The following is a 57,671-nucleotide window of genomic DNA, read 5'->3' on the forward strand; positions in this document are numbered from 1 at the left end:
TTGTCATTTTTTGAGCATAACAATCGCCCGTTTTGTCCACTAAACCTAATTCGCAGCCAAAACAACGCAATCCTATAATGTCTTCTCTTTTGAAACCTGCTGTTGTTCTAGCCTTATCAAAAGCTTCCACAAACTCTTTCGGTTTAAAATCAGACGCACCGTATCGGGTGGTATGAGCATGTCCAACTACAGTCATGCGGGCGACATCGGCGGGCTTTAAGCCAATGAGACATTCCGGTGAAAAACGTCTTATTTCACAATTAGGTAACTGCGTGGCAATACCTTGAGCCGACGCCAGAGTTTCCTTATCATCACCTAAAATAAGTATGATGTTTTTGGAGGCCATAAAAAAATACACAAACAAAGAGCCAATAAGAATATTATAGAACTCTTTGCGTATTTTTTTATCAATTTACTATAATTGAACTACTAAGGACTAAAGAGCGCACAATGATCATCTTGATGAGTGACAGCAAAGAAAATGAAGCGGCTGCAGCCAATTTACAACACCTTACTGCTTTTGATGTCATGAAATTAAGCCAACCTGCTGACCTAAGCAAAACTACGGAACAACTTCTATTGGTTGATGTGGATGCAGATGATAAATTTTTGCGCTACCTTGAGCCAGTAAGTTTGGCGGAAGCACTATTAAAACGCCAGTTATCAGCTCAGGTGCGTTCCGTTGTATTTCTTATTTCTGATACCAATAAACACAAAAACTTGTTTGAATTTGCCAGACCCTTTCTTGCCCATTTAGAAGGAGCCTTTAAGCATCCAGTAATCGCATATATCCCTACGGATTTAAATTATTATTCCACACTACTCATGGCGCCTCGTAAAACCAACTTAAATTGGCAAGTCTATGGCATAAACATTGATGATTTTCCCAAGGACACATCATTCAATTTAGAGTTATTTCAAAGGCTAGAAGACAAACATTTGTTATGGGAAGGGCCTAACATATTGGAATGGATTACTACCGGGCAAAAGGCGATTAGCAGCAGCCCCGTCGTTGCAGAAAATATTCGCTTTGGTTTGTAACGTTGACTGCAATATTCTACCCCAAACAATCTCATCAACTTATATGTAGCCTGGGCAAAGGTCCACAGGACCGTAACCCGGGTTCCACTTCGTTGCACCCAGGCTACATGTGCTTTTATATTCAACACTTATTGTTTTAATAACTCTCTGATCATGTAGCACAAAATTCCCCCATGCTTGTAATATTCCAATTCATTTAAAGTATCGATACGTACCAGAAGATTCACTTCGGTTTGGTTTCCGTCTGCATGTTGTATCGTCGCATTGATTGACATTTTGGGTTTCATATTTTTGGTTAATCCAGTTAACGCAATGCGTTCGTAACCCGTAATACCTAATGTTTTGCGGGTGACTCCCACGGGGAATTCCAATGGCAAAATTCCCATTCCTACCAAATTAGAACGATGAATCCGCTCAAAACTCTCAGCAATTACGGCCTTAATACCTAAAAGTTGCGGGCCCTTTGCAGCCCAATCACGTGAGGACCCAGTACCATATTCTTTCCCGGCAATGACGACTAAAGGAACATGTTCCTTGTCATAGCGCATTGCAGCATCATAAATGGAAAGCATTTCCTCGCTGGGTACATGCTTAGTAAAACCACCCTCTACATCAGGAAGCATTTCATTTTTGATGCGTACGTTAGCAAACGTACCACGCATCATGACCTCATGATTACCGCGTCGCGAACCATAGGAATTAAAATCCTTTGCGGCAATCCCTTTGGAGAGCAAATATTTTCCAGCAGGGCTATCTGCTTTAATAGAACCTGCAGGGGAAATATGATCGGTGGTGATGTTATCACCAAATACGGCAAGAATGTGTGCCTCGGTAATATCATTGATTTTTTCAGGCTCAAGCCTCATGTCATTAAAAAAAGGAGGATGCTGGATATAGCTTGAACTCGCTTGCCATTCATAAGTTTCAGATTCTGGAATGTTCATTGCTTGCCATGCTGCGGAACCATGAAAAATATGAGCATAAGTTTCTGCAAACATGGTTTCTGTTATCATTGCTGCTGTGTGCGCTATTTCACTATTCGTTGGCCAAATATCTTTTAAGTAAATGGGCGCTCCAGATGCATCCGTACCCAGCGGATCTTTTTCTAAGTCAATTGCCGTTGTGCCTGCCAAGGCAAATGCAACAACCAGCGGTGGTGAGGCAAGCCAATTGGCTTTAACTTGGGGGTGTATACGTCCTTCAAAATTGCGATTACCCGATAAAACTGCAGAAACAATCAAATCATGCTCAGATACTGCTTTGGCTACCGCATCAGGCAATGGCCCTGAGTTGCCAATACAGGTGGTACAACCATAACCTACTAACCCAAAACCCAATTGATCCAAATAGGGCTGTAAATTTGTTTTTGCCAAATAGCGAGTCACCACTTGCGAGCCAGGGGCAAAAGAAGTCTTAACCCAAGGTTTACGGGTCAAACCTTTAGCTACAGCTTTTTTAGCTAATAAGCCGGCGGCAATCAGTACATCAGGATTGGAGGTATTGGTGCAACTGGTAATAGCGGCTATGACCACATCCCCATGATGCAATGCATAGTTCTCCGTCGTTGGAAACGCTTGCGTTTTTTCTGCCTCACGATGGCTATCTATAAGTAACTTATTAAACGTATCCTGCAGTTGTGATAATTCCACTTGATCTTGTGGCCGTTTTGGCCCTGCAAGACAGGGTTTAATATCGGCTAAATCTAAGGTAACCACTTCTGTAAATTCAGGATCGGGTTGTGTTGCATCATGCCATAAGCCTTGAGTTTTGGCGTATGCCTCCACCAATGCAATTGTTTGGGCATCACGACCGCTTAAGCGTAAATAATCCAAAGTGGCTTCATCAATGGGGAAAAAACCACAAGTAGCGCCATATTCTGGTGCCATATTACCTATGGTTGCTCGATCCGCGATGGATAACTCATGTAAACCAGATCCAAAAAATTCAACAAATTTACCCACCACACCTTGCTGGCGCAGCACATGGGTCACTGTAAGTACCAAATCGGTTGCTGTAACTCCTTCACGCAATCTGCCAGATAAGCGCACACCAATGACTTCGGGAATTAACATGGAAATAGGTTGCCCCAACATGACCGCTTCGGCTTCGATACCACCCACCCCCCAGCCCAAAACACCAAGCCCATTAATCATCGTCGTATGACTGTCAGTCCCCACTAAAGTATCGGGGTATGCCTGATTGTTGCTGCCTTTTTTCTGGGTCCAAATCACTTTGGCCAGATATTCCAAATTCACTTGATGACAAATTCCAATGTTCGGTGGCACAACCCGGAAGTTTTGAAATGCTTTTTGCCCCCAGCGCAAAAATTCATAACGCTCAGAGTTCCGCTCCATTTCCATACTCGCATTCACAGTGTACGCCTTTGGGGTATTAAACTCATCGACTTGTATGGAATGATCAATCACTAAATCAACTGCTGAGAGCGGATTGATTTTTTCAGGACTTCCTCCAAGTTTTTTAATTGCCGCACGCATAGCCGCTAAATCAACAACTGCGGGCACACCGGTAAAATCTTGCATTAATACCCGTGCAGGGCGATAGGAAATTTCACGATCGGATTTTTTTTGTTTGAGCCAATCAATCATTGCATGAATATCATCTGTATTCACCGTAATTCCATCTTCATGACGAATTAAATTCTCTAATAAAATTTTAAGGGTGAAAGGAAGTTTAGATAAGCCATTGAGCCCCATTTTTTCTGCAACTGGCAAACTAAAATAATGATATTCAATGCCATGAACCAGCAGCGTTTTTCGTGTTTTTTCATTAAATTCAAGCGGTAAAAACACATCAACATGAGGTTTAATATCCGTATGGCTGTGATTATGCGATACCCATGCAGGGGGATCACTTGCAGGGAAAGACTCTTGAGAAGCCTCATCAATTTGATCCGATATAAATGGAGTAGTGGTGGCTGTTTTTTTAGGCTTTTTCTTCCCTGAGGTTTCTTTCATTTTCAATTCCATTGAAATCATATGTTATTTCACTATAGCTCATTTTTTATCCACAAAGGGCAACTTCAAGGCAAACACCTCGGTTTTAACCTATACTTTTAAACTGTAGTGTCACAGAATTAGGTGTAGAAAATGGCTTATGACGCAGTAGACCTCCCCCCAGAAAATTATGAAAACATTATCAAAGAATTAGATGAACTAATAAAAAAAATGGAAGGATCAATTGATATTCTCCCTGAAGAACAGCAACCGGAGCTCCTCTCTGTTTTGGATGCCCTAGATGATGATGTAGCCGAATTAAGTGAAATCCAAGAAGGCAGGAAAGAGACAACCATTGCAGATGAAAAACTCCTTGAATTGGATCTTCAATCCGCTATACGTACGCTTCTTGCTGAATTTCGTCCCACTAAAATCGGGGATTTGCAGTTGCGGTGTCAAAAATTGATAGAGCATCATGGTTTTACACAATTTCAAGAAACAGTTGATGCATTGTTAGTTCAGAGCGAGCAGTTAAAAAATCAGGAATTGAGGGCCATGAAGCATATCAATCGATACCTGATGAATAAAATGATGGATACCTTTGTTGCCATCACCGCAGAAGGATCAAACACTTTTGCTAAAAGCATTTTAAATGCGTTTAGCTTGAATCAGTATTATCGAGAAAAAGCGCTTGAAGCAGAAAAAAATGATAGTCCACAAGCTCAGGAACAGGCCATCAAAATGGTGCAGATGGAAGCAGCACAAATAATAGCGGAAATAAAACAACTAGAGCTGCCTGAGGAAGAAGAGAATAAGTTGATTGAACAAACCAATAAGGAAGCCACCGAACAAATCACTGAAATTCAACAAAGAGCCAAAAACATGGCCATCAAAGTAGTACAGACTGAAACAGCGCAAAAAATCGCGGGAATAAAGCAACAAGGATTGCCTGAGGAAGAACAGCAGCAGTTGATTGAACAAGCTATCAAAGAATCTGCCGAACAAATCACAGCGGTGACACAGATGGAAACCATACCCTTGGATTATTATATCCGAGCAGAGCGCCAAATGTTCCAAGAGCGTGTTCTTAAAGCAGCAGAAGAAGATGGATATCAAAAAGCGAAAAAACTGACCATCAAAGCAATTCAAACTGAAACAGCGCAAAAAATAGAAGGCATAAAACAACAAGGGCTACCTGAGGGAGAACAGCAGCAGCTGATTGAACAAGTGAACAAGGAATCTGCTGAGAAAGTCGCTGCGGTTGAGCAAATGCAAACCATGCCATTGGATTATTATATTGAAGCAGCACGTCGAAAGATATTACAAGACTCTGCACGTTCACGCGCCCTTTTTCAAAGCTATGATAAAGTAGTGGATTCTGTAGTCCAAGATATTCTATCGAGAAAATCAATCGACGAACGAACCATAGTGATGGAGCGCTATCTTTTCATGGCCGAAAAACTGATGACGCAAAAAAATTATGATGCAGCATTCCAAATTCATGGGGCATTACAACAAACTCCAGTCTATCGTTTGGCAAAAACCAAGGAAGGATTATCACCTCATGCACAAAAAATTATCGAAAGACTCAATGAGCTACAGGATAATTCAAAAAATTATGCAGCGCTTAGAGGCCGTTGCGAGCGTGAAAATGCATACATTCCTTTGAACTTCACCGTGACTGATATTACATTCGCTACGGATGATGCCAATCCATTTATTTTGGATAGCAAAGGAAAAATCGTTAGGGGCTGTGAAAAGTTACCCGGAATGGAAAAAATAATTGCCAACTGTGTTAAAGCAGCTGCAACCACTATTGCAGATGCGCCTGATCCCACTCTATCTGGAGAAATAGAAGGCCACCATCAGCAGTTAGCCACAAAAAATAAAAAAAATGTTGAAAATGAGCTATATGATGTCTCGCAAAAGCATGAACCCCGAAATGCACCTCCTGAAGCCAGTAGCATACTTTCTAAGTCAAAGTTAAAAAAATTAATTCATTTAGGCATAATAGAACCGCCCAAAAGAAGCGAACAAACACGAAAATTAGAGGATGCTATTCACGATTTAAAAGAACGGATACAAGGTCGATTGGAGCACTTAAAACACTTGGTAGTTCACTATGAAGATAAAGTAAAAACGCAACTTTCTGCTCTGGTAGACAAGATGCAAAACGCCATTACGCCTCTTTTTGAACGAATAGGTGCCTCATTAAAAGAGTCTTTTCAAAATGCCAGTCAGCGATTTCGCTCGCTGATGCAGTCTTCCAAAAAAGAACAGGAAAATGAAGATAAGGAAGGTGAACACCCCCATTTTTAAGAATAGGCAAGGCCGTGCTTGACTTTAAGCGAGATGGCCATGATATAATCAACTTAACCCGATAGCGAGAGATTTTAGAACCAATGCTAACAGCATGGGGAGCATCCTGAAATCGGCGTTGTGCAAGCCCACCTTGTAGTGGGAAGCCTGAACCGATACATCCGCTACCCACTTGAACCTCAGGGTTCATAATCCATGTCTGTCGGGCTCCTTTCATGTGCTCCAATTTGAGTGCAATCAGCCAGTTACTTCATTAATTGCTCTTTTAATAAAAGATACTCATCTCTAACCTTGGCTGCCGCTTCAAACTCCATGTTTTTTGCATGCAAGTACATTTGTTTTTCCAAAGTATTAATGTGTTTCACTAATTCCTGAGTTGACCAATGCAAATATTCTGGACTGGGTTCTGCAACCGCAATGTTGCGTTTTCCTTGATAAGCACCTTCCATAATGTCGGTTATGGACTTGTTAATCCCTTTAGGTATGATTCCATGTGCCTCATTGAATGCTTTTTGCTTTTCACGTCGTCTGTCGGTCTCTTCGAGCGCTCTTTGCATAGAACCAGTGATCTTATCCGCATAAAGAATGGCACGCCCCTTCATATTTCGTGCCGCACGCCCTATAGTCTGAATCAAAGAGCGATCAGAACGTAAAAAGCCCTCTTTATCTGCATCAAGAATAGCAACTAAAGCAACTTCGGGCATATCCAAACCTTCACGTAATAAATTAATCCCCACCAAAACATCAAAGACGCCCAGGCGCAAGTCACGAATAATTTCAACGCGCTCCACCGTATCAATGTCTGAATGTAAATAGCGTACTTTAACACCATGTTCATTCAAATAATCGGTTAAATCTTCGGCCATCCGTTTCGTGAGTGTAGTCACTAACACCCGTCCATTTTGTTGGACCACCAGACGAATTTCAGACATTAAGTCATCAACTTGCGTGCGCACAGGGCGAATTTCCACTTCGGGATCCACAAGACCAGTCGGACGCACGACCTGTTCTGCAACATTATCTGAATGCTCTTTCTCATAAGAACCAGGAGTTGCGGAAATATAAATCGTTTGGGGTGAACGCGCTTCAAACTCCTCAAAGCGTAGCGGTCGATTATCAAGGGCCGACGGCAGTCTAAAACCATACTGTACCAACGTCTCCTTACGCGAGCGGTCACCGCGGTACATGCCGCCAATTTGCGGTACAGTAACGTGAGATTCATCAATAATCAGCAGCGCCTCTTCAGGCAAATAATCAAATAAAGTTGGCGGTGGTTCACCTGCTCCCCGCGCCGATAAATAACGGGAATAGTTTTCAATACCGGAGCAATAACCCAATTCCAACATCATTTCCACATCAAAATTAGTGCGTTGCTCCAAACGCTGGGCTTCGAGTAATTTATTTTGTTCATTAAATTCAGCCAGGCGCTCTTGTAATTCTTCTTTGACCCAATCTACGGTTTGCAAAATACGATCACGAGGCGTCACATAATGAGTTTTAGGGAAAATAGTAACACGGGGAAAACGGCGCAAAATTTCACCCGTGAGTGGATCAAATTGCGCAATGTTTTCGACCTCATCATCAAATAACTCAATACGTATGGCATCACGCTCTGAATCTGCAGGAAAAATATCGATAATATCGCCATGCACGCGGAACTGGCCACGCTCCAGGGATAAGTTACTGCGGGTGTACTGCATTTCAGCAAGTCGCCTTAAAATTTTACGCTGATCGGATTGTTCTCCACGGGAAAGATGTAATACCATACGTAAATAGGAATCAGGATCACCCAAACCATAAATTGCAGATACGGTTGCGATGATAATCGCATCTTTACGTTCAATTAAGGCTTTGGTTGCAGACAAACGCATCTGTTCTATGTGCTCATTGATAGAAGAATCTTTTTCAATAAAGGTATCTGAAGCAGGCACATAAGCTTCTGGCTGATAATAATCATAATAGGAAACAAAATATTCCACCGCATTATCGGGAAAATATGCTTTAAATTCGCCATAAAGCTGAGCAGCAAGCGTTTTGTTGGGCGCCATAATCAAGGCAGGACGACGCATGGATTGAATAACATGTGCTATAGTAAAGGTCTTGCCCGAGCCAGTAACCCCTAACAGGGTTTGTTTGGATAAACCAGACTCCAAGCCTTCAATTAATGAGGCAATGGCAGCCGGCTGGTCGCCAGCAGGCTTGTAATCGGCATATAGTTTAAATAAATCTTTCATATCTTATTAGTATATCTCACAGGAGCAACAAATGGATATCGCATTAGCAAAACGCGTGCAAAAAGTTAAGCCTTCACCTACTTTGGCCGTAGCAGCAAAGGCTACCCAAATGCGTGCTCAAGGCCATGATGTCATTAATTTAGGTACCGGCGAACCCGATTTTGACACACCCAACTACATTAAAGAAGCCGCTATTGCTGCCATTAATAAAGGGTACACCAAATATACTGCTGTTGATGGCATACCTGAACTTAAAGATGCGATTAAAAACAAATTTAAAAAAGATAATGGTCTTGATTATCAGCCCAATCAAATTTTAGTTTCCGTGGGTGGCAAACAAAGCTGTTACAATCTCTGCCAGGCCCTGCTTAATCCAGGTGATGAAGTCATTATTCCTGCGCCATACTGGGTCTCTTATCCTGATATGGTGTTATTGGCTGAAGCGACTCCGGTTATCATTTCTACAACTCCGGCACAACGGTATAAAATCAATGCCGAGCAACTTGAAAAAGCCATCACCCCCAAAACACGACTGATCTTCTTAAATAGCCCATCCAATCCATCGGGAGTCGCATACACTCTAGATGAGTTGAAAGCATTGGCTGAAGTCTTGAAAAAACATCCGCAAATTATTATTGCGACCGATGATATGTACGAACATATCCTTTGGAGCCAACCCTTTGCAAACATTCTGAATGCATGTCCTGAATTATATGAGCGCACTATTGTATTAAACGGCGTTTCCAAAGCGTATGCGATGACTGGCTGGCGTATCGGTTATGCAGCAGGTCCTGCCCCCTTAATGAATGCGATGAAAACCATCCAGTCCCAATCAACATCCAATCCTTGTTCTATTGCACAAAGAGCCGCTGTCGCCGCACTAACAGGTGGAAATGAGAGCGTCGTAGAAATGGTTAAAGCCTTTCGCGAAAGACACGACTTTGTCGCTTCCAGATTGCAAGAAATACCCGGAATAGAAGTGATTCCCGCTGATGGTACCTTTTATATTTTCCCAAATGTACAAGCAATCATTGAAACGCGCGGTTATATCAATGATCTTGAATTCTCTGAAGAATTACTCGTTAAGGAAGGGGTCGCTTTAGTACCTGGATCTGCATTTGGCAATGAAGGCTGCATCCGTTTATCCTTTGCAACCAGCATGGACATATTAAAAGATGCCTTAAACCGCCTACAACGTTTTTGCAGTTAAGCTCCACCGTCCCTTCTTCCCCCCAAGGGGGAGAAGGTGCCCAAAGGGCAGATGAGGGGGGAAAAAACCCCATCAATAAGCAGATTTTAAAAAATTATTCTTAAATCTACTTGACCCTCAATCAGAATCGTTTTAAGATTCCGACCCTATTCCCCGGTAGCTCAGTCGGTAGAGCGGATGACTGTTAATCATTAGGTCACAAGTTCGAGTCTTGTCCGGGGAGCCATTTCCAATCTGGTTTGTGGCGAAATTCAATTAAACTTTCTAAAACGACACATACGTACTATCTCCTCTTTCCATTGACGGAACGTTTTACCAAGAGCAGCTAAGCTTTAAAGGGGCTATTTCTTAGTTCATCGCGCTTATTTAAAAAGAGAGAAATCATTTTTTAACACCAGTCTTTACTCATTTAACAATAGAACGAAGTCTAAAAAGTAATTGATTTCTTAGGACGCTCATGGGACACTACGCCACGAATAATGGCAATAAATGACAACAATTGGCAGAGAAGGTTTATTCATAAGCAGTTGATTTTATTGTTTTTATTGGTTGTAGCGTTTAGAAGTGACTTATTGAAGATATTTTCTATAATTTATAACTCATAATCGATCTGATTCTAGATTCATACCCTAGTTATCAAGTAATTACGAGTAGTTTCAGAAAACTAAAAATTACCACATAGCCACAGTGAATAATTTATTAAAGCAACTAAACTTTATTAGGCATACAAACAAAGCTCTATTTGTTATGCTGACTATTCATCTCATCCTACTGCTCATCCAAACTGTTTATATGTCCTTTAACAGTAGCATGATTCATGATTACTCCTGTTACTATAATGCCGCTAACTATTGGTTAAAAGGATTATCCCTTTATTCTGGTTGTTTTGTGTATTTACCCCAAAGTGCAATTTTTTTCACCCCACTCTCAATACTCCCCCCCCAATTATTTTTGATCATTTGGAAAATAATTTTAATTATTGCGCTGTATTCTTCATTATTTAAAATTTTAGAATTTTTTAAAATTACTACAAGAAAAAAACTTTTTATGTTTTTTGGGATAACTCTTCTTGTCGCTCAAGGACCATTGACACAAGGACAAGCAGACATATTGATGATTTCATGTATGATCTTTGCCATTGCTGCCTGGTATGATGAGAAATATACGAAATGCGCCTTTCTTCTCTGCTTCTCAGTATTCTTAGATCCATTGGCTATTGTTTTTATGGGTTTAATGTTTTTATTTCATCGTCAATTACAGTTTAAAATAATTTGTTTTTCACTCTTTTTTATTTTATTTCCCTATATTATTAGTAACGTAAACTATGTGAACCAGGAGTACATCGAACTGATTTTAAGATACAGGTTCTTATCAAGCCCCCAATTTCCACATGTATTTAATTTATTTTTCCTTTTTACAAACAGCAATATTTCTGATTATGCGCAATTTATTATTCGTTTAATTTTTTCAATTTTGACTATTGTTTTTTCGTGGCAGGTCAAGAAAAAAATAGACAACCGTCTTTTTCCTTTTTTCTTATACATGCTTTCTTCTCTATACATGCTTTTATTTAATCCGCATGTAGAGTCTCATCATTCCTTAATTCTTATCGTTGTCGCTTTGCCATTTATAATCAGTCAAATGAAAACGATTGATACTCCCCTATTAACATTAATATTTATAATTAATCTTTTTCTCTATATCTGGCAAAAAATATTCTTAAACTCCATGCTTCAACCAATTCCAGTTCTTATAGTTTGTGCCACCTCATTTTACCTGTTGAAATCAATAAGACATTATGAGCAAATTTAGCTCTACTAGTATAAGCATCAACTTTCAAAACCGTTCTTTTCTGGCTTTTCCTCATTTCCAGGGCAATAATCAAGAACGCAAAACCTTAACGCTTAACTTATGCTTTTCGCCTTTTATTAATAGGTTAGGATGAATTTATACTAAAATATTAGTTATTAATGGTCATGGCGCCCCAAGAGTTGATTTATACGCTTGTCCGGCAGCTCCCATTGTGTTGTGCAAGGCATTTTGTTCCTCCATTTACCTTCATTCTCTGACCTTAAATGCTCGTCTTTTTATCGTAAAAAAGCAAAGTTGACTTTTTTTGAGCATTCTGGTTTACTCGTTTTGGCACAACATTAATCAATGTTGTGTTAAGAAATAAATAGGAAGGATACAATTGCTTAGAATAATGCGATTTAGAGAGTAACCCTACCTTGTTGCATATTCGAAACATTTACCAATAAAAACAAAAATCAAAGAGTGCTATTTGGATTAAGGAAAAATCAATCTGATAACACTCGAAGCTGTTGTGTACCTATGGAATTTGACTATTACTTTTATTCTATCGAAAAGTGAATGCTTAATAAAAACAGCTACATCGTGTTTTTAAAAAGATGAATGCTGAAGACGGAGTATAGGTATCAGTAATTAAGGATAGAAAAATGATGTCGAGACTTGCAAGATTTTATAGATCGAAACCTTCGAATAATGTTTCTACAGTGCGCGAAGTATATGCCGCTCATAGACCCAATTTCGTTACGGGTTCTTATACTGGAAGTAGATGGCGACATAAAAGCATGGAAAAAACATTGGAGCACGTCACTGATGAGGCTAAACTCAATGAGCTACAAAAACAGGCTCACATTAATTTAAGCCAATGGGCACTAAAAAAAATAGTGCCACCAAAAGCGGTGCAAGTGGTGCCTCAAGATTGGGGCGTTGCGGCACATGAAGCAACCAAGAAACATGGCAAACCTTATTCCGTACTCAATATGGCCAATCCGGTATTCCCTGGAGGGGCTGCTTTAGAAGGTGGAAGTGCCCAAGAAGAAAATATGTGGCATCGAAGCACCTGTGCTCAATCCTTGATGGATCCAATGGTTTTTGTCGATCAACTCTCTAAGACATTTCGCTACCATGACACCGCAAGAAAATTGTTAGAAGCTAGACTCAAAATGACGGCAGAGGAACTGGAAGCCTTAAAAAAACATGGCGGAGAAACAGACTCCTCAGGACATAAAGTATTTTTGAGCCAGACACCTAGGGTATGTTTCAGGGGACCAGAAATAACACTGCCTACGGAGACGGGTGATTTTACGGCAGCACACCGTGTTGCAGACAGTGGCTTGAGTTATTCTTTTATGCATCCAACAGAGATTTTCCCATTTTATGAGTTAAGATCAGCAGCTCCAGAATTTGCCATTGAACCACACGGACTGAATCCTCAGGCTAAGGCACAATACACCGCAGATCTCAGGCGGCGGATTGCAGCTCAATTAGACACCCTCATCCTTGAAAAACAGCCCAATGCAATTTTAGGCGCTTGGGGTTGTGGCGCATTTAAAAATGATCCGACCATAGTGGCAACAATATATGGTGAAGAAATTGCAAAACGGGCTCACTTCTTCGACCATATAGTATTCCCTATAATTAACACCGGTTCGCATAATAACTATGTCATATTTGAGGAAATTCTTAGTGGTATCAAACTTGGACATACGCCCTCTCTTTCTACTGCTCTGACTTTGTAATTTGAGCCATTATAGTTTCCAACTGAGCCTCAACATTTCAGGCAGAGCATTTGCTCTGCCATTCTTAGCATACTGATGTAATTCTTTTCCAACCTATTTATTTAAAAATTAGCCGTAAAACGAAATAAAAAATCAAAATGAACAACATCAATCACAAAAACACAAAATTTGTTAATTTTGAAAAAAACATTTGCATTTAATTTAATGTTTAGATTAATCTAAAAGGGACTCAAGGAAAAGGAGATCACCATGTATAAAAGGGATACAAATGCTCGTCTAGTCAATGGAAAAAATAAAACCAATCAACCTGATTCTCATCAACGAACACCACTTTTTTTTAATCAAAAACAAAAAGCCCCATCAGCACAAAAGGAAGCCCCAAAAAAACCAGGAGCACAACAACAACCACAACCTGTGCAAGAAATAAGCTTACAATCAACTACGGACTTTTTACTCGCTGCAATTTTGCAAGAATTAAAAACGCAAAATATGATCGAGCTCATGAAACTACAAACCCAACAAGAACAAGAGCAAGCGGAGAAAGAGGCGGCTGAAAAAATGCAAGAACGCGATCGCGCGCGGTTTGCAGAAATACAACCTTCGCTGTATCTTTAATTTAGCTTTTTAACCCACAGTAAAACGTAGGTCTGATTTGAGCATGGCCTACGTTATTTCCCGCTCTGACCAAGAATTGCAATGAAGTATAAATTTTAGTGGGTGACACTCTATTATTTTATAGATTTTTGTTTTATTTGTTCCTCTGTAGGTAACTTGATTTCTTGGACCAACCCCATACGTAATAGTAAAAATATCAACAGATAAGAAACATCAATTTGCCCTTTTTTCAGTCCATGTTTGGCAGAGCTTGGAAAAGCATGATGTCCATTATGCCAACCTTCGCCATAGGCAAGGATCGCCAAGAGCCAATTATTTTTACTGTTATCCTGCGTATTAAAGTCCTTCTTACCCCAAATGTGACAAATAGAATTAATGGACCAAGTGACATGTTGTTGCACAAAGATCCGGACAAATCCACAAATAATTATTCCTTCCCATAAAGAATACCAGCTCATATACATCAAGCCATTGATCACTCCAGGAATAATTATTCCACTCAAAGCAATGGGGGCATAGTATTTATTGATAAATAATAAATCACGATCATGAAGCAAATCACCGAGATAATATCGCCAGTTCTCTATAGTATGATGAGGCATCCATCCCATATGTGCATGATAAAAACCACGCAACCCTCCTTTCTTTACGGACATAGGCGAATGCGGATCAAATTCGGTCTCTGTATATTTATGATGTCTTCGATGGGCTGCGATCCAAAAGAATGGCGGCCCTTCATAAGCCATACTGCCAAAACAAGCAAATACAATCTTAACCCATCGTTTTGCTTTGAATGAATGATGTGTTAACAATCGATGAAAACCGACTGTCACCCCGAAAACGGTGCAGCTGTAACAGAACAAAAATAAGATTAACGTACCAAGATGAATGTCAAACAACATCCCTGAAGCGATACTAAAGACTGTCACGAGTAAAGGCAGCCAGATGATGGCCCGACTGTATAGCTTTTCCGAATTGGTTAAACTACGGTACAAATGCAATTCGGTTTGTTTCATAAACTACCTCAAACAACGGACTTATTAAAGCCACTATGAATGAACAGATGGTCTTATAAATATAAACAACAATGTCTCAAAATTCAATCAAAATGAATCGATACAAATCAACCATCCCATAAACAATGGCAAAAAGCCTAAAAAATAACTGTATATTTCTTGAGCATTTTTAAAAAGCTACTACACTCATAAAATACGAGAAAAATTAGATACTACTAATTTGTATTTGGAACTATTTGGCCATTCAAATGAACTCAAGGAAAAAAATCGAAAGTATGGTTGAGCTGTTTACTGAACGTTGTCTTGCAACCCCTTCAGCTCCATTGTATTACTTCTCCTCAACAGGATTGTTTGCAAACAGTGAGTTACTTACCTACAGCATGCTACAGCAAAAAATTCACGCCACCGCCGCATTAATTCAACAATACGTGAAACCTGGAGACCGGGTGTTGTTAATTTTTTCGCCAGGCATTGATTATATAGTTACATTTTGGGCTTGCTTATTTTCGGGGGTATTGGCAGTACCTGCTTATCCTCCATTTGATAAAAGTACCGTTGAAAAGTTACAAGCAATTATTAATAACTCGAAACCAGCGATTATTCTTTCAAATGCGGAAATCATCCAAAAAATTAAAAAACTAGGGCTCATAAAAAATCTTGCTTCTCTCCCCCTAATTCAAAAATTTGTAAGTAAATTTTCAGCAAAAGTGAACCATTTAATGGAATGGGATTTTCAACACTTTCGTTGGCTAGATATCAATAAAGCCACAATTGATATGGCAAGCTTATATAAACCTATAGTCCTTAAAGGCTCTGACATGTGTTATTTGCAATATACATCAGGTTCAACAGCCATGCCTAAAGGCGTCATCGTACGTCATGAAAATCTGTTAGATAATATGAGCTTAGTCTATGAAACTATAGGTAAAACCAGCAATGAACGGATGGTTTCTTGGTTGCCGCCCTATCATGACATGGGGCTAATCGGTAATTTATTATTCCCTGTATATGCAGAATTCAGCATTTTTATGATGTCTCCCATTGCGTTCCTCAGACACCCCTATTTATGGTTAAAAGCAATTTCTGATTTTGAAGCAAATATCAGTGGAGGCCCAAATTTCTCGTATGAGCTGTGTGCAAAACGAATCGATGAACAATTAGACGAACCTAATTTGCAATTAGGTTCATGGAGAGTCGCCTACAATGGCGCCGAATATATTCATCATAAAACTTTAAATAGTTTCTATAATAAATTTAGTAAATACGGATTCCAAAAAAAATCTTTTTATCCAATTTATGGTTTGGCTGAATCCACCGTATTTGTTAGTGGAAACAAAAATGAGCATGCCCATCCACAACTCTTAAATGTGGACATGCAGTCCTTACAACAGGATAAAATAGTGCTGGCGGCTGATGTTGAAAATAATACACATACCGTTCTGGTTGGATGTGGTAAGCCGATGGTTCCTATAATTATTGTCTCTAAAGCACCTTTTAGAATTTGTGCTGAAGGCGAAATCGGAGAAATCTGGTTGCATGGGCCAAGTGTTACCTCAGGCTACTGGGAAAACGATGAGATAACTCAAGAAACATTTCATGCAGATTTAGAAAACACAGATGCAAAAAAATATCTGCGAACTGGAGATTTGGGGTTTTTATATCAAGAGCATTTATACATCACCGGGAGAATAAAAGAGCTCATTATCATCAATGGGAAAAATCACTACCCTTATGACATTGAAATACTTCTTGGCTCTTTAGACTCTCGTTTAAAAACAGGCTGTATCGCCGCATTTTCAATAAATACCACTGATTCAGAGCAACTAGCCATTGTTGCCGAAGTTCAGCATCTTTTCCCGACCCCGGAACTTGAAGATATTGTAAATAAAATAAAAGCGCATATTAGTGCAAGTTTTGGTTTAAGTCCTCATTTCATTGCGTTGTTACCACCAAAAAAAATTCCTAAAACCACGAGTGGCAAATTAAGAAGAAACATTATTAAAAAATTGGTGGCTGACAATGAACTCAGCGCATTTTATGTATGGCAATCTGGAAGTGGGAATTATGATGAGTAACGATCCGTTCACTATTGGCGAAATTGAAAATTATTTACAAAACAATATAGCAAATATTCTAAGCCAGCCTAAGGAGAATATTGATATAAGCTCTCCATTAATAAATTTTGGCTTTGATTCTTTGCATATCCAACATTTCATTGCCAATATTGAAGATGGTTTACAGATTAAAATGGACAGTGAATTAATTGTTAACTTCGAAAATATTAAAGAACTTGCTGGCTACCTATTAGAGTGCATTGATGAGCAACAAGCAAAACCTGATTTAAACAAGCTGCAGGAGCATTCACAAAAGCAGCAAAATAAAACAGAAAAAACTGAAGCGCATGATACCGAATTTAAAACCTATCCGCCTTATTTACACCTGAAAAACATGCAATCAAAGTTAGGTGCTAACATTTTTTTTGATGCACAACAAGGAACATCCGAAAACACATGCCTCATTAATGGGAAAGAATACATTAATTTTACATCCTATAATTACTTGGGCTTGGCATCTCATCCAGAGGTTATATCCTCAAGCTGTGATGCAATCAGAACATACGGCACGTCTGTTTCTGCAAGTCGGCTCGTCTCTGGGCAAAAAATAATTCATCAAGAGCTAGAGGATGAATTAGCAAGGTTATTAGGGGTTGAGGATGCCATAGTTTTTACAAGTGGCCATGCGACAAACGTTATGACCATCGCCCATCTCTATGGACCCGAGGATTTAATTTTACATGATGAACTTGCTCATAACAGTCTTGTATTAGGTGCAGTTTATTCTAAAGCAACCCGCATGACTTTCCCTCATAATGATTGGCAGGCTATTGATGATATTTTAACTAAGGATAGAGGCTTTTATAAACGAGTATTAATTATTATTGAGGGCATTTACAGCATGGATGGCGATATCGCTAATCTAAAGCAGTTTATTAAGGTCAAAAATCGTCATGCCGCCTGGCTGATGGTAGATGAAGCGCATTCCATGGGGGTGCTTGGAAAAAATGGCCGGGGTATTAGTGAACACTACGGCATTAATCCCATGGATGTAGAAATATGGATGGGGACTTTAAGCAAATCTTTTGCAAGTTGTGGTGGCTATATTGCCGGTAAAAAGGAGCTAATTGAATACTTAAAATATACCTGTCCAGGGTTTGTATTTTCAGTAGGGCTACCTCCCGCAAACACGGCAGCCGCTTTATCATCGATAAGAATCATGTCAAGAGAGCCTGAACGAATTAACCAGTTAAAGGAATTAAGCCAATTAGCAAGAAAGACCGCACAACACTATGGTTTTGATATAGGATTAAATGAAAATACACCCATTTTACCCATTATTTTGGGGGACTCACAGAAATGCATCAATACATCAAGGCAATGTTTTGAGCGTGGAGTCAATGTTAAGCCAATCATTTATCCTGCAGTTCCTGAAAATTCAGCGCGCTTACGCTTTTTTATAACCGCTATTCATACGCCAGAGCAGATCCTTAAGTCGTTTGAAATTTTATCTCAGGCAATTCATCATTAAAAAAGAAGTCTTTGATGACAAAAGGAACGCTTAAAGACTTATCTGGTTTTCTAATCTTTGTCTAAAAACACCGATATAACAAATTTTATGATGCCAATGAGCAACTGTATTCTATAATTAAAAAATGAACCCTTAGTAAAAATAATACTCATTTTAAACTTTTAAGCAAATAACCGCGCCCAAACAAAGAATGAGTACCAGAAATAAGGATAGTAATATGTTATCAAGAACGCTTTTTAGACGTATCCCCAAAACTTTTGCGCAAATTAAAGAAGTACATGCGGCACATAAACCCGGCTTTGTAAAAGGATCCCTTTCTGGGGAAAGATGGCGACATAAAAGCATGGAAAAAACATTACAACATATCACTGATTCTGAGAAACACAAAGAGCTACAGAAACAGGCACAATTTAATTTAAGCCAATGGGCAAAGGAAAAAGTAACAACCCCTAAAGCAGTTGAGGTAGTTCATAAAGATTGGGGGGTTGCCGCACTTGAGGCAACCAAGAAGCATGGCATAACTTATTCTGTACTTAATATGGCCAATTCAGTATACCCAGGAGGAGCCTCTTTAGAGGGCGGAAGTGCCCAAGAGGAAAATATATGGCATCGCAGTACCTGTGCGCGTTCATTAATGGAGAAAATGGTTTTTCTCGACAGAGAAACTATGACTTTTCGATACAGTAATACGGCAAGGAAATTGTTAGAAGCCAGGCTCAAAATGACTGCCGAAGAACGTGAAGCCTTAAAAAAACATCGAGAAGAAACAGACTATACAGGATATAAAGTATTATTTGATCGAGATCCCAGAGTATGCTTCAGAGGACCAGAAGTAGCAATGGTCACCTCTGGTTTTGAAGATTTCAGGCCAGATAGATCGGTTGCAGACAGTGCATTGAGTTATGCTTTTCTGCGCCCATCAGAGATTTTCCCATTTTATGAATTAAGATCAGCTGCCCCAGAATTATCTAGTGAACCACGGGCTTTGACGACACAAGCTAAGGCACAATACACCGCTGATTTGCGAAGACGTATCGCAGCCCAATTAGATACATTAATCATTGCGGGAAAATCCCATGTGATTTTAGGTGCTTGGGGTTGTGGCGCATTTAAAAATGATCCCTTACTTGTGGCACAGATATATGGAGAGGAAATTGAAAAACGCGCCCACTTCTTTGACCATATTGTGTTTCCCATAATTAATACAGGCGCGCGTGACAACCATGACATATTTAATAAATGCCTTAGTGGCATGAAACTTGGAGATACAAACTCAACTGCTCCCGCACCATAAAATGAACTAAAATTACTCTCCAATTTGCGCAGATTATTCTGCGCCGTTCTCGCTTGTTGCCGTGGATGTCCTGGTTCACAGTTTGCTCGCGCACCTTTCTTCGGCTAAGGTATGTTTAGGGAAAAACCTATTTTTATTACATGTGCCGGCTAAGGAAGTTAAATAATCTATTTTGAGATAAAGGGATGCGTCGAATAAAAATAATTAGTACGGCAATCTGTCTTGCAATCATTGGCGCAATCCTGCCTATGGCAGGTGCACTTTTTTTTGCATGGTCCTTAGCATTTCAAGAAGAAAGCAACGTCTTATATGAATATACTGCGCGCATGCTGACACGGGCAAAACATACTATGAATAAGGCCCGGCAAGCGCTTTCTTTACTCGAAAACAATAAGGATATTTTGCCGATTTGCTCACCACAGCATATCCAGTGGATGCAGAAAGTGTCCACATCCACCGCGGGCTCAAAAAAAATTTCTTATTTTGAACATGGTGTTGAATATTGCACCAGCTGTGGGTCCTCTGTCACTAAAACCCCTAGATCTAAAATGGATTTTATCCTGCCGGATGGCTTAGAAGTAGGAATGCCAGCACAAACTTCAGCTCACTCACGTTCTTTTATTCCTGTACGAAGAAACGGTAATTATGATGTTTTTGTTGATGTGCGACGTCTTGCTGACATTATTATACCGGATGGAGTCTGGCTGGCTATTGCCTATAATGGCAAAATAATTACACAACAAAATGAAATTCGGCCGTCTTTATTGCGAATCATAATGGATAAAGTCAAAAACGATAATTTAAGCCAGTATTATTATCAGGCCGATCGTAAAGAGCGTTTAAAACCAGCTGAACGCCTCAAAAAAAATCAGGTATTTATTCTCGATGAACAAATGGTTTTTATTAGTCAATACGGGCCATTTTACTTCATCTCCTCAGAGCCCGAATCGTTTGTTAATCAACATTATGAAGAATTGCAATTGATTCTTCTGCCATTTGGCCTCATCACTGCTTTTTTCATTGTGGGACTGGTGATCTATTACTCAAAAAAACGCTTGTCTTTTAAAAATGATTTACATGAAGCATTAAATAATAAAGAGTTCTTTATACACTATCAGCCTATTATCCATACCGCATCAGGTACATGTTGTGGCGCAGAAGCATTAATTAGATGGCAACGTCCTAATGGGCCGCTGGTAAAACCCGAGCTATTCATTCCTTATGCCGAGGAGATAGGAATTATCTCGTCTATAACCAAACGCGTAATTGATCTGGTATTTGAGGAAATGGAGCAATTTCTTATTCAAAATAAAGAAGCGCACATTTCAATTAATGCCTCGGCTGAGGACATACATAATGGATGGGTTCTTGAACTATTAGAATCAAAGATTGCGAAAAGCAAAATAACAAAACAACAAATATGGATAGAGCTTACTGAGCGAACATTTTTAAAAATGGAAGAAGTGAAAAAAATTTTTATTCAAGCGCGAACATTAGGCTATGTTGTAGTCGTTGATGATTTTGGTACTGGCTTTTCCAATTTATCCTATTTACACAACGTTCCCCTAGATCTTCTAAAAATTGATAAGAGCTTTATTGACAGTTTGGGTATGCATTCGGTAACGAGTAATGTGGCAGATCATATTATTGAAATGGCGCAGGGCATGAATTTACAGATTGTCGCGGAAGGTGTTGAAACACAAGCTCAATATGATTATTTAAAAGAAAAAAAGGTAGATTATATACAAGGTTACTTATTTTCTAAACCGCTTCCAGCACGCGAATTCATAAAATTCGCTGCCCAAAGAAACATTGGATAGTTGATGCATTTTTGTCGATAGTCGATGTATTTAGCCGAACGCCTACATTCAAGCTACACTTGTTATATAACCTTTTTAAGGAAGTAATAACAATGAGCAGCAGAGCACCCATAATTATTGGTGAGGTAAAAATCAAGCCAGGGGAACGGAAAACAATTTTATTACCTATGCCCAAATTGTATAACTGGACGCCAATCAGCCTACCGATTCATGTAATTAGCGGTTTGGAGGAAGGACCTTCCTTATGCATCACTGCAGCAATCCATGGCGACGAAATTAACGGTGTTGAGATCATCAGGCGCTTCTTGAAAAAGAAGGGATTAAAGCGTATCAAAGGGAATGTGATTGCGATTCCTATTGTTAATGTATATGGTTTCTTATACCAGGAACGCTACCTCATGGATAGAAGGGACTTAAATCGCTCGTTTCCCGGGAGCTCCAATGGCTCTCTTGCATCCATACTCGCAGAAATCATCAGTAAACAAATTTTATCCCAATCAACCCATGTGATTGACCTGCATACCGGCTCGAATCATCGTTTTAATTTACCTCAAATTCGCGCAAATCTAGATATGCCAGGTGTTGGCGATTTGGCCGAAGCATTTAATGTTCCTGTCATCTTGCATTCGACCTTTAGAGATGGTTCGATGCGCGAATACGCCAATGAACAAGGCATCCCCATTTTGGTCTATGAGGGAGGGGAGTCTTTGCGCTTTGATGAACTATCCATAAGAACTGGCATTAATGGGATTTTGAGTGTCATGGGGGCATTAGGAATGCTGCAACCCGGAAGATATCGAGTGAAAAAATGCACCCCCACTGTATCCAGAAACAGTTATTGGATTAGAGCCCCCATAAGCGGTATTTTAAGACACATTAAAAAATCAGGGGATCGAGTCACTAAAGGACAAACGATTGCAATTATCGCCAATCCAACCAGCACAGAAGAATACAAATTAAAATCACCTATTTCTGGCATTATTATTGGCGAAAATATGTTGCCGCTAGTGCATTCGGGGCAGGCTTTGTTCCACATCGCAAGTTTTGAAAAATTAACGGTTGTGGAGGAGCAATTGGAGAACCTACAAGAGGCGTTTGACTTGAATGACTATGAAGATTAATTTCATCAAAAATAATCAAGCCAAAAGCGTAGTAAAGTAGTTACTGCCTGTGGGGACTCCATAGGTGACATGTGTCCTGAGTCCTCAATTATCGCTAATTTAGCATGAGGAATGCGATCGCGTAGTTCCTCATGAACCGCCAAAGAAAAATTTTTATCTTGGCGTGCATGAATCACTAACGTAGGCATAGTCAAAGAAGGAAGGAAAGAGCGGCATTCTTCTCGCGCTAACAGGATCTTTTGTTGGGCAATAAAGGCTTGTTGGCCAACACTTAAGAACATGGAGTAGACTTCCTTTTTGACGAGCTCATCAACAACATAAAAATCTGCTAGTGTTCTAGCGACCTCTTGAAAATTTCCTTGCTCAACCATCTGCAGCATCGCCATTCTTTTTTGATGCTTTTCTTGAGAGTCAGATTGTGCCGAAGTATTCAATAAGCATAATTTTAAGATCCGCTCGGGAACTCTTCTGGCAAGCTCTAATGCCAACCATCCCCCCATTGAATGCCCTGCCAAGAAAAAATCACCGTCAACACGGTTTAAAATCTCTTGAAGTAACGCCTCAGTAGTATCGCCGCCAACTAAGGGGATACTTTGACACTGCACAAGATCCTGTAAATGATGTGTTTGATAAGACCATACGCGCTGATCGGATAAAACTCCAGGTAAAAAAATCAATGTCTTTTGCGACACAACACTCTCCTCACTTAAGCAGAACGTTTTGTAAACCACAAAATCAAATCATCATCCAGGCAAACCATGGCTCCTGGCTTGACAGTTTTATAAGCATAAGAAATTCCCAAGCCATCAGGAATATAACCCCGTTGTACATAGAGCCTTTGCGCCTGTCCATAATCTGTATACAAACCAACACCGATTCCAAGTATGGGATAATGTTTAAATCCTTCTGCCTCCGCCAAATCAAGAAGTGCAGAGGCAATTCCCTTATTGCGATAAGGTGGCAGGACATTCAAATCCATAATTTCTGGAATGCTCTGTTGTTTGAAGGAGGGGTAAAGTGAATCCCATTTCAAGGTAATATACCCTGCAAAATCATGCTCATAAAACGCCACCCACACCAGACGCTCGCGTCGTTCCTGCTCTTGCAGATAATGGATAAAAATACTTCTGGGTTTTGGCCAATTGTGCACGGCAAATTGCTTAACCATCAAGTCGATGTCATCTGGGCTCATGAAGCGAAGCTGTAAGCGGGCGGCGGTCATTTGTTATTTCTCATCAAAGTACAAAACTTATTGGTATTGAGCGTTCATTATCTAGCATATCAACAAAAAGGCAGAAAAACAGTGGATAACATGTATTTATGCATGCTCTAGCTCATAGAGTATCAAGTAAAAATAAAGAAATAGGCGCAGGAACATCAGCATAGTAAGATTGCGTTAAAATCTTGCTCGGTTATTATAGCAAGGGTTGTCATGTCATGGGATTAAAACAGCTAAATTTTGGCAAACGAAATCGCTGGAGAAAAATTATTCTGATTGAAGCTTCTGAAGTACCTAATACGTGGCCTGAAACATGGGTCAAGGGCATGATCAAAACTAAAAATAAAATGGGAATTATGACCGTTGAAAATTCTCCTGCTTCAAAGGCCATCATGCGAAAACAGCGGAAAAACCTTTACTCGATTAGGTTTGAAAAAATGTTTTAACTGGTTGGTTCCATGTGGAAAATTATATGTCGTAAATATGACACCCTATTTTGGTTTGTTTAATTGGCAAGAACTAGCTAAATTTTATTTAGAACGTGTCAAAAACGAGGAGCAATGGCCTGGAGAGATCAACTGCAGGAATTTCGCTAAGGATGGCTGGGGTGATCAGTTACCTGAATTTGCCCATTTTTTTGATATAAAGAGCATGCGCGCCATTACTGAGCAAGCAGGGTTTTCTATTGATGATATCTACTATTTTTGTTACGAGAATATACCCGATGCATATAAAACAAATGGCAAAGAATACGTTGGCATGATTGCGTCAAAGAAATAAAAAAGCAGGATAATGGCGGCTAACTAACAAAGGTTTTTCTATGCTCAATAAATCATTGGATACTTATTTAAGTTTATGCACCCAAGTTTATGACTTGAGTAAACCCCTGCCACCGCAAGATGCGTGGGATTTCTATCTAAGCTATGCACAAGAGGCAGATGGTCCTATTTTGGAGCCTATGTGTGGGAGCGGGCGTTTTCTCTTACCCATGCTATGTGCAGGATTTGCTATCGAGGGGTTTGATGCGAGTCAATCGATGCTGGATGCCTTATATGCCAAAGCCCAAGAACAACACTTAAATCCTAATATCTGGCATGGATATCTGGAAAAACTCCAGCAAGCCAAACAATATAGCTTAATCTTTATTCCCAGTGGTTCGTTTGGCCTCATTATTGATTTGACTGTTGTCAAACAGGCCTTAAAAGTAATTTATGACCATTTAAGCGAAAATGGTTTCTTTGTATTTGAGACAGAAACCATACATGCCGTTCCTAAAGAACTAGGTATTTGGCGTGGTTCACGTTGGCAGCGCGCCGATGGACAAACCATTTTGCTCAGTCAGTTGGCGATGCTTGAAGAATCCGTTTGTTATTCAATTGGCAAATATGAGCTGGTTGCCGCCAATCAACTCATAAAGACTGAAATCGAGGAATATAAAATCCGCCTTTATGATGACCCATCTCTATTACTGGATTTGTTGCATGAAACCGGTTTTAAAGAAGTTCGCTTACTAAAAGCATTTGATAGGAGCGCATCCCCAGGTAAAAATGATGAGACTATTCTCTATGAATGCAGAAAATAACCCGGCGCTTTTTTGGGCGCAAAACTACCTGAATCAACAAGGTTACTCCATACAAGAGCCATTTAAACCCATACACAACACGTCCTGGGCCAAGGTGTATCAAATTACTACGACTAAAGGTTTTTTTTATTTGAAACAAATACCCGCACCATTTGCCATTGAGCCTAATTTATTATTATATCTCCGCAGTTTCTTCCCGGCCTTAGTACCTGAAGTAGTGGGCACTAATCCAGATTTGTATTGTTTTTTGATGAGCGATCGGGGAACACCACTTAGAGAAAGTTTGGCAATCAATTTCCAAATTGAATTGGCAAGAGAGGCACTTAAATCTTATGTGACAATCCAAACAGGTCTTATTAGCCAGACTGATTCCCTGCTAGCACTTGGAGTTCCTGATTGGCGTTTGCTAAATTTACCTGATTTATATTTAAAGTTGTTGGATGAATCTGCGTTTTTAAAAAATGATGGTTTAACGACAAATGAATTGCACCAACTCAGCGCTTTGCATCCAAGATTGGTGGCGCTTTGTCAGCAACTGAGCCAATACGCTATTCCTGAAACAATTGAACACAGTGATTTTCACGAAAATAATATACTACATCAAGTACAGCATCTTACGATTATTGATTGGGGGGAAAGCGTCATTTCCCATCCGTTTTTTTCTCTAATTTCCTTTTTGCTGGGGATAATGCGTCAGCAGCAAATCAACGAACAAAATGAAACCTACAGCATATTACGTGATACTTATTTGCAGCACTGGCATGCTTTTGAACCCCAGGAGCGCCTATTGCAGGCATTCACCTTAGCAAAACGCATAAGTCCAATTAAATATTGCTTAAGTTTTTATCGCCTAACCCAATGCCCAGGCTGGTATGCCACCGAGCGTCATCAAGGGCGAATGACCAAAGTACTGCGCGCATTTCTCCACTCAGAAATAAACAGATAAAAACTAATCGTTCATGCTCAAATTGTAGCCTGGGTGCAGCAAAACCGGGTTAGGGCTTTCGCCTTCACCCAGACTACATTAACTTTAGGAGCGTTGCCTAACTCTCTTGCAATGTTCCAGTTTCATTTCCTTTCTGAATTTGACAGCGCAATAACTTCCAGTAACCAAACAGATTGGTTTTCCGAGAGTCCAACAATTTTAATGACTTGTAATTGAGAAGAGAATGTACTGAAAAATCGGATTTAAAGCCTACGAGCTCATTAACACGAGCAAATATTTTCTCAAAAAAGCGAATTACTTTATGTTCTGAGGCAAAATGATTTACAAATATTATTTCTGCCGTGGGCTTAGCAACGCGGGTTAGCTCTTGCAGAAAAGCATCTACATCAGGGACTACAGAAGCCACATACATGGCGACAATAAAATCAAAACTGTTATCAGGAAACTCTAAATGGGCCGCATCCATGATCTTTAACTGCACTCGTTCTTCCAACTTATTTTTTACCACCTGCTCCTCTGCTTTTTCCAGCATTTTCTCAGAAATATCAATTCCAGTAATCCGCAAATCAGCGCGATAAAGCGGTAAAGACAAACCAGTGCCAATACCAATTTCAAGTATTGTAGCCTGTTGTTTTGCGTATTTGTTGACTACATCAGTACATAAAGAACGACCAGGGCTAAAAATAGAACCAAATAAAAAATCGTAAAATGAGGCGTACACATTATAAACTTTTCTTATTGAAGCAACAGACATAACAAACTCCCATGCAATGCAAATAATTTTAATTAAATTATGGGTTCATACCTATCTAATATAGACCTTAATAACAAAAAAATAATCAGCCTATATATTTTTTTAACTCATTGTTTTTAGAATTTATTTCTAGTAATTAAATGAATCCATGCTCAAACACGGGATCACTTTTGGGTAATCCCGTGCGCTTTATGTACTTATTAATATGGGGATACTATGGTGGAGTCGGTGCGGAGGCGTGTTCGACGTGTTCCTTTTCTTTTTCCTGAGAAAAAAAACGTGCCTTTTGTTCTTCTCTTCTTGCCAAAATGCCATCTGCATAACCAGTCCTGGGACGTTGGCTTATTAATGCGTCTTGATAGGCAATGCGTTCTTGCCCTTGATAAGAATCGGGATCATCAGAGGTAAGCCCCCTTGGGCCAACATAGGACACTGATAACTGACGCTTTAGGCTTGCCTCGACAAGTCTTCTTGCTGGTTTCTCTGCGGTATCTGGTTTAGCCGGATTATTCTTCAACATGATAATCTCCTTTATCCTGAACTTAAAAAATCCATATGCTCTTTTAAGCTTTATATCAAATCCAGAGAAATGAAACAACGCAATTCAAATTGATCAATAATAAAATTACTGTCAAAATAGCATCCAGCTTGTTTATCTAATCCAGGTTGTATTATTTAAATGGCATTAAAAATTGACTTAAATCATCCTATTTTTTTATTAAAAAATAAAACCCATGACGCAAGTAAAAATTTATTGAATGCCTTTGGATTTAATTATTTTCAATATTTACGCTGTTTTGCAGATGGTTCAATTAATTGTCTGACCAACAATACAGGTCTGTTTGAATACTTCCAGCACCTTGAAAGTGAACCTGTGGTGTTCTCATCATTTGAAAACGAGCATGAAAACTCCCATTCATACTGGTTTCTTTGGGATGAAGAATTGCCCAGTACACCAGTACAAATTGCTCGGGAAAAATTTAATTTACACAATGGGCTCACCTTAGTCCGGCGTAGTAAAAATTATTACGATATGATTGCGGTTGCCTTACCCTATGAACATGAAAATCCGGGTTCCTTTTATCTCAATAAGCTCAAAGCAATTGAACAATTTATTTTTGATTTTGATCTGCGGAATAAAGATTTAATTCAAGTGCTGAATAAAAATCCTATCGCTTTGCCCGAAGCGTACCGTGATGTGAATTACAAAGAGATTTGTCTTGCTCAAGGTAGAATTCCTGTTCTTGGCAGAAACGGAGCTACCTACCTCACCGTGCAAGAATTAACCTGCCTTAGATTAGTGCTACAAGGAGCAACGCACAAACAAATCGCCCGTCTTCTTGAGCTTTCGCCACGAACGGTAGATACCTATTTGCTACGGATGAAACAACGCACAGGTTTTTCCTCCAAATTGGAAATGGAGCGAATGCTGTATCTATGCTCAGCATTATAGCGTTTCATTACCCTTGTCCGTGTTCGTAACGGACAGAAAAATTTTTTCGCGTTCTATACTCTGTCAAAAATTTCATTTATTCAGGAGAACGCTTGATGATCATGCCCGAAAGAAAACCAGCAGAACAGATCTTTCAACAATTTTGTGAGGGATACGCGCAGCGCAACTTACCGCTGTTGCTTAGCCTTTTTACGCAAAATACAAACGTTTGGGGCTCCGCGCTCGATGAATATCGAGTCGGTTTAAAGGAAATAGAAGAACAGTTTAAAAGAGATTGGAGTCAATCCGAGCAAGGCAAAATAGAAGTGGTTCGTTTTGTCCCCACAGCCGATAATGCCTTATGGGCTGCGGCAGTATGTAATGCACGAGTTACCATCGAAGGCAAAGAACATCTATTTGAACATTTACGCGGAACCTTAATGATTGAAAAAGAGGAGGGGGTCTGGAAGATTGCCCACATGCATTGTTCTTTCCCTGATTATCGAAACGCTGAAAACGGCTCATTTCCAGTAGGGAATGAATAATAACAATTAAGATAATCTCATAGACTTAGGCGAATGAATTCAAATAAGTAAGCGTAGGCAGGGCTGTTAAGCCCAGCATTCAAAATATCCACCATCCCTGGTGTTATTAGAAAGAAAATATTTTGGCGTTGTTACATGCTGGGCTTAGGAACCCAGCCTATGGTGTCACAAATTGTCTACATATACGGGGGATGACGTTCTTAATCCTTTTTTTCTTTCTGAACCAAAATCGCTAACTCGTTCATTTTTTAGTTTTTTTATTAAAAAAAACAAAAATCTCCAAATTGTCTATACTTATTTTGTCCTGTTAACAAAAGTGACGGCTTGGCTTCATATTATTCATAGAAAGAAAAAATGAAATAGTGTTTAAACTTCAACCATGAGGACAGAAAAAATGGATCTAAGTAAACGTATAGACCCCAAAACCTGGGCTTTCGTTGAAAAAATCAAGAAAGCTGGTGGTAAACCAATTTATGATCTTCCGGTTAAAGAAGGAAGAGCCATTTTTGATAAATTACAAGAATTGCCTGCCACAAAAGAAAAACCCGAGGTAGATATTGAAGATCGTTCAATTCAACATGCCAAAGGTAAAGTAGACATTCGCATCGTTCGCCCTAAAGGATCCAAAGAAAAGTTACCCGTAGTCATGTTCTATCATGGTGCAGGCTGGGTTTTTGGTGATTGGCAAACTCACGGACGTCTTGTGCGCGAACTTGCCGTAGGCGCTCACGCTGCCATCGTGTTTGTTAATTATTCTTTAGCTCCAGAAGCGCAATACCCAACACAAATTGAAGAAGATTATTCAGCATTGAAATATATTGCAGAGCATGGCAAAGAATTCAACCTCGATACTTCTCGTTTAGCAGTTGCTGGCGATAGTGTTGGTGGCAACATGGCTGCGGTCATGACCCTTCTTGCTAAAGAGCGTGGAGGCCCTAAAATTGATTATCAAGTACTCATTTATCCAGTAACTGATGCCAATTTTGAAAACGCTTCATACAAAGAATTTGCTGAAGGTCCCTGGTTAACGAAGAAAGCCATGGAATGGTTTTGGGATAATTATCTACCTGATAAAGCAAAAAGAAAAGAAATCACTGCATGTCCTTTGCAAGCGTCAGTAGATCAACTCAGAGGATTGCCACCCGCATTAGTCATTAATGGTGAGTGTGACGTATTACGCGATGAAGGTGAGGCGTATGAGCACAAGCTTAATGCCGCAGGTGTTCCCGTCACCGGAATTCGTCATCACGGTACAATTCACGATTTCGTTATGCTCAATGATCTCATTGATACTCCAGCATGTCGTAGTGCAATCGAAACCATCAATAGTCATTTACGTATGGTATTTGCCAAGAAGCACTAATTGCTGTTTGAGGGATACTGCATGGTATCCTGGCATCAACTTAAGAACAGCCTGGGTGACGGTCCGCAAGACCGAAACCTGGGTTTCACTTCCTTGCACCCAGGCTACAATGATATTGATTAAGCGTCTTTTTTATGACAGTTCAAGATTCCTTACTGTTTTTTTATTTCCAGGCTCCCTTTTTTTAATACCTGTAAATAAAGGCTCTTGATACCCGCCCAAGATACCTTCTTTGGAAAAAACAATTTGCCATAACTGGTTCGAGCGAGCACGAAAAGAGCCCGCACAGGCTAATAAATAATAGCGCCACATACGATAAAAACGTTGGTCATATTGTTCTTTTAAATGGTCCCAATTTTCTTCAAAACGCTCATGCCACGCCATTAACGTCTTGTCATAATAAGCACCAAAGTTCGCCCAGTTTTCCATAATAAATAATCCGTTAGAAGCGGTGCTGATTTGCTCCATAGACGGAATCATACCATTAGGGAATATATATTTGTTAATCCAGGGGTCAACTGTTTTGGTCGTTTGATTTCCACCAATTGTATGCAACAAAAACAAACCATCGTCTTTAAGACATTCACGCACTTTTTGCATATACACTCGATAATTTCGATAACCTACATGTTCAAACATCCCTAAAGAAACCACACGATCGAACTGCTCATGAATATCTCGATAGTCCTGTAAACGAATTTCAATTGGCAAGCCAGCACAATTTTGTTTTGCATACTCATACTGTTCTTTAGATATGGTGACTCCTACAACATTGACACCATAGTTTTCCACAGCATATTTAGCAAAAGCGCCAAATCCACAGCCTATATCCAATACGCGCATCCCTGCTTCAAATTTTAACTTCTGGCAGCTTAATTCCAATTTATTCAATTGTGCCGTATCGAGATCATTGGCATTTTTCCAGTAGCCACAGGTGTAATTCATACGACTGTCCAACATGGATTTAAATAATTCATTGCCTAAATCATAGTGCGTTCTACCTACTTCAAGAGCACGTTTTTTAGATTGATGGTTAATCAACTTCAGCCAAATTAATTTTGGCCATAACCATTTATCGGCTTTCACCTTCTGATCCAGTTGCGCTCGCAGAATACGCGCAAAGAATTGGTCGAGACTTTTGCAATCCCACCAGCCATCCATATAAGTCTCACCTAGTGCTAGAGAGCCCTCATTAAAAATACGCGAGTAAAACTCTTCGTTATTCACTTGAATATCCCAAGCTTCATTCCCGTTGGGCATAATTCCGGCTGAATGCAACAGGTCTATTGCAATTTTTTTAATTTGCTGATTCATGAGTAGACTTATCCTTTTGTACTACACAATTCAAAAATCATTAAGTTGCTGTAATTTTTATGGCGCCATTTAAATTACTTAACTTATCCTGTAAAAAAAGAAATACCTCAAACAACAAAATTATTAATACAATATATTTTCCATACATTATCACAGCATTTATTATAAAATTGGTGTCTATATTGTATTTGTATAAAGCAAAAGAAAATGAATAATACATCCCCAAAGTAAAAATTCGCGTCCATTGTGAAAGATTATAAACAAAAATACCGTGAAGAAAACCCGCAATTTTTATGCGATGATACATTTTGATTAAACTCATCCCCTCAACAAGAAATAATAGACTTGTTGCAAGAATCCATGTATTAAGAATTACCTTATCACTAAGAGCCTGCGTCACCGTACTTGCCAAGCCTGAGATGGACAGCGCGCCATGAAGAATACTATTGCTGTTATTCCAAGCTAAAAACAAACGTTTCTTTGTACATGTAAGCAAATACCTCCCAATAATGATGCCGCCAATGATATAGAATAAATAACCCAAAATGATTAATCCTTGGCTTGTTAAAATAGGGATTGCCGGTGCAAACAATAGATGCGTCATTAATGCGAGTGCCTGAGTACTGACGGTGAGGAGCAAAATACTCCCTGTATGCAGCTTTATTTTTTTTAAAAAAATACGCTGTAAATTCCTTAAAGAAATAATGATATAAATTGGCCAAATGAGTAGTGCGCAATTTGCACACGTCCAAATCACTATATGCCAGGAGGGAAATTCTTGTAAAAATAAAACCGCCAAAATTGAAGAGCCGGCTACCCAAGTACCCATACCGAATTGATTGATTGCGCTTGCAGTAAACAGATTAAAGCGTCCTTCTATCGAACAGTTAACAAAAAAGCACAGCAAATAAAATCCAATAATCAACAACTCCATGATAATGAGCTGTCTCAATAAAGGGGTTACAAAGTGGAATTGAGGCAAGACATCAAACAAGACAATTCCTATAGCCATCACAATATTGCCGGCAACTGCCTGGCAACCGGTGCTTTTTTTATAAAAATGATGAACAAAAGCTGAGACTAAAAATAAAATCAAGAGATACAGAACTAAATAATATTCCATAAGGTAATGTCTCAGAAAGGACTCCATTAAAGTCATATCCTATTCATTCTACACATTCCAACTACCAAAAAAACTCCTTGGCGTGCAAATTGCATATAAGATACAAGCTGTCTTTTAATTTTATAGATTGCTTTTTCTATCTACCTACCTTTTAAGATAGCGCGCCTTAAAATTTTACATGGAGATAAAATTATGGCCGTAACCAGCGCATTAAATGGATTAAGCAGTATCAGTGCTCTTAGCTTGTCACAACCGGATGCCATTGCAAGTTTAGTTCTCCTAGGGATCGTGGGTGCAGGAACAGTAGCCGTAATTGCTCACAAAAAATGGGAGCACTATGAAGAAAAAAAGCATCGAGAAGAAATTGAAGACATCAATCGACGTTGCAAACGATTTTTGGAAAAAATTGAGATACCTGGTTATGGCGTCGTGCAAGGCTTCCCACCCATTTTCAAATTCACCCATGAAAATGATCCCAAATCAGTAGACTCCCTGCACTATACAATAGATGAAATCAAGGAAATAGGCAGAAAACTCCCACAAGTACCCCCTGAATTATCGTCATACAGACAATCGATTCTGCATGCCATCTTAAAATTAAAAGAATATTATTTAAGCCGAGACAATCATAATGATACTACGGCCGGTGTTCTTTCTTATTTACTCAACATCTTACAAAACAGATGTTTAAGCTTCGAAGGGTATGATTTTGATTCGGCTTATCTTGGCGCACTCACCGATTTTATTGATGATTATGCATCTAAAGAAGGTAGAGAAAATAGCCAGCACTTTAAACGTTTGCAACCAGTGTATACATACTTATTGGATGCCAAACAACACTTAGACCGACATAAAGAATCGCTTTCATTGCGTGAATTGGTCACTGAGCTTAGAGAGACCTGTCTCGATGACAGTAATCGCTTGTTACGCCTCCTTGTCAAAATGGTTATACCCGAAAAGAAAAAAGATTTAGCAGATACCGCTGCTATTGATGAGCTGGAAAATAATATAGTCCGTAGAGAATACATTAAATCTGAAGTATTGGGGGCGATACTCAGCAGACATCATGAAATCAATTTACCTGAATCCGTTTTTAAAAACTGGATCACCGGCTTATCAGCATACTATTTAAAATCATTAAGACCTTGTGCCATGTTGCGAGAAAAAAAAATAATGGCACCTGCTGATCTTTTTGCGTTTACTGACTGGGCAAAATCCATTCTGCAACAAAGAAAAAAAGCAGCCAGAGATAAAGAAACGCTCGCCAACGAGCTAAAAGCAATAGCACAGGTATTTAGTAATTCACGCAATTTTATTAACACCAAAAGAGTAGGTCCTGAAAAAAAACCTGAATTTGTTGTCGTTAAAGAAGATCAGGAGTTACTTGATCGAACTGTGATTATGGCGAATTTTGCCCACTTGATTCATGCGATAATTTCCCTCCAAGCGTTTTGCTCTCACTTGTTGCACAGCATAGAGCAATTGGGGGCAATTTATATTAATGACCCCCAACATTTTACTGAAATTTTTACCGTGCTCGACAATTTATGTAAGGTAGTTGAGGGCGATCTAAAACAAGTCAAAGAGGCATTTGTCGCCATCTCTAAAGCCAACAAAAACACCATGCGCCTTGCAAATGAAGGACTATTCCCTAAAGAAATTGACACCGTTCTCGAGTCCGTAGAACACATGCTGTTAAAACTGGGTACACAAGTTAAAGATTATAAAAATCACCATGCCCAACCAGCTGAAACGGCAACAAAGACTGCGGTTTATGAAATGCTCACGGTCGCTCAATTTTTCGAAAAAATGTATGCGCTTCCTCAATCCATCGCCCAGCTGCTACAACCAGTCAAGGCGTCTGAACAAAAGAGTGCAGACCAACAAGGCAAAGCTTCGGTACCAATTGCACCATTATTAAATGAAGTAATACCTGAAGATGACGCTTTGGCTATCAAACAAAAGGAACGCACTTTATATGATCTCGCTCAGCAAATAAGGAAACAGATAGATACTATCCATAAAGAGCAGCCAACCGATTTGAACCTAATAAAATATCAAAAAATTAGCTATGCCTTAAGCATGTTGAAAGCAAAATCCATCGCCATGCTACAAGAAAAACCAGCAGATGCTGAACGCCAGGACAAAGCCGATAATATTTATAATTTAGTGCATTCCTTATATCAAACTACGCTTGAATTTTTAATGCTGCCACCACAAGCACGTACACAGCAGGTTGCTGCATTTATACAAAAAATTCAGGCTGAATTAAATGATCCCGAAAACAGCTCATTCATTGATAAGCATCGAGACTCTTTCCCTAAATTCATTGCAGAACACTTTGGTTTTTTTCATACAGATACACGCAGTAAATTATCGGTATTGAAAGAAGCTTACGAAGGTCTGCAAGCACAACCAGTTTAGGGGGCGACCGCTTTGGCAGAAATTGTAAGTGTTAGGTAATTGTTGACGAAAAAAACGTAGGCTGGGCTGTTAAGCCCAGCACTTACTGAGTTAATTCTTATTCTTCAAAATATCCATTATGAACACCATTACTGAGCGCTCAACAAAACAAGTAACTTATCGCACATCGGCATGGTTACATGCTGGGCTTAGCAGCCCAGCCTACATTTATTGAGTTATTTTTGTCCACCACATAAGTGGGTAGCAGTTGCACTGAAACCTACGAATACATGCGCCTAAATTTTATTAATAACTACGCGCAGTGCCTGTAATTTTAAAGCAGTACTCTGCATGTATTCCGCACTTTCAACGAGCTGTTTTTTATAATAAGCAATTTCATCCTCACGTATTGAGGGGTTAAGCCTTTTTAATGCTTCCAGCCGATTGATTTCATGGCTAATGCTTTGTTGCATCTGCACTGTAGCCTGTTTTATGATCTCCTGCAGTTGTGCTTCTGCTACTTTTTTGCTTTGTGCCAAAATGGTTTCAAGATCGGTTTGGATCTGCTGAATAATTGGATAACCCAAATGGCGTTTAACGGGTTCACACATTTGATTTAATTGTTTGTAATCCAATATCTTGGAAAGATTTTTTCCCGATATATCCATGAGGACACGAATTGGTGCAAGCGGTAAAAAGCGATCCAATTGCAGTTTTTTAGGCGCCGCACAATTTGCTGTAAAGAAGGACTCCAAAAACAACGTTCCAGGTTGAATACTTTTTATAGAGATAGTGGCCAAAGTTGCATTACCCAACTCGGAATCCAGCGTCATTTCCATACATTCGCTGACCATGGGATGCTCCCAGCTTAGGAACTCGACATCTTCACGCACAAGCGCTTTAGCGCGAGAATAAGTCACTGTCACCCCGTCTTCTTTTAATCCTGGGAAATGACTTGTTTTCATATGATCGCCGGGACGCACTATTTCCGTATGTTCAGAATGGTATTCATGATCGATACCATACTCCTGAAATACCTGCGCCATATAATTTTCTAACTCCAAACAATTTTCTTCGGCCTCAATCGCTGCAATCAATGCCTCTGCTTGTGGTGTATTACAGGAGTTAAGCTCCAACAAGCGATCACGACCTTCGTGCAGTGCTTGATTGATTTGTTCCGCGCGTGTTTTTGTTGCCGCAATCAGTTGTTCCAGCTCGTGTGGTTGTGTACCTACTGTATCAAGAAGAGGTAATAACTGCTCTTCAAATTCTTCATAAAGAGTAAAACCCACAGAGCAGCTGTGGGTAAATAAGTTAATTCCTTCGTGATACCAACGAAATAATTTCTCCTGCACCGTATTCAGCAGATAAGGGACATGGATTTCAATAGTGTGTCGTTGGCCAATCCTATCAAGCCGACCTATGCGTTGCTCTAATAAATCTGGACTTAAAGGTAAATCAAACAAAACCAGGTGATGTGCAAACTGAAAGTTTCGCCCTTCGCTGCCTATTTCAGAACAAATAAGCGTCTGCGCGCCGTTTTCTTGCTCTGCAAAATAAGCTGCGGCACGGTCACGTTCAATAATTGATAAGCCCTCATGAAACGACGTACTGCGCAGGCCCATTTTTACTTTTAAATACAGCTCCAACGCAATCGCGGTATTTGCCTTAGCACAAATCACCAGCACTTTTTGAGGATGTAATGCGTTAACGGTGTTTGCAAGCCACTTCACCCGCGGGTCATTTTCCAGCCAGATCTCTTTATCCAACAGTTGTTCAGGATACAGCTTGCGCTGACCTTTTTGTGCATCCAATGAAGAATAAATCGCAGGGCACTCTAACGGATATGCATGTACTTGGCGCTCAGGGAAGCCTTGAATTGCCGCACGCGTATTGCGAAATAGGACACGCCCTGTTCCATGCCTATCTAACAAATTGCTAATGACCTGACCTACCTGTAAACCCGTTATGTCGCCCAAATAAGCAGCTAATTGCGACTTAAGTGCCACATCCAGGGTTTCTGCCGACGCCTGTTCCTCATAAGCCATCAACTCTTGTACCAAAACATTGATTTGCTGATACCCCTCTTCTTCTTTTTTGAAGGTCGAAAGATCATAAAATCGAGCAGGATCAAGTAGTCGCAAACGGGCAAAATGGCTGGCAATTCCGGCTTGCTCTGGTGTTGCAGTCAAAAGCAATACGCCTTTGCTGTGTTTGGCTAATTCCTCAACGCATTCATACTCGGGGCTCATTTCTTCCTCAGACCAATGTAAATGATGCGCCTCATCAACCACCAGCAAATCCCACTGAGCACTCAGCGCTTGCTGGCGGGCTTTTTCATTGTCCATGAGAAAGTCCAAACTGCATAAAACCAGTTGCTCGTTTTCAAAAAGATTCTCTTGTGTCGTACCTATCTGTATTCCTTCTTCTTCATCTAACTCATAGGAAAGTTCATAGCGCTCGGCATCAATGATTGAAAAATATAAATTAAACCGGCGAATCATCTCGACCAGCCATTGATGGATCAACGTTTGCGGCACTACAATCAAGACTCGGTTGGCACGACCTGTGCTTAACTGATAATGAAGAACCATGCCGGCTTCAATGGTCTTACCCAACCCAACCTCATCGGCAAGTAAAACCCGTGGGGCATAGCGTTGTGCGACCTCATTGGCGATATAAACCTGGTGTTTTAAATGGCTGGTTCGCGAGCCCAATAACCCCCTAACAGGAGATTGCTGTAATCTGCTGACATGATTCAGGGTATCTATTCTTAATTTAAAAGTATTTAACTTATCCAGTAACCCACTGAACAATCTTTGTTCTGGCGTGTTTAATTTGATAAAACAATCAAGGGAAACCTCACTGATTTGCCGCTCATTACCCGCATCGTCGACGCCAGTATAAAAAAACAAGCCTTGACGCTCTTCTACTCGCGTAACCTGCATTTTCTGTTGGTTCGAGGTAGTTACTTCTTCACCTTCTTTGTAGATAATGCGACTCAGTGGTGCACTATCTACAGAGTAAATGCGCTCCTCATCCGCCGCAGGGAAGCTTAAACTAACCTGCCTACCATTTAAATCAATAATAATCCCCAAACCGAGTTGGGTTTCGGTGTTACTTATCCAGCGTTGGCCAATACTATAGGTCATAAAAAATCATCTTTTGTGTCAAGTGTGAGTAAAATAATCAAAAAACAAAATAAACTCAACTTGACTTGGATCCTTTTTTTAAATAGCATGACCCGATTTTAATCAAACTTGAGGGGTTTAGTATGTCGTACACAAAGTTACATCAAGAACCAAAAGAAAGAACTGCAGATTACAATCGAGAGTCAGAAAGGCACCTTGAGCACAAAAAAGGGCATGACGACACATACTCGCCTCGCCACACTACTTACGCAAAAGCATCTAGCGTGCCAAGCAATCCACCGTCTGATGAAGACAGCATATTTGACTTATGCATGGAAGCCCCAGAAAAGAAAGCGCAATCAAGAGCGAGACTTAAAGGTGCGATGGAACAAGGATATACATTTGTAAAACAAAATGTACCTGGATTTTTCACTCCATTTGGCAGAAAAAATGTATTATTAGAAGAACTGGGACTGGATACTAAAAGAGAAGTCGCAATTGTTGCAACCTTGCCACTTAGTGCACCTGTCACGTTGACTCTTGTTACCGGTGCTGCCGCACTGACGGCTGTAATCGCTGCCTTGACTACTGTTGGCAGCTTGCTTGCTGCTGCAGGTTATGGATTAAATAGCTTACGCGCAGGCAAAGAAGACTCAAGACAATCTGCAAAAGATGCACTTGATGTTGCTGCCAAAGCAGCTCTTGTTACCACATTTGCTGCTTTAACTACAATGGCTGCTGCTATCGCAACCGCTTTGTCTCCCTTTGTGGCTGCGTTCTATCTGCTTGGCCGTACTGGTGCAACTGCTGTTGCTAAAATTGCTGAGTGTGCTCATTCTAATGACAACACCGAATCTCGTGGTTTAACAATGTAAATCGATTGCTTAAGTTGGGCTTTAAAGCCCAACTTATCTAAAAACAAATGAATTTTTTGTACTTATTCAAATCATAATTTATACCCTCGCAAATTATCGTTATCTCCTGAAAACAAATTTTTCTTGTTTTCTTAAGTTATTCTGGTTAAAAATAGTAGGGACAGGAAGATTATTCAACAAAAGGGAATTTATATGGCTACCAACGAAGATGAAGCTCGACTATTAATTGATCTCGATACGGAACAGGAAGTTAGACTAGGCGAGTCAGCAGAAATACACACCGTAGACGAAGAAGCCGCACTACCTATCGATCTCGATACAGAACAAAAAGTAACACCAGCAACAGTCGAAGACACGCCGGAACAAATAATACGCAGTAAATTAAAGGTTGTTAACGAGACTGAACAAGATAAGCTCGTAAAAATTACCATCACTAAAGAAATATTTGAGCAAATCAGAAAAAGTCTGCAGGACACCGTCAAAAGTCTGGAAAAAAATCCAAGTATGTTCTCGCGAGCTGCAGAATACTGGGGTGAATTACCACTGTGGCAAAAAATTATTGGGGGAGTCGCATTAACGGTTCCTACCTTAATCCTGGGCATTGTTGCGCATATTGGTTTCCTTTTAGCAATTTGTGGGGTTACTGCGCTTACTTATGCAGCAGGAGGCATCATTCTTGATGATCATCACAAATGCAGTACCAGTGCGGTCGAAAGCTTGCAAAAAGGCATTTTAGGCCTAGCTGACCTGCTTGAGCTAACCATTAATGCGCTGGATATTATCCGTCAACAATTAGCCATTGAAATTAAAAAATTTACTGAAGAAAATGCAAAATTCAAAGCATACATTGAAGAGTTAAGTAAGAAAATTGATGCGATTGACAAACAAGTCATGGCCACGGCTAGAATTAATGACACGTTAACTGAAACCAAAGATGGATTAGTAGAAGTTTCCGGTGCACTTAAAGAAGGAGTGGAACGACAAAGCGATTTAATGCAGCAAAATCAAGAGAAGTTAGATCGTATTACGGAAGGGTATAGAACCGCTCAAGAAGAGTTAGTGCAAAAAGTTCGTGAGGTAAAACAGGTGCGGCATGAACTGGGACAGGATCTTGATCGCGCTAAAGCGATGATAGATTCCCTACATACGGCAATAACCAAGCTGTCGGTCGATGCCATTGGCAATGAAGAACAACGCAAGGCGTTTCAAGAAAAATTAGATATTTTCATAAAGAATAAAGAAGTGAGCTTTCTTTTAATCGCTGATCGCATCTGTGAAGCAGAACGCAGACTGGCAATAGTACAAAAAGAATTAGAGCGTTCGAATGACCGCTATCAAGAGCTTCTTAAGGTACAAGAGCGGCATATAGACACACTCAAATCAATGAGCAGCCAAGCTTCTGCAGATCAAGCTCCGAGCCAAGCAAAGCTACAAGACGGCCGCGTAGATACACCGCAAACACAGGAGCCAATAATGAATCCTGTTAGCATGATATTAGATAGGATTGGATTGCATGCACAGAAAGAACCAGGCGGTAAGCCAGGTGCAGAACGCACACCAACACCGCAATACAGCTAGCCCGATGCAACGAGAGCCTACGTCCCGCGACTTGTTCGCGGGATCCAAAGCATCATCATAGCTCACGTGAGCTACGTCATTCTTGTATAGAGTCCCCTAACCTATTCTTTTCTACCTGCCAAAGTCAAATTGTATGCCTCTAAAGCTGCTTTGACGGCTGCACGCTCACCGATGCGTTGATACCATTCAAGTAAATGCGCAAAACGCTGCTCATCAATAGTCTGTTTATAAAAAACTTGAAAGCAGTAAACCCAGGGCCAAATTGCCATATCAGCAATGGTGTACTCGTTGCCCCCAATATAAGAAAACTGGGTCAATTGTTTTTCCATAACGCCTAACAAACGATCACATTCATCCGCATAACGTTTGAGCGCTGCGGGAACTTTTTCAGTTGCACGATGAAAATATCCTAATTGACCAAATATAGGGCCTATATGCGCTGCTTGAAAAAAACACCATTGGAGAATCGTGTACCTATCCTGCAATGATTCGGGTAAAAATTTATGATGCTTTTCTGCAAGATATTGCAAGATTGCGACACTTTCAAACAAATAAAAATCTTTTTGCGAATCATATAAAACTGGAATTTTATTGTTTGGTGAAATTTTTAAAAAATCCGGATTAAACTGTTCGCCTTTGGAAATATCAATGAGCTTAATCGTATAATGCTGCGACAATTCATGGAGCATAATTGTCGGTTTAATACCATTAGGTGTTCCAAATGAGTACAAGGTATACATGAGAACCTCCTTGTTATAAGTGCTGAATAAAGTATAGTGTCACGAATTAGCAACACCGCCACTACCATATCATTTAATTACCAACAAGCTAAAGTGCCATAGTGAGTTTATTCGCGTATTTTCAATCACATCACCCCCAAACTCCGATGCGAATTTAATATCCAAGCTGATAGAGACAGATGCAAATACCGTCAAAACTGTTACAATGGCCAGCAGTTAACACTGAGTCATGCCTTGACAATTATTTCTTAAAAAACACCCATTCATAAAATGGCAAAAGCCTAGTAGCAGACAAGGAGTATAAGATGTCTTTAGAACGCGCTGCAATATATAACCGTTTGAACAAAACCTTTCGTGATGTTTTTGACAATGAAAATCTATCTGTAACCGATGCAACCACCGCTAACGATATAGAGGAATGGGATAGCCTGAATCACATAACCCTTATCGTTGCCGTAGAAGCCGAATTTGGTTTCAAATTCAAAATGGGCGAGGTAGTGGTTCTACATAATGTTGGAGAAATGGTAGATATAATAGAAAAACAGGGAAAGTAAATGGGTATTACAACATTTCGATTTTTTTGTTTCCTGGGTATTGCGAGTATTTTGTATTACCTTGTTCGCCCCCGTCAGCAATGGAAAATCTTGCTACTCGCCAACATTGTCTTTTATATTGGCTCAGGACAAAACAAACTGAATTGGTTTATCCTATTTACGTCCTTGTCCGTATATTTTGGCGCAATGGCCATAGAAGGAACAAAACATAAGTCTCTTGCGTTTTATAGCACATTGGCCCTCAACCTGGGGTTTCTAATCTACTTTAAGTATTTCAATTTTTTTATACAGGAACTCATCAATCCATTTCTTAACACCCATCACCTTTGGTATAACATATTGATGCCCGTCGGGATCTCGTTCTACACCTTACAAACTTTAGGTTATTTAATTGATATCAAAAGAGAGATGTATCCAGCAGAAAGGAACTATGGCAGATTTTTCCTCTTCGCTACATTTTTCCCAACCGTTTTACAAGGGCCCATTCATAAACACCAGGACTTGCAATCACAGTTATTTGCGCATCATCAATTTGACTGGCAAAGATACTGTTTCGGCATGCAAAGGATTTTATGGGGACTTTTCAAGAAACTCGTTATCGCAGACCGGCTCGCATTATTCGTGAATCCAGTGTTTGCAGACCCCCAGTATAATGTTGGCTGGATTATGGTGTTGGCCATTGTAGCCTTTGCGATACAACTCTATGCAGATTTTAGTGGCTGTATGGATATTGTGATTGGTGCCGGTGAAATGTTTGGTATCAAGATGACCGAGAATTTTCGCGCCCCATTTTTCAGTCGCTCAATTCAAGAATATTGGCAAAGGTGGCATATTACCCTCGGGATTTGGTTAAAAGAATATATCCTGTATTCCGTGATGAAATCGAATTGGCTCCAAAAGTTGACCTCTTGGAACAAGGAACGGTTTGGCAAAAAGGCCGGGAATAAAATTTCCACCTACATTGCCTTATTCATATTATGGTTTGTGGTTGGGTTTTGGCACGGGGCAAGCTGGAACTTTATTATAGGCACTGGGCTTTTGCATTGGTTTTATATCACTTTTGGCGATGTGGCTATGCCTTGGCGAAAAAAAGCGGTGGAAAAGCTAAAAATCAATACTGAAGCCTTCTCTTTCAAAGCAATGCAAATTGTGCGCACCTTTATTTTTGTCTGTATCGGGTTCGTATTCTTCCGCACCAAAACTCTTGCTGATGCGGGGAATGTGTTCAAGAGCATAACATTTGACAACAATTTTTGGATTTTCTTTGATGGAGAATTGCTTGAATTTATGAATAAACAAGATTGGACGCTTGTTATTTGCGCAACAATTGTGCTGTTTACTGCAGATACGATGAGGCTTAAAGTCTCGCTACGAGAAAAGATAGCCGAGCTGGATATTGTTTCAAGGTGGTTTATCTATTTTACGGCCCTATTTAGTGTGGTGATTTTCGGCATGTATGGCCCCGGTTATGATGTTAAAAAGTTCATATACGGAGCATTCTAATGACCATCAGCGTAAAAAAGTCGCTCATTTTTATTGGTATCTCTGCGGTTTTGTTCTATTTTGTCAGTGAGCTATTTATAGACAAAAGGGTTTATCGTCCAATCAATATGTCCTTGTACACCGTTTCTGGTTTTTATAAAGAGCCTAAAAACACCCTTGATATCATTTCAATTGGCTCAAGTCAGTGTTATACGGCGATTATCCCTGCAGTTTTATGGCGAGATCATGGCTGGACGTCCTATGATTTTTGTGTGGAGCAACAGCCGTATTTAGTAAGCTACTACTATATGAAAGATGCGGTTAAACGTCACCCAAATGCTCTTATTCTTCTTGAAATAGGAGAGTTCCATCCGCGTAAACAAATATCGGATGAAATGATCTATGTCAATCTCAACGATATGCAGTTCTCATTCAATAAATTATCGGCCATCCACGCGGCAAATCCGCGTCATTGGTTTGATTATCTATTTACCATCAATAAATATCATTCCACTTGGAGTTTTTTATCTAAATCCAAAATAGATAATATGTTTTATAGAGGTTATAGTTTCAATAAAGGCTATGGTGAGGCGACTGATGACTGGTGGGAAGAGGGAAAAGAGCCCAAAGATTATGACCTCTTACAGACAGACAGGGAGAAATTAGACCCAGATTCCGAAAAGGATTTGCTACGGATCATCAACTACGCCAAAAAAAATAATGTAAAATTGGTACTTTATAAAGCCCCATCCACTAATTTAAATGCGAAGAAAAACGTAAATTATATAATGGATATTGCCAGCAAATATAATATTCCTTTCATGGACTTCAACACACAAATGATAGGACAACATCATTTAAATGTGCCGCAAGCACAACAGATGACCGCTCTGCTTGCTGATTATCTTTCTAAATACTATACCTTTGCGGATAAACGTAAAGACCCCAAATATGCCCATTGGGAGCAAAGTGTTTCCTATTTGAAACAGCAAGAGCAAAAATATAGGATGCGTAAAACCAAAGATCTTATCTCTCTATTGAATATCCTAAAAGGTAATCCCTATTACATAGTCCTCTTATCAGTCAAAGACTCCGCCACACGCCCCTACATTGATGTCGATCGGAATATAATAGATACATGGCAAAGTTTTGGACTAAAACCAGATGTATTTATGGCGAGTCATTTTGGCAATTCATACATCGCGGTATTGGATGGTGGGAGGGTCATCCATGAGCAGATAAGTCCCGACAAATTGAGTTGGAAAAAAGCGCTGAAAGGAATTGACCGTGTATTTATTGAAAGCAGCGGATTTTTCTCAGGAAACTTCTCCTCTATCAAGATAAACAATCAGGAACAATCGCCCAACTCCAGAGGGATTAACATCGTTGTCTATGATAAGTGGATGAATGATTTTGTATTGCAAACCACTTTTGATGCGTTGTAGTTGTTCTGATGCAAGGGAGTTATTGATGTTAAATTATCCATTAGATGCACATTTAATTTTAAGAAAGAAACACGCGATAAAGAAAGAACTGCTGTTGAAGGAACATTTTCTTACGAAGAATATAGCCATTTTGGGTGGTTCTACAACGGCAGAAATCAAAAATATTTTAGAACTATTCCTTTTGGATATTGGTATTAAACCTAACTTTTATGAGTCGAAATATAATCAATATTTTGAAGAAGCTGTTTTTGATAATGAGCCCTTGCAACAATTTAATCCCGATATTATTTATATTCACACGACGAATAAAAATATTAGCCATTACCCAACAATGCATCACACGTCTGAAGAAATTGATATCATTCTTCATAATGAGTTCCAGAAGTTTTCTAGTATATGGTCTTCTCTGACGAGCAAATATCATTGTGCGATTATTCAAAATAATTTTGAACTGCCGCAAAATCGGATATTAGGCAATTTGGATTTTTATGATGTTCGCGGCTCAGTGCATTACATTCATAGACTAAATTCTTTTTTTGCTGAAGAGGCCCAAGCAAGAGCCAACCTTTATATTAACGACATTCATTATTTGGCAGCATCCATAGGATTATCTACTTGGTTTGATAAAAGCATGTGGTATGCCTACAAATATGCATTAAGTTATACCGCAATACCGTTCTTAGCCAAAAACATATCCGCTATCATTGGGGCACTGTTTGGGGCATTAAAAAAATGCATGGTGTTGGATCTGGATAATACCTGTTGGGGTGGGGTGATAGGAGATGATGGTTTAAATGGAATCGCAATAGGCAAAGAAACCGCCATTGCCGAAGCACATACTGAGTTTCAGCAGTATGCAAAAACGCTCAAGGATAGAGGTGTTGTACTTGCTGTATGCTCAAAGAATGACATAAATCATGCCAAAGAGGGCTTTATGCATCCGGATACTGTGTTAATCGATCAGGATTTTGCAGCTTTTACAGCAAATTGGGAGCCAAAACACCATAATATTGCCAAAATTAGTGACACCTTGAGTCTTGGTTTAGACAGTTTTGTTTTTATTGATGATAATCCAGCAGAGCGACACATTGTCCGCTCTAATCTTTCGATGGTCAGCGTGCCCGAAATTGGCAGTGACATCGTTGATTTTATAGATCATATTGATAAAAATCATTATTTTGAAACCGTATCGCTTGCAAGTGATGATCTACAGCGCGGCGCATTTTATCAAAAAAATAAAGAACGACGCACACAAGAGTCCCACTTCACTGATTATGGCGAATACCTGCATTCCCTGGAAATGAATGCAGAAATCAAGGCATTTACCCCAGTTTATCTTGCGCGGATTACCCAGCTCATTAACAAAACGAATCAATTTAATCTGACTACCAAAAGATATACTTTGGCAGACGTTACAACCATTACACAGGATGCAAATTATATCACTCTATATGGCAAGCTAGAGGATAAATTTGGTGATAATGGTTTGATATCTATAATAATTGGCGAGTTAAAAAACAAAGAGTGTCATATTGAGCTATGGCTTATGAGTTGCAGAGTTCTTAAAAGAACTATGGAATATGCCATGTTCGATGCCCTGGTGGCCAAGTGCCATACTTTAGGAATAAAACAAATTATTGGCTACTATTACCCAACTGAAAAAAACAATATGGTGTCTACGCTATATCAAGATTTTGGATTTAATGCCTTAGCAACTGATGCGCACCATTCGGTCTGGAGTATGGATGTATCCAACTACATTAATAAAAATCAACATATTAGGATAAGCTCGAGTAATCTGTCGGATGAACTCTAAAATATGAGCGCGGCTATGACTTGCTGCAGAATCATTTTAGTCTATTCTTAGAAATCATAAGCAGCAAAAAAAGGATTTATTATGAGCCTCAAAAATAAAGTGGCTATTCTTAGTAGTTCACGCACTCCGTTTGTCAAATCACAAACTTACTATTTAGGCCAGTCTAATCAGGATATGTTAGGCGCAGCATTAGCTGATCTCATTAATAAAACGCAAATTCAAGGTGAGCTATTAGGTGATTTTATTGCAGGCGCAATTATGAATCATCCTTTTGACTGGAATCTGTCGCGCGAAACGGTTTTGGGGAGTAGTTTATCTCCAGAAACACCTGGATTAACGATACAACGTGCTTGTGGCACGGGTTTAGAAGCGGCAAACCTCATTGCATTAAAAATTGCCAGTGGGCAAATCGCTGTGGGAATAGCTGGGGGAACAGATACTAACTCCGATGTTCCATTAATTGGGCAAAGACGACTGACTCATTTTTTAATCAAATTTCAACAAGCAAAAGGACTGAAGGAAAAGTTTAAAGTCTTTACAGAGTTTCGCTTGGGAATGCTAAAGCCTCTATTGCCGGAAGTGCGCGAGCCACGTACTGGTCTGTCTATGGGTGATCATTGCGAATTAATGGTTAAAGAATGGCAAATTAGCCGCCAGGCTCAAGATGAATTGGCGTTTCGCTCACATCAAAACGCCGCCCAAGCTTATGATGAAGGATTTTATGATGATTTAATTGCCTCTTTTGCTTCCTTAAAGCGAGATACCATTACCCGCAAAGAGACTTCTTTAGAAAAATTAGCGTCCTTAAAACCGGCTTTTGATAAATCGGAAAAGGGCAGTTTAACTGCAGGAAACTCAACCCCACTCACCGATGGCGCATCGGTCGTATTATTAAGCACTCCTGCATGGGCTCAAAGTCATCAACTGGAGCCTCTCGCATATTTTGTGGACTGCGAAGTGGCAGCAGTAGATTACGTGCATGGTGCAGGATTATTGATGGCACCAACGATTGCCGTCGCGCGTTTATTAGCAAGGAATAAACTGAGTTTGCAGGATTTTGATTATTATGAAATTCATGAGGCCTTTGCTGGCCAAGTATTATGTACTTTGAAAGCCTGGGAATCTGCTGAATATTGCCAAAAAGTGTTACACCTCAAAAAACCTCTAGGAAGCATAGACACACAAAAAATGAATATCAAAGGCGGCAGTCTTGCTCTTGGACATCCTTTTGCGGCAACAGGTGGGCGTCTGGTTGGTGCTGCCGCCAAAATACTTGCCAATCAAGGCCAAGGGCGCATCCTTATCAGTGTTTGTACGGCTGGCGGAATGGGTGTGGCGGCAATATTAGAACGCTAATGCAGCGCATCTATTTGTAGCCTGGGTGGTGCGCGGCATAACCCAGGCTAAATGCTCTAATTAACTAATTGATTATAAACCGTTGGTTCTGCTTTTTGGATTCTTTCGATGTGGATCTGATTGACTTTTCTGGCAAAAAAATTACGAGCCAGATAAGCACTTCCTCCCACTGCTGCAGAAACGCTCTCTGTAACCTCCAGAGGAGGGCTTGGTGTTTTTTGATTCGGTTTAAAGAAAAAACCTCCGCCATAAGTGGCCTTTGCAGCTACCGATACTGCCTTCTTGAGTAACACATTTAAATCAGTAAAATACAGTGGGATGGTAAAATTATCTTCACCTAAATCGATGTCGATATTAAAAGGCACAGATATAGTTGGACCGTTATAATGTGCTCCATACACATGATGCTCTCCATTAGGAGGATAGGTAATAGTAGGAATCGTTCTGTATAAGTGAAGGGCCGTCGTTGCAAATGTCGTACTGAGCATGGACATAGAGAGTGCACCTGTAAAAGCTTTCGCACTCACATAAGCATATTCTTTCCAATAGGGCTTGGCAATTTGCAGCTTATGATTGTGGGCATAATCACGCTGTTCTTCCCGACCCTCCTGCCACTGATTAATATTCGCGCTTACCGTTTTTAAGACCATACCTGATGCCATACAAATGATACCGCCAGTTTGCGTCATACCTGCAGCAATATAATCTGTCAGGTTATATGTAGTGCCATTATTAACACTATTACTGTAAGTCAAAGGGAATACTTGATTAAAACTAGATTCTACGTTGGTGACATCAATCCCCAGAGTAAAATTACCTGTAGCATTTACTGCACCATAATAGGATGCGCTAACGGCCTCCAAATTCAGCATGTTAGACACCGCAAATGCAGCCCCACCAAGAGTACACGCCAATGTCCCACACACATCCATGGTATCTGCTACTGCATGCACTGTCGTATCAAATGCCCAATTAGTTGCCGTCCAAAATCTATCCGCCCAACGCATACCTACATCCTTTTTACAATAAAAAAATAAATACCCATAATTTTTCAATCAGGACCAATCAAAATAGCTATCTGTCTTAATTTCTATCAGAGCATATCGATATCAAGTGGTCAACATATTATGTACACGCCGGATTTTTAAAATGACGCAAATAAAAGTTCATTTCATGCGCACGATTAGTAAAAAGCCAATTTATTCCTCGGTTTAATTCTCGGTACATGCTGAACTTGGAATCGACCATGCCCACACCAATAATTTTTTCGGCATCTTTGAGCCGACTAATTGTCTTATTGTTTATCAAAAAATAATGTCCCAACACGCCCCCATAATTTTCTCTTAAACTGAGATTACAATATCGATGTACATTATTATGTGATGCAACCAATAACAGTGCCTGCTTTGGGAATTGAGATAGGGAATCAAAAACCTCGGAATCTAAAGTGAGTACGTGATAATCTTCACCAGCAGTTAACCCCTTCAATGCTTGCACCAAAGCATCTTCGTCCTCAAAAGGTGCTTTTAGTTCGATAAACAAATGCATGCTGTCTCCATAGGCAGCAACAACTTCATTCAGCGTAGGCACCTGAGGTGCCAGTATTCGTAATTCATTAAAATGCAGGTTAGCAATTGCCTGCTCATGCCCCCAGAGACGCTTTAATGTGGGATCATGATTCACTACCAGCACTTTATCTGCGGTTGCGTGCACATCAAATTCAATTCCCCAACATCCCAACTCTTTTGCTAAAGTAAATGCAGCAAGCGTATTTTCAATAATACCTTGCGTATGATTATGCGCCCCTCTGTGGGCAATCAAACGTACAGATTGAGCGCTCTCCAAGGAGGGTTTCTCTCTAGGAACAAGCGCGAAAAATCTATCCACCGTTTTTTCTAATAACTCAAGTAACACGAAAAATCCCTAATAACTTATATTCTTTTTATTGTAATATGAGTTCGACATAGACGTTAAAATACTTTTATATCCCACTCACGCTATTTTATGTGGGGAAAATTGAAAAGGCAAAACAGCTGCTTTCTCTTTCAATTTGTGTAAAAATAGTAGGCTTTTTAATCTACGGTCTGTATATGCCTTTAATTACAACCCAAATCGATCGGGCCATCCGCGATTTACAAGCAGGGAAACCTGTTGCCATACCTACAGAAACGGTCTATGGATTAGCAGCACCTATTAATAATGAGCAGGCCATTCGCACCGTTTTTGCGATGAAGAACAGACCATTAAACCATCCGCTAATAGTGCACGTCGCCCACGCTTGGGATCTCAACCAATGGGTCAAAGACATACCAGCCTATGCACAGCAACTCATTAAAAAATTCTGGCCAGGTCCTTTAACCCTTGTCTTAGATTGCAAACAAGAGCAAATCAATCCAGTAATTACGGGAGGCCAGACTACGGTTGCCATCAGATGCCCAGCCCATCCCCTAGCTCAGGAACTATTGACCCAATTAGGCATCCCACTGGTTGCTCCTTCAGCAAACCCTTTTGGGAAAGTCAGCCCCACAACCGCACAGCATGTCAGCGAATCATTTCCTAATCAAGAATTAACGATCTTGGACGGAGGCCGCTGTGCTGTGGGCATTGAATCCACCATCATTGATGCAACGCATGCGGAGAACTATCAAATTTTACGTCATGGGCTTATTGATGAAAAAACCATAGCACAAGTCATTGCGACCCCATCTTTGCATCATGAAAATACATTGCGCGTCCCGGGAAAATTAGAAAGTCATTATCAACCCCAAAAAACGCTCTATTATTTTGCTGACTATGAAGCGCTCGCACATTTTTGCCAAAAAAAACCAGATGAAATTTATGTTATCGCAAGCAAAAACCCCTTAGGCGTCCTTGAAAATCATTTTCATCGATTGCAAGAGCATCCAGAACAAGTAGCCTTTGACTTATATTATCAATTAAGAAAGGCCGATGCATCTGCGGCGCAAATCATTGCCATCGAACTTCCCCCCACAACAGAAGCCTGGCAGGGAGTAAGAGAGCGTATCTTAAAAGCGGGAATTCCCTATTCCAATTAAAGTGGAACAATGTACTCAATATTAATCTGAAAAAGACATTGACAGAGCAGCAAAATATGAGTAACTTAGCGCCACAATGCCGAGGTGGTGGAATTGGTAGACACGCTAGCTTCAGGTGCTAGTGGGGGCAACTCCGTGGAGGTTCGAGTCCTCTTCTCGGTACCATTAATTTTTAAATTATTCTTTTTCCCGTCTCATCGTCTCATGTTCACAAAAATTAATTCTAGTGAATGAATAAGTTCTAAAAACTGTCTTGAATTAAAAACTTAAGGCAATTGCTACGCTTGCTAGTACTCAAAAGTAGCCTGGGTGAAGACGAAGTCGTACCCGAGTTTCAGATAAAAAATCAAGCACCGAGCTCCCGGGGTTCCGCTTCGCCTCACCCAGGCTACAATTTACTAATGCTTAACCTGACCCAGTCTACGCTTACTATGCTCGGGATAACGAGAATTCTACTAATTACTAAAATTTCCACTATGATGTGTGATATAAGTTAATTTTTGCTTCAGTTATTATAGACCGCTGCGAAAAGGAGGCGCGCTTATGAACATTATTATTAGCGGTGGAACAGGCTTAGTTGGACAAGCTTTAGTGCCTGAATTACTGCAAGCTGGGCATCATATTTATGTACTTGGACGAGATGAACAAAAAATTAAGCATACCTTTGCAAATACAGTACATGCGATTTCCTGGGATGCGCTGACGGCATTAAATCCAGATGACTTTGAAGCAATTATTAATTTAGCAGGCGAAAATATTGCTGCACACCGCTGGAGTGCTAGTACCAAAGAAAGGTTGCTTGCAAGCCGTATTGAAACAACCAGCCAATTAGTACTGTGGGGAGTCAAAGCCAAAACGAAAAAACCGCATTTGTATAATGCAAGTGCTATAGGCATTTATGGATTACAGCACACACTAGCAGAAGATAATCTTATTTTTACGGAAACCACACCCTCGATTACTTCACCGGCAGACAGCTTTTCGACACATCTTGTCACTCAGTGGGAACAAACTGCAAAAATTGCTTTTGAAAAAGGAATGCCGGTGACCTTAATGCGTTTTGGTGTGGTTTTAAAACGTGGCGATGGGATGTTGAAAAAACTGGAATTGCCTGCAAAATATGGCCTGGGCGCTGTCGTTGGTTCTGGAGAACAGCCTTTAGCATGGATTGATAGTACGGATCTGGTTAAAGCAATCATGTTTTTAATCGCGCATCCGGAGATTACAGGGCCGGTGAATTTAGTCGCACCAGAGCGTGTATCACAAAAAACATTTACCAAAACATTCGCGCAGGTACTTAATAAACCGGCATTTCTGCACATGCCTGCCTGGGTTGTAAAACTTTTATTCGGACAAATGGGAGAGGAGTTATTATTATCGGGGCAAACCGTGGCACCTCAACGCTTATCAGAATATCAATTTAATTTTACATACCCCACTTTATTGTCTGCGTTAACTAAAGAATTTGGAGGTTAAACATCATCATGAGTCTTCGATTATTATCCCTAGATGAAGTAAAACAAAGTATCACTATGAGCCAAGCAATTAAGGCAATGGAAGATGCCTTTATGCAATTAGCCAAACAACAGGCTAAATTGCCCTTAAGAACGGCGATTGCTATTGATGAAGAAGAGGCACTTACTTTAACTATGCCTGCATATTTGACTCAAGATAAGGCTTTAGGTTTGAAAGTAGTGTCTATTTTTCCTAAAAATAGCGCCCGTAATAAACCCTCAATTACTGGTTTTATTATGTTGCTTGATGCCAGTACTGGCGAACCCCAAGCCCTAATGGATGCAGCCTACCTTACTGCATTAAGAACTGGAGCCGTTTCTGGATTGGCAACTCAATATTTTGCAACAGAAGATGCACATCACGTAGCCATCATTGGTTCAGGTGTGCAAGCAGAAACACAATTACAGGCAGTAGCCACGGTGCGTGATATCAAACAGGTGTCCATATGGTCGAGAAATAGAAACAATGCAGAACAATTCGCGGCAAAACTCGCAAACCAATACACGGTCAATGTTTATGAGCATATCCCCTCCGCGATTAAAGATGCGGACATCATCTGCACAGCCACGGCCAGCACTGAACCCTTAATCCATTTGCAAGACATACAAGCACATGCACATATTAATGCCATAGGCTCTCACACGCCCAAGATGCGAGAAATTAGCGATAAGGTACTGAACCACAGTGTTGTGATCGTCGATCAATTAAGCGCGGTCATGGCCGAAGCAGGTGAAATTATCCATGCGGTCCAACAAAACCAGTTAAAGCAAGAAGATATGATTGAGATGGGGCCTTGGTTACTGCATAAAAATAAAGATTACAAAAAGCAAAACACTGTATTCAAATCAGTGGGGCTGTCTATCCAGGACGTAAGCGTTGCTGCTGTAGTTTATGAAAATGCACGACATAAAAACTTAGGTACAGCATTTGCGCTAAATTAAGAGAGATCCAGATATCATGTAGCCTGGGTGCAGCGCAGCGGAACCCAGGATTTTCTCAACGTGAATAAGCTTCTTAATCCCGGGTTTCGCTGCGCTGCACCCAGGCTACATACTTATACTATTTAGTTTCTCCTAGCGCCTGACCAAAGCGTATCGTGCTTCCCGCTTTTAAATCTTTATTCCAATTCATTTGTGCCCCATTGGCAAACAGCAAAATGACCGTTGAGCCCAATTTAAAGTACCCCATTTCATCACCTTTGGCCATGTGCTTCTGCTCGTCTTGATTGTATTCAAAATCAACACGGGTTTTGCCGCGTTTGATGTCTCCATGCCAACTGGTTCCTATTGCCCCAACGATTGTTGCGCCAACCATCACCATCACCATGGGACCTGCCTTAGTGGAAAAAAAGACAGCTAAACGTTCATTGCGTGCAAACAACCGCGGTACAACACGAACAGTTGATGGTTGAACTGAAAATAAAGCACCAGGCATATAGGACATGGATATGAGTTCAGCATCAATGGGCATATGCACACGATGATAATCTTTAGGTGATAAATACAAAGTAGCAAAACGTCCATTAATAAATTGGGCGGCCTGATCTTTGCGACACATTAACAGCTCTTCTACTGAATAATGATGTCCTTTTGCCTGAATTAATTGACCTTGCTCAATGGCACCTATTTCACTCACACACCCATCTACCGGTGAAATAATGTCCGTATTGGCTAATGGTCTGCATTCTGGTTTTAAATAACGAATAAAAAAATCATTAAAACACGAATATGCCGTTGGATCTTCAATCAACGCCTCACCCATATTGACCTGATATTTACGGATAAATCGTTGAATGATGTAATTTTTTACCTTGTCATGTTTCACATCAGCCAAACACCCAGCTAAAGTCGTAAGTCCATGTTTAGGGATTAGATATTGAGGCAATGTTTTTATTAAATCAAAAGACATATAAGCTCTTGTAACGTTTAAAAAAAAGGATCATAACCTATACTTTCAATGCTCACAAACATAGTTGTATGCATTGAAAGTATAAGCACGCTCGAAAAAACTATCTCCTGTATGAAACGATGTAAAAAGATATGTCTAACCGTGTTTTAATAAGTACAACCTTCCGTGAGTAGCAGTTGACGATTTGACGCAGCAATTGACTCATGATGATATTTCAGATTAATAATATAGTGCTCTCTGAGGGCTTTGAGATGTTCTTTGGGTTCTTTGGGGTTTACCAAAGGAAATTCGGAGATGAATTTATACCCTTCATTTTCGAGCATCGCTTCATGCTGAGTTGTTTCTTTTTTAATCGCTTGTATTATTTTGGTAAACAAACACTCGCTTAGTGTTGAAGAGTCTAATCCATTCATAAAGATCAGGGCGAGCACTTTCGAGTTACAATTTCCGTTTAAATAACCTTCAACTTCCGCTCTCCTAGATGCAACCCAAAGACTTCCTAATGTTGATCTTTCTGCTTCATATTTTTTTAACGAAGATTCGACCAGGCTTTTAAATGATCGTTCCGTCAAGGTATCTACCCAATCATACATGGTTTTATATATCTCAGAAATAACTCTATCGCTATAAGGATGAGTAAATCGCTTGTCCTTTTTAGAAAAGTACACCACATCACGAGTAAAATCTGCGATCCCTTTTTCAAAACTTTTATCGCTTATGGCAAGATCAATACTTGGTATGGAGGGCACAATAAGAGGAGTAAGATGCTCGATAAGCAATTTATTCAACTCCCCATCTTGTCTTAATCCTGAGCTTAAAATATAAGCCAAACGGTTGTCCCCTCGTTCATTAGCGCTGGCTTTTAAATACTCTTTAACTGGTTCGGCTCTTTGGCGAAATGACAGTGTGCTTATTGTAGGAGCATATTTTTTGTCAATAATTTCTATAATGTTGCGTTCCAAATCTGCAGCCTTGATGGATTTTGCCCAAACAAATAATGAATCATTATATTGGTTTTTCACATCTTCATGAGTAAAAGGCAATACTTCCCTTTTCACTGCAAGCACGGCGTTTTCCATGAGTTTATCTGTCTTTGTCAGATGCAACTTGAAGCTGACCTGTTCTGCAATTAACTTAAGGCTTTCAGCCATATTATTAAATTCAGCGGCATGGGTTGTTGTATTTGCTAAGGCTTGGCAAATTGTTAGATTATGTGTTTTATACAGTGAACTCAGTTTATCTGAAAATTCAAGGTTCTCTTCTTCAGTGAGATTTTCACGTTTCGTTTCATAATAGGTTTTAACTACTGTTCGGAACTCATTAATAAAAGCAACTAATGCCGGTACCGCATCGCGCAATTTACTGTCTTTATCAACACTAAGCTTTGCTACAATTGCTTCCTTATCGAGTAAGGGGAGATTTCCAAATAACTCCCAGGCACTGGTTAACGTCTCATCTGTAGCTTCTTTGCTACCGAATTCGGAAATTTGTACGTGCGGAGGCTTGGTCGCATCTTTAAGTACCGATTTCATTAGTCGGTATGAACTGTGAATCAACTCTTTTATTGTTGGAGCAAACGCATCACGCCAAACCTGATGATATCGTTTTTGTAACTCATCGAGCTTATATTTCGGATCCTCATCACTTGCATAGGTCGTTTCATTTTCATTTTTGACCCATTCCTCTATGTTCCGATAAAAAGAAGGTTTTTGATAAAGAGATTGATAAGTAGGTAGCAGTGATGCCCCATAACCATTATCAGAACATCCCATATAGAAGACAGCAACCCGATATAAATTGTCGAAATGCTCTTGATATAAATCCATCATAAAATCAACAAATGATTTTTTGTCGCTCTCTGCATTACAAAATTGGGGATACAACTCTTCATATTTTGCTCTTAAGCTGGGATCTGTTTCATCTAAAGAGGTGTAATTTAACGGTAAATCACCAAAAAGTTCGGTTAAACGCTCACGTTGTACCTCTGGCTGAAATGTTAATAATGCTTTTAAAACAGCAGCCAGTTTTTGCTCTTGAGCAATAGAATTCTGAGCCAAGCGCGCGAATTCAACATACTCCGGATACGCTTTAGGTAGCTTCTTAAGAGCTTGTTCTTGTAGGGGCAAAATTACCGGAATAGTCTCCTGTCCTGGATGCTGGTAAGATGGCCAATGATAAGGCATGGATTCCTGGACATTAGGAAAAGCCGCATAATCACGAACGGTGAGCTTAACATGCTTTTTAGGAACGCCTATCACCTTCCTGGGTTCTTTCATGTGAATGGTGAACCAATAGAAAAACATATCAAAATCGATATCACCGGCCAAACTCAGGTTGTGCGGATGCGAATCATCATCATCAAGAAACCATCGACCGACCAAAAGCTCCATGACGTTTTTTTCGATGAGCTTTTTTACACTGGGGGCAACTTGTTCCCTTAAAGTACTATTAACGGGAGTGCCCTGGCTGAGAAAATGAAAAGGTTTAAAATCCTTAACACCAATAGAAAGCGTACCAATTAATCGATCTTTAGTGTGGCCTCTTTGCGTGGTGATATCTAAGATATTATCCTTTACCGTTTGCAGCTGCTCACTTAAAGGCAGCTCAGGTTTAAAGTTTTTTATATCTTTGACCGCAATGGTATCTTTTTTTATTAGGCCTTCGGGAGTTTTAACAGTGTAGTGGAATAAGTCCTTCTCTAATTTAATATAAAGAGTATTGTCTTTTAGCGTTTCTTCACTATCGGGCATTAATTCAAGATCATGCTTGGCAAATACCAA

45 protein-coding genes, 2 tRNA genes and 1 other RNA gene (2 of these 48 only partly in view) are annotated in these 57,671 nt (G+C 39.9%); 32 read left to right on the forward strand and 16 right to left on the reverse strand.

Annotated elements, in window-relative coordinates; all coding sequences use genetic code 11:
* Positions 1-346, reverse strand: partial view of a hypothetical protein gene (locus Lste_RS12890; protein WP_157070745.1) — the 5' portion only. Its footprint begins 1,094 nt before the window's first position; 346 of the gene's 1,440 nt are visible here — the first part of the coding sequence; its start codon is at positions 344-346; its stop codon lies off the left edge, out of view.
* 104 nt (positions 347-450) lie between these two features.
* Here Lste_RS12890 and Lste_RS12895 point away from each other — a divergent pair, with 104 nt between their 5' ends.
* Positions 451-1,041 (forward strand): MurR/RpiR family transcriptional regulator, encoded by a 591-nt coding sequence (locus Lste_RS12895; RefSeq protein ID WP_058511337.1) that lies wholly within the window; start codon positions 451-453, stop codon positions 1,039-1,041.
* A 128-nt stretch (positions 1,042-1,169) separates the two neighbouring features.
* Here Lste_RS12895 and acnA read toward each other — a convergent pair whose 3' ends face one another.
* A complete protein-coding gene (acnA, locus tag Lste_RS12900; protein ID WP_083503961.1) occupies positions 1,170-4,016 on the reverse strand; it encodes an aconitate hydratase AcnA in 2,847 nt (948 codons plus the stop codon).
* Between the two features lie 132 nt (positions 4,017-4,148).
* Here acnA and Lste_RS12905 point away from each other — a divergent pair, with 132 nt between their 5' ends.
* Both Lste_RS12905 and ssrS read left to right on the forward strand, forming a co-directional pair.
* Entirely contained in the window at positions 4,149-6,314 is a 2,166-nt protein-coding gene (locus tag Lste_RS12905; RefSeq protein ID WP_058511338.1) for a RasGEF domain-containing protein, read from the forward strand.
* 52 nt (positions 6,315-6,366) lie between these two features.
* A non-coding RNA gene (ssrS, locus tag Lste_RS18575) (6S RNA) lies at positions 6,367-6,527 on the forward strand.
* A 32-nt stretch (positions 6,528-6,559) separates the two neighbouring features.
* On the opposite strand, the gene uvrB is transcribed toward ssrS, so the two are convergent.
* Positions 6,560-8,548 (reverse strand): excinuclease ABC subunit UvrB, encoded by a 1,989-nt coding sequence (gene uvrB, locus Lste_RS12910; RefSeq protein ID WP_058511339.1) that lies wholly within the window; start codon positions 8,546-8,548, stop codon positions 6,560-6,562.
* Positions 8,549-8,579: 31 nt separating this feature from the next.
* Between uvrB and Lste_RS12915 the strand changes: the two genes are divergently transcribed.
* The 5 genes from Lste_RS12915 (at position 8,580) to Lste_RS12935 (ending at position 13,918) form a co-directional block, all read left to right on the forward strand.
* On the forward strand, positions 8,580-9,758 hold the full coding sequence (locus Lste_RS12915; protein ID WP_058511340.1) for a pyridoxal phosphate-dependent aminotransferase: 1,179 nt from the start codon (positions 8,580-8,582) through the stop codon (positions 9,756-9,758).
* 150 nt (positions 9,759-9,908) lie between these two features.
* Positions 9,909-9,984: transfer RNA gene (locus Lste_RS12920), tRNA-Asn, on the forward strand.
* Positions 9,985-10,805: 821 nt separating this feature from the next.
* Positions 10,806-11,570, forward strand: a complete 765-nt coding sequence (locus Lste_RS12925; RefSeq protein ID WP_237760480.1) for a hypothetical protein — start codon at positions 10,806-10,808, stop codon at positions 11,568-11,570.
* A 644-nt stretch (positions 11,571-12,214) separates the two neighbouring features.
* Positions 12,215-13,303: a poly(ADP-ribose) glycohydrolase domain-containing protein gene (locus Lste_RS12930; RefSeq protein WP_058511342.1), complete on the forward strand. Its 1,089-nt coding sequence runs from the start codon at positions 12,215-12,217 to the stop codon at positions 13,301-13,303.
* Between the two features lie 249 nt (positions 13,304-13,552).
* Positions 13,553-13,918: a hypothetical protein gene (locus Lste_RS12935; protein WP_058511343.1), complete on the forward strand. Its 366-nt coding sequence runs from the start codon at positions 13,553-13,555 to the stop codon at positions 13,916-13,918.
* Positions 13,919-14,031: 113 nt separating this feature from the next.
* Here the strand turns inward: Lste_RS12935 and Lste_RS12940 are convergent, their stop codons facing one another.
* A complete protein-coding gene (locus tag Lste_RS12940) occupies positions 14,032-14,934 on the reverse strand; it encodes an acyl-CoA desaturase (RefSeq protein ID WP_058511344.1) in 903 nt (300 codons plus the stop codon).
* Positions 14,935-15,182: 248 nt separating this feature from the next.
* Here Lste_RS12940 and Lste_RS12945 point away from each other — a divergent pair, with 248 nt between their 5' ends.
* The 5 genes from Lste_RS12945 (at position 15,183) to Lste_RS12965 (ending at position 22,754) form a co-directional block, all read left to right on the forward strand.
* Positions 15,183-17,009, forward strand: coding sequence for a fatty acyl-AMP ligase (locus tag Lste_RS12945; protein ID WP_058511732.1), 1,827 nt, complete (start codon positions 15,183-15,185; stop codon positions 17,007-17,009).
* Entirely contained in the window at positions 16,954-18,519 is a 1,566-nt protein-coding gene (locus Lste_RS12950; RefSeq protein ID WP_237760481.1) for an aminotransferase class I/II-fold pyridoxal phosphate-dependent enzyme, read from the forward strand. Before Lste_RS12945 ends, Lste_RS12950 begins: the two co-directional genes overlap by 56 nt.
* A 217-nt stretch (positions 18,520-18,736) precedes the next feature.
* Positions 18,737-19,813: a poly(ADP-ribose) glycohydrolase domain-containing protein gene (locus Lste_RS12955; protein WP_058511346.1), complete on the forward strand. Its 1,077-nt coding sequence runs from the start codon at positions 18,737-18,739 to the stop codon at positions 19,811-19,813.
* Between the two features lie 185 nt (positions 19,814-19,998).
* The gene (locus Lste_RS12960; protein WP_058511347.1) at positions 19,999-21,633 is read left to right on the forward strand and encodes an EAL domain-containing protein; all 1,635 of its coding nucleotides are present in this window, start codon (positions 19,999-20,001) and stop codon (positions 21,631-21,633) included.
* Positions 21,634-21,725: 92 nt separating this feature from the next.
* Entirely contained in the window at positions 21,726-22,754 is a 1,029-nt protein-coding gene (locus tag Lste_RS12965) for a succinylglutamate desuccinylase/aspartoacylase family protein (RefSeq protein ID WP_058511348.1), read from the forward strand.
* Between the two features lie 5 nt (positions 22,755-22,759).
* Here the strand turns inward: Lste_RS12965 and Lste_RS12970 are convergent, their stop codons facing one another.
* On the reverse strand, positions 22,760-23,446 hold the full coding sequence (locus Lste_RS12970) for an alpha/beta fold hydrolase (RefSeq protein WP_058511349.1): 687 nt from the start codon (positions 23,444-23,446) through the stop codon (positions 22,760-22,762).
* A gap of 14 nt (positions 23,447-23,460) precedes the next feature.
* The gene (locus Lste_RS12975) at positions 23,461-23,976 is read right to left on the reverse strand and encodes a GNAT family N-acetyltransferase (RefSeq protein ID WP_058511350.1); all 516 of its coding nucleotides are present in this window, start codon (positions 23,974-23,976) and stop codon (positions 23,461-23,463) included.
* A 215-nt stretch (positions 23,977-24,191) separates the two neighbouring features.
* Between Lste_RS12975 and Lste_RS12980 the strand changes: the two genes are divergently transcribed.
* From Lste_RS12980 to Lste_RS12995, 4 genes are read left to right on the forward strand one after another with little or no spacing between them, the layout of a single operon-like run.
* Positions 24,192-24,419, forward strand: coding sequence for a hypothetical protein (locus tag Lste_RS12980; protein ID WP_058511351.1), 228 nt, complete (start codon positions 24,192-24,194; stop codon positions 24,417-24,419).
* Between the two features lie 37 nt (positions 24,420-24,456).
* Positions 24,457-24,753: a hypothetical protein gene (locus tag Lste_RS12985; RefSeq protein WP_058511352.1), complete on the forward strand. Its 297-nt coding sequence runs from the start codon at positions 24,457-24,459 to the stop codon at positions 24,751-24,753.
* Between the two features lie 40 nt (positions 24,754-24,793).
* Positions 24,794-25,555 carry a class I SAM-dependent methyltransferase gene (locus Lste_RS12990; protein ID WP_058511353.1) on the forward strand — a complete coding sequence of 254 codons (762 nt, stop codon included), beginning with the start codon at positions 24,794-24,796 and terminating at the stop codon, positions 25,553-25,555.
* Positions 25,539-26,501, forward strand: a complete 963-nt coding sequence (locus tag Lste_RS12995) for an aminoglycoside phosphotransferase family protein (RefSeq protein ID WP_058511354.1) — start codon at positions 25,539-25,541, stop codon at positions 26,499-26,501. Before Lste_RS12990 ends, Lste_RS12995 begins: the two co-directional genes overlap by 17 nt.
* Before the next feature lie 97 nt (positions 26,502-26,598).
* Here the strand turns inward: Lste_RS12995 and pmtA are convergent, their stop codons facing one another.
* On the reverse strand, positions 26,599-27,255 hold the full coding sequence (pmtA, locus tag Lste_RS13000) for a phospholipid N-methyltransferase PmtA (RefSeq protein ID WP_058511355.1): 657 nt from the start codon (positions 27,253-27,255) through the stop codon (positions 26,599-26,601).
* Between the two features lie 214 nt (positions 27,256-27,469).
* Positions 27,470-27,775 carry a hypothetical protein gene (locus Lste_RS13005; RefSeq protein ID WP_083503964.1) on the reverse strand — a complete coding sequence of 102 codons (306 nt, stop codon included), beginning with the start codon at positions 27,773-27,775 and terminating at the stop codon, positions 27,470-27,472.
* Positions 27,776-27,934: 159 nt separating this feature from the next.
* Here Lste_RS13005 and Lste_RS13010 point away from each other — a divergent pair, with 159 nt between their 5' ends.
* From Lste_RS13010 to Lste_RS13020, 3 genes are all read left to right on the forward strand, one after another.
* Positions 27,935-28,708: a helix-turn-helix domain-containing protein gene (locus tag Lste_RS13010; RefSeq protein WP_058511356.1), complete on the forward strand. Its 774-nt coding sequence runs from the start codon at positions 27,935-27,937 to the stop codon at positions 28,706-28,708.
* 101 nt (positions 28,709-28,809) lie between these two features.
* The gene (locus Lste_RS18580; protein ID WP_237760482.1) at positions 28,810-29,232 is read left to right on the forward strand and encodes a nuclear transport factor 2 family protein; all 423 of its coding nucleotides are present in this window, start codon (positions 28,810-28,812) and stop codon (positions 29,230-29,232) included.
* 394 nt (positions 29,233-29,626) lie between these two features.
* Positions 29,627-30,595: an alpha/beta hydrolase gene (locus Lste_RS13020; RefSeq protein ID WP_058511357.1), complete on the forward strand. Its 969-nt coding sequence runs from the start codon at positions 29,627-29,629 to the stop codon at positions 30,593-30,595.
* A 132-nt stretch (positions 30,596-30,727) separates the two neighbouring features.
* Here Lste_RS13020 and cfa read toward each other — a convergent pair whose 3' ends face one another.
* A complete protein-coding gene (cfa, locus tag Lste_RS13025) occupies positions 30,728-31,909 on the reverse strand; it encodes a cyclopropane fatty acyl phospholipid synthase (RefSeq protein WP_058511358.1) in 1,182 nt (393 codons plus the stop codon).
* Between the two features lie 40 nt (positions 31,910-31,949).
* On the reverse strand, positions 31,950-33,068 hold the full coding sequence (locus tag Lste_RS13030) for a TDT family transporter (protein ID WP_157070746.1): 1,119 nt from the start codon (positions 33,066-33,068) through the stop codon (positions 31,950-31,952).
* Between the two features lie 156 nt (positions 33,069-33,224).
* Between Lste_RS13030 and Lste_RS13035 the strand changes: the two genes are divergently transcribed.
* Entirely contained in the window at positions 33,225-35,456 is a 2,232-nt protein-coding gene (locus tag Lste_RS13035; protein WP_058511360.1) for a hypothetical protein, read from the forward strand.
* 275 nt (positions 35,457-35,731) lie between these two features.
* On the opposite strand, the gene rapA is transcribed toward Lste_RS13035, so the two are convergent.
* Positions 35,732-38,587: an RNA polymerase-associated protein RapA gene (gene rapA / locus Lste_RS13040; protein WP_058511361.1), complete on the reverse strand. Its 2,856-nt coding sequence runs from the start codon at positions 38,585-38,587 to the stop codon at positions 35,732-35,734.
* A 122-nt stretch (positions 38,588-38,709) separates the two neighbouring features.
* On the opposite strand from rapA, the gene Lste_RS13045 reads away from it, so the two are divergent.
* Together Lste_RS13045 and Lste_RS13050 are read left to right on the forward strand one after the other, a co-directional pair.
* A complete protein-coding gene (locus tag Lste_RS13045; RefSeq protein WP_058511362.1) occupies positions 38,710-39,441 on the forward strand; it encodes a hypothetical protein in 732 nt (243 codons plus the stop codon).
* Between the two features lie 192 nt (positions 39,442-39,633).
* The gene (locus tag Lste_RS13050) at positions 39,634-41,019 is read left to right on the forward strand and encodes a LegC2/C7 family Dot/Icm T4SS effector (protein ID WP_068310938.1); all 1,386 of its coding nucleotides are present in this window, start codon (positions 39,634-39,636) and stop codon (positions 41,017-41,019) included.
* Positions 41,020-41,120: 101 nt separating this feature from the next.
* On the opposite strand, the gene Lste_RS13055 is transcribed toward Lste_RS13050, so the two are convergent.
* Positions 41,121-41,759: a glutathione S-transferase family protein gene (locus tag Lste_RS13055; protein WP_058511363.1), complete on the reverse strand. Its 639-nt coding sequence runs from the start codon at positions 41,757-41,759 to the stop codon at positions 41,121-41,123.
* Between the two features lie 305 nt (positions 41,760-42,064).
* On the opposite strand from Lste_RS13055, the gene Lste_RS13060 reads away from it, so the two are divergent.
* From Lste_RS13060 to Lste_RS13080, 5 genes are all read left to right on the forward strand, one after another.
* Complete coding sequence (locus Lste_RS13060) at positions 42,065-42,313, forward strand: acyl carrier protein (protein ID WP_058511364.1); 249 nt, start codon at positions 42,065-42,067, stop codon at positions 42,311-42,313.
* Positions 42,314-43,816: an MBOAT family O-acyltransferase gene (locus Lste_RS13065; protein WP_058511365.1), complete on the forward strand. Its 1,503-nt coding sequence runs from the start codon at positions 42,314-42,316 to the stop codon at positions 43,814-43,816. It abuts the gene before it with no gap.
* On the forward strand, positions 43,816-45,240 hold the full coding sequence (locus Lste_RS13070; RefSeq protein WP_058511366.1) for a hypothetical protein: 1,425 nt from the start codon (positions 43,816-43,818) through the stop codon (positions 45,238-45,240). The genes Lste_RS13065 and Lste_RS13070 overlap by 1 nt, the downstream gene beginning before the upstream one ends.
* A 25-nt stretch (positions 45,241-45,265) precedes the next feature.
* Positions 45,266-47,056: an HAD-IIIC family phosphatase gene (locus Lste_RS13075; protein ID WP_058511367.1), complete on the forward strand. Its 1,791-nt coding sequence runs from the start codon at positions 45,266-45,268 to the stop codon at positions 47,054-47,056.
* 81 nt (positions 47,057-47,137) lie between these two features.
* The gene (locus tag Lste_RS13080; RefSeq protein ID WP_058511368.1) at positions 47,138-48,412 is read left to right on the forward strand and encodes an acetyl-CoA C-acetyltransferase; all 1,275 of its coding nucleotides are present in this window, start codon (positions 47,138-47,140) and stop codon (positions 48,410-48,412) included.
* Positions 48,413-48,468: 56 nt separating this feature from the next.
* On the opposite strand, the gene Lste_RS13085 is transcribed toward Lste_RS13080, so the two are convergent.
* The gene (locus tag Lste_RS13085; protein ID WP_058511369.1) at positions 48,469-49,419 is read right to left on the reverse strand and encodes a hypothetical protein; all 951 of its coding nucleotides are present in this window, start codon (positions 49,417-49,419) and stop codon (positions 48,469-48,471) included.
* Positions 49,420-49,537: 118 nt separating this feature from the next.
* On the reverse strand, positions 49,538-50,326 hold the full coding sequence (locus Lste_RS13090; protein ID WP_058511370.1) for a glycerophosphodiester phosphodiesterase: 789 nt from the start codon (positions 50,324-50,326) through the stop codon (positions 49,538-49,540).
* 176 nt (positions 50,327-50,502) lie between these two features.
* On the opposite strand from Lste_RS13090, the gene Lste_RS13095 reads away from it, so the two are divergent.
* The 4 genes from Lste_RS13095 to Lste_RS13110 all read left to right on the forward strand — a co-directional run bounded on the left by Lste_RS13095 (position 50,503) and on the right by Lste_RS13110 (position 53,924).
* On the forward strand, positions 50,503-51,468 hold the full coding sequence (locus Lste_RS13095; RefSeq protein WP_058511371.1) for an L-threonylcarbamoyladenylate synthase: 966 nt from the start codon (positions 50,503-50,505) through the stop codon (positions 51,466-51,468).
* A 78-nt stretch (positions 51,469-51,546) separates the two neighbouring features.
* A tRNA-Leu gene (locus Lste_RS13100) sits at positions 51,547-51,633 on the forward strand.
* Between the two features lie 378 nt (positions 51,634-52,011).
* The gene (locus Lste_RS13105) at positions 52,012-52,944 is read left to right on the forward strand and encodes a TIGR01777 family oxidoreductase (protein WP_058511372.1); all 933 of its coding nucleotides are present in this window, start codon (positions 52,012-52,014) and stop codon (positions 52,942-52,944) included.
* An 8-nt stretch (positions 52,945-52,952) separates the two neighbouring features.
* Positions 52,953-53,924, forward strand: a complete 972-nt coding sequence (locus Lste_RS13110; RefSeq protein ID WP_058511373.1) for an ornithine cyclodeaminase family protein — start codon at positions 52,953-52,955, stop codon at positions 53,922-53,924.
* A 118-nt stretch (positions 53,925-54,042) separates the two neighbouring features.
* Here the strand turns inward: Lste_RS13110 and asd are convergent, their stop codons facing one another.
* Entirely contained in the window at positions 54,043-54,891 is an 849-nt protein-coding gene (gene asd / locus Lste_RS13115; RefSeq protein WP_058511374.1) for an archaetidylserine decarboxylase, read from the reverse strand.
* Between the two features lie 146 nt (positions 54,892-55,037).
* Positions 55,038-57,671: the 3' portion of a hypothetical protein gene (locus Lste_RS13120; protein ID WP_058511375.1), read on the reverse strand. It continues 234 nt past the right edge of the window; 2,634 of the gene's 2,868 nt are visible here — the last part of the coding sequence; its start codon lies beyond the right edge, outside the window — the gene reads right to left on this strand; the stop codon is at positions 55,038-55,040.

This window comes from Legionella steelei (assembly GCF_001468005.1).
In the GTDB taxonomy this organism is placed as follows: domain Bacteria; phylum Pseudomonadota; class Gammaproteobacteria; order Legionellales; family Legionellaceae; genus Legionella; species Legionella steelei.

Coding starts and splice junctions, on each gene's coding strand:
- Lste_RS12895 (WP_058511337.1), top strand. CDS start 451: ATGATCATCTTGATGAGTGACAGCAAAGAAAATGAAGCGGCTGCAGCC.
- acnA (WP_083503961.1), bottom strand. CDS start 4,016: ATGAAAGAAACCTCAGGGAAGAAAAAGCCTAAAAAAACAGCCACCACT.
- Lste_RS12905 (WP_058511338.1), top strand. CDS start 4,149: ATGGCTTATGACGCAGTAGACCTCCCCCCAGAAAATTATGAAAACATT.
- uvrB (WP_058511339.1), bottom strand. CDS start 8,548: ATGAAAGATTTATTTAAACTATATGCCGATTACAAGCCTGCTGGCGAC.
- Lste_RS12915 (WP_058511340.1), top strand. CDS start 8,580: ATGGATATCGCATTAGCAAAACGCGTGCAAAAAGTTAAGCCTTCACCT.
- Lste_RS12925 (WP_237760480.1), top strand. CDS start 10,806: ATGTTTTTTGGGATAACTCTTCTTGTCGCTCAAGGACCATTGACACAA.
- Lste_RS12930 (WP_058511342.1), top strand. CDS start 12,215: ATGATGTCGAGACTTGCAAGATTTTATAGATCGAAACCTTCGAATAAT.
- Lste_RS12935 (WP_058511343.1), top strand. CDS start 13,553: ATGTATAAAAGGGATACAAATGCTCGTCTAGTCAATGGAAAAAATAAA.
- Lste_RS12940 (WP_058511344.1), bottom strand. CDS start 14,934: ATGAAACAAACCGAATTGCATTTGTACCGTAGTTTAACCAATTCGGAA.
- Lste_RS12945 (WP_058511732.1), top strand. CDS start 15,183: ATGAACTCAAGGAAAAAAATCGAAAGTATGGTTGAGCTGTTTACTGAA.
- Lste_RS12950 (WP_237760481.1), top strand. CDS start 16,954: ATGAACTCAGCGCATTTTATGTATGGCAATCTGGAAGTGGGAATTATG.
- Lste_RS12955 (WP_058511346.1), top strand. CDS start 18,737: ATGTTATCAAGAACGCTTTTTAGACGTATCCCCAAAACTTTTGCGCAA.
- Lste_RS12960 (WP_058511347.1), top strand. CDS start 19,999: ATGCGTCGAATAAAAATAATTAGTACGGCAATCTGTCTTGCAATCATT.
- Lste_RS12965 (WP_058511348.1), top strand. CDS start 21,726: ATGAGCAGCAGAGCACCCATAATTATTGGTGAGGTAAAAATCAAGCCA.
- Lste_RS12975 (WP_058511350.1), bottom strand. CDS start 23,976: ATGACCGCCGCCCGCTTACAGCTTCGCTTCATGAGCCCAGATGACATC.
- Lste_RS12980 (WP_058511351.1), top strand. CDS start 24,192: ATGGGATTAAAACAGCTAAATTTTGGCAAACGAAATCGCTGGAGAAAA.
- Lste_RS12985 (WP_058511352.1), top strand. CDS start 24,457: ATGACACCCTATTTTGGTTTGTTTAATTGGCAAGAACTAGCTAAATTT.
- Lste_RS12990 (WP_058511353.1), top strand. CDS start 24,794: ATGCTCAATAAATCATTGGATACTTATTTAAGTTTATGCACCCAAGTT.
- Lste_RS12995 (WP_058511354.1), top strand. CDS start 25,539: ATGAATGCAGAAAATAACCCGGCGCTTTTTTGGGCGCAAAACTACCTG.
- pmtA (WP_058511355.1), bottom strand. CDS start 27,255: ATGTCTGTTGCTTCAATAAGAAAAGTTTATAATGTGTACGCCTCATTT.
- Lste_RS13005 (WP_083503964.1), bottom strand. CDS start 27,775: ATGTTGAAGAATAATCCGGCTAAACCAGATACCGCAGAGAAACCAGCA.
- Lste_RS13010 (WP_058511356.1), top strand. CDS start 27,935: ATGGCATTAAAAATTGACTTAAATCATCCTATTTTTTTATTAAAAAAT.
- Lste_RS18580 (WP_237760482.1), top strand. CDS start 28,810: ATGCCCGAAAGAAAACCAGCAGAACAGATCTTTCAACAATTTTGTGAG.
- Lste_RS13020 (WP_058511357.1), top strand. CDS start 29,627: ATGGATCTAAGTAAACGTATAGACCCCAAAACCTGGGCTTTCGTTGAA.
- cfa (WP_058511358.1), bottom strand. CDS start 31,909: ATGAATCAGCAAATTAAAAAAATTGCAATAGACCTGTTGCATTCAGCC.
- Lste_RS13030 (WP_157070746.1), bottom strand. CDS start 33,068: ATGACTTTAATGGAGTCCTTTCTGAGACATTACCTTATGGAATATTAT.
- Lste_RS13035 (WP_058511360.1), top strand. CDS start 33,225: ATGGCCGTAACCAGCGCATTAAATGGATTAAGCAGTATCAGTGCTCTT.
- rapA (WP_058511361.1), bottom strand. CDS start 38,587: ATGACCTATAGTATTGGCCAACGCTGGATAAGTAACACCGAAACCCAA.
- Lste_RS13045 (WP_058511362.1), top strand. CDS start 38,710: ATGTCGTACACAAAGTTACATCAAGAACCAAAAGAAAGAACTGCAGAT.
- Lste_RS13050 (WP_068310938.1), top strand. CDS start 39,634: ATGGCTACCAACGAAGATGAAGCTCGACTATTAATTGATCTCGATACG.
- Lste_RS13055 (WP_058511363.1), bottom strand. CDS start 41,759: ATGTATACCTTGTACTCATTTGGAACACCTAATGGTATTAAACCGACA.
- Lste_RS13060 (WP_058511364.1), top strand. CDS start 42,065: ATGTCTTTAGAACGCGCTGCAATATATAACCGTTTGAACAAAACCTTT.
- Lste_RS13065 (WP_058511365.1), top strand. CDS start 42,314: ATGGGTATTACAACATTTCGATTTTTTTGTTTCCTGGGTATTGCGAGT.
- Lste_RS13070 (WP_058511366.1), top strand. CDS start 43,816: ATGACCATCAGCGTAAAAAAGTCGCTCATTTTTATTGGTATCTCTGCG.
- Lste_RS13075 (WP_058511367.1), top strand. CDS start 45,266: ATGTTAAATTATCCATTAGATGCACATTTAATTTTAAGAAAGAAACAC.
- Lste_RS13080 (WP_058511368.1), top strand. CDS start 47,138: ATGAGCCTCAAAAATAAAGTGGCTATTCTTAGTAGTTCACGCACTCCG.
- Lste_RS13085 (WP_058511369.1), bottom strand. CDS start 49,419: ATGCGTTGGGCGGATAGATTTTGGACGGCAACTAATTGGGCATTTGAT.
- Lste_RS13095 (WP_058511371.1), top strand. CDS start 50,503: ATGCCTTTAATTACAACCCAAATCGATCGGGCCATCCGCGATTTACAA.
- Lste_RS13105 (WP_058511372.1), top strand. CDS start 52,012: ATGAACATTATTATTAGCGGTGGAACAGGCTTAGTTGGACAAGCTTTA.
- Lste_RS13110 (WP_058511373.1), top strand. CDS start 52,953: ATGAGTCTTCGATTATTATCCCTAGATGAAGTAAAACAAAGTATCACT.
- asd (WP_058511374.1), bottom strand. CDS start 54,891: ATGTCTTTTGATTTAATAAAAACATTGCCTCAATATCTAATCCCTAAA.